At 69.6% G+C, this 56,914-nt stretch carries 52 protein-coding genes (2 of these 52 cut by a window edge); 23 read left to right on the top strand and 29 right to left on the bottom strand.

Features of this window, described 5'->3' with window-relative positions:
* Positions 1–136 carry the 5' portion of a hypothetical protein gene (locus tag HWX08_RS22630; RefSeq protein ID WP_174922890.1) on the bottom strand. 317 nt of this gene lie to the left of the window's left edge, so only the first 136 of its 453 coding nucleotides appear in the window; it begins with the start codon at positions 134–136; its stop codon lies off the left edge, out of view.
* Positions 137–455: 319 nt separating this feature from the next.
* On the opposite strand from HWX08_RS22630, the gene HWX08_RS22625 reads away from it, so the two are divergent.
* Positions 456–1,100, top strand: a complete 645-nt coding sequence (locus HWX08_RS22625; protein WP_174922891.1) for a response regulator — start codon at positions 456–458, stop codon at positions 1,098–1,100.
* Positions 1,097–2,887: a sensor histidine kinase gene (locus HWX08_RS22620; RefSeq protein WP_174922892.1), complete on the top strand. Its 1,791-nt coding sequence runs from the start codon at positions 1,097–1,099 to the stop codon at positions 2,885–2,887. The genes HWX08_RS22625 and HWX08_RS22620 overlap by 4 nt, the downstream gene beginning before the upstream one ends.
* A gap of 164 nt (positions 2,888–3,051) precedes the next feature.
* Here HWX08_RS22620 and HWX08_RS22615 read toward each other — a convergent pair whose 3' ends face one another.
* Together HWX08_RS22615 and HWX08_RS22610 are read right to left on the bottom strand one after the other, a co-directional pair.
* Positions 3,052–4,362, bottom strand: coding sequence for an MFS transporter (locus tag HWX08_RS22615; protein ID WP_174922893.1), 1,311 nt, complete (start codon positions 4,360–4,362; stop codon positions 3,052–3,054).
* 100 nt (positions 4,363–4,462) lie between these two features.
* Positions 4,463–5,479, bottom strand: coding sequence for an ABC transporter substrate-binding protein (locus HWX08_RS22610; RefSeq protein WP_174922894.1), 1,017 nt, complete (start codon positions 5,477–5,479; stop codon positions 4,463–4,465).
* 237 nt (positions 5,480–5,716) lie between these two features.
* Between HWX08_RS22610 and HWX08_RS22605 the strand changes: the two genes are divergently transcribed.
* Positions 5,717–6,382 carry a response regulator transcription factor gene (locus HWX08_RS22605; protein ID WP_069259228.1) on the top strand — a complete coding sequence of 222 codons (666 nt, stop codon included), beginning with the start codon at positions 5,717–5,719 and terminating at the stop codon, positions 6,380–6,382.
* Positions 6,369–7,790 (top strand): sensor histidine kinase, encoded by a 1,422-nt coding sequence (locus tag HWX08_RS22600; RefSeq protein ID WP_069259227.1) that lies wholly within the window; start codon positions 6,369–6,371, stop codon positions 7,788–7,790. Before HWX08_RS22605 ends, HWX08_RS22600 begins: the two co-directional genes overlap by 14 nt.
* Positions 7,791–7,829: 39 nt before the next feature.
* Here HWX08_RS22600 and HWX08_RS22595 read toward each other — a convergent pair whose 3' ends face one another.
* The 5 genes from HWX08_RS22595 to HWX08_RS22575 form a co-directional block, all read right to left on the bottom strand.
* Positions 7,830–8,276, bottom strand: coding sequence for a hypothetical protein (locus HWX08_RS22595; RefSeq protein WP_174922895.1), 447 nt, complete (start codon positions 8,274–8,276; stop codon positions 7,830–7,832).
* An 87-nt stretch (positions 8,277–8,363) separates the two neighbouring features.
* Positions 8,364–9,146, bottom strand: coding sequence for an ABC transporter ATP-binding protein (locus HWX08_RS22590; protein ID WP_174922896.1), 783 nt, complete (start codon positions 9,144–9,146; stop codon positions 8,364–8,366).
* On the bottom strand, positions 9,143–10,000 hold the full coding sequence (locus HWX08_RS22585; protein ID WP_175807077.1) for an ABC transporter ATP-binding protein: 858 nt from the start codon (positions 9,998–10,000) through the stop codon (positions 9,143–9,145). Before HWX08_RS22585 ends, HWX08_RS22590 begins: the two co-directional genes overlap by 4 nt.
* 11 nt (positions 10,001–10,011) lie before the next feature.
* A complete protein-coding gene (locus HWX08_RS22580) occupies positions 10,012–11,823 on the bottom strand; it encodes an ABC transporter permease (RefSeq protein ID WP_174922483.1) in 1,812 nt (603 codons plus the stop codon).
* Positions 11,824–11,857: 34 nt separating this feature from the next.
* Positions 11,858–13,051 (bottom strand): ABC transporter substrate-binding protein, encoded by a 1,194-nt coding sequence (locus HWX08_RS22575; protein WP_069259222.1) that lies wholly within the window; start codon positions 13,049–13,051, stop codon positions 11,858–11,860.
* 354 nt (positions 13,052–13,405) lie between these two features.
* Between HWX08_RS22575 and HWX08_RS22570 the strand changes: the two genes are divergently transcribed.
* The 4 genes from HWX08_RS22570 to HWX08_RS22555 are packed head-to-tail and all read left to right on the top strand — an operon-like array spanning position 13,406 to position 17,014.
* The gene (locus tag HWX08_RS22570; protein ID WP_174922478.1) at positions 13,406–14,422 is read left to right on the top strand and encodes a LysR family transcriptional regulator; all 1,017 of its coding nucleotides are present in this window, start codon (positions 13,406–13,408) and stop codon (positions 14,420–14,422) included.
* Positions 14,419–15,849, top strand: coding sequence for an NAD(P)-binding domain-containing protein (locus HWX08_RS22565; RefSeq protein ID WP_174922477.1), 1,431 nt, complete (start codon positions 14,419–14,421; stop codon positions 15,847–15,849). The genes HWX08_RS22570 and HWX08_RS22565 overlap by 4 nt, the downstream gene beginning before the upstream one ends.
* Before the next feature lie 44 nt (positions 15,850–15,893).
* Complete coding sequence (locus HWX08_RS22560) at positions 15,894–16,424, top strand: CMD domain-containing protein (RefSeq protein WP_174922476.1); 531 nt, start codon at positions 15,894–15,896, stop codon at positions 16,422–16,424.
* Positions 16,421–17,014, top strand: coding sequence for a peroxidase-related enzyme (locus HWX08_RS22555; protein ID WP_174922475.1), 594 nt, complete (start codon positions 16,421–16,423; stop codon positions 17,012–17,014). The genes HWX08_RS22560 and HWX08_RS22555 overlap by 4 nt, the downstream gene beginning before the upstream one ends.
* Positions 17,015–17,122: 108 nt before the next feature.
* Here HWX08_RS22555 and HWX08_RS22550 read toward each other — a convergent pair whose 3' ends face one another.
* Positions 17,123–17,824, bottom strand: a complete 702-nt coding sequence (locus tag HWX08_RS22550; protein ID WP_084636147.1) for a methyltransferase family protein — start codon at positions 17,822–17,824, stop codon at positions 17,123–17,125.
* 367 nt (positions 17,825–18,191) lie between these two features.
* Complete coding sequence (locus HWX08_RS22545) at positions 18,192–18,623, bottom strand: Lrp/AsnC family transcriptional regulator (protein WP_006753967.1); 432 nt, start codon at positions 18,621–18,623, stop codon at positions 18,192–18,194.
* A 295-nt stretch (positions 18,624–18,918) separates the two neighbouring features.
* On the opposite strand from HWX08_RS22545, the gene HWX08_RS22540 reads away from it, so the two are divergent.
* A complete protein-coding gene (locus tag HWX08_RS22540) occupies positions 18,919–19,998 on the top strand; it encodes an ornithine cyclodeaminase (protein ID WP_174922474.1) in 1,080 nt (359 codons plus the stop codon).
* 59 nt (positions 19,999–20,057) lie between these two features.
* Positions 20,058–21,062: a citrulline utilization hydrolase CtlX gene (gene ctlX, locus HWX08_RS22535; RefSeq protein WP_174922473.1), complete on the top strand. Its 1,005-nt coding sequence runs from the start codon at positions 20,058–20,060 to the stop codon at positions 21,060–21,062.
* Between the two features lie 153 nt (positions 21,063–21,215).
* Here ctlX and HWX08_RS22530 read toward each other — a convergent pair whose 3' ends face one another.
* The 4 genes from HWX08_RS22530 to HWX08_RS22515 form a co-directional block, all read right to left on the bottom strand.
* On the bottom strand, positions 21,216–23,966 hold the full coding sequence (locus HWX08_RS22530) for an Hsp70 family protein (protein WP_174922472.1): 2,751 nt from the start codon (positions 23,964–23,966) through the stop codon (positions 21,216–21,218).
* A 5-nt stretch (positions 23,967–23,971) separates the two neighbouring features.
* Positions 23,972–25,813 carry an Hsp70 family protein gene (locus tag HWX08_RS22525; RefSeq protein ID WP_174922471.1) on the bottom strand — a complete coding sequence of 614 codons (1,842 nt, stop codon included), beginning with the start codon at positions 25,811–25,813 and terminating at the stop codon, positions 23,972–23,974.
* Positions 25,810–26,397, bottom strand: a complete 588-nt coding sequence (locus tag HWX08_RS22520) for a DUF2760 domain-containing protein (protein ID WP_069259212.1) — start codon at positions 26,395–26,397, stop codon at positions 25,810–25,812. The genes HWX08_RS22525 and HWX08_RS22520 overlap by 4 nt, the downstream gene beginning before the upstream one ends.
* A 261-nt stretch (positions 26,398–26,658) precedes the next feature.
* Complete coding sequence (locus HWX08_RS22515; RefSeq protein ID WP_069259211.1) at positions 26,659–27,099, bottom strand: RrF2 family transcriptional regulator; 441 nt, start codon at positions 27,097–27,099, stop codon at positions 26,659–26,661.
* A 142-nt stretch (positions 27,100–27,241) separates the two neighbouring features.
* Between HWX08_RS22515 and HWX08_RS22510 the strand changes: the two genes are divergently transcribed.
* From HWX08_RS22510 to HWX08_RS22490, 5 genes are all read left to right on the top strand, one after another.
* Positions 27,242–28,156 carry an NAD(P)/FAD-dependent oxidoreductase gene (locus HWX08_RS22510; protein WP_174922470.1) on the top strand — a complete coding sequence of 305 codons (915 nt, stop codon included), beginning with the start codon at positions 27,242–27,244 and terminating at the stop codon, positions 28,154–28,156.
* A 58-nt stretch (positions 28,157–28,214) separates the two neighbouring features.
* The gene (locus HWX08_RS22505) at positions 28,215–28,409 is read left to right on the top strand and encodes a hypothetical protein (RefSeq protein ID WP_425128473.1); all 195 of its coding nucleotides are present in this window, start codon (positions 28,215–28,217) and stop codon (positions 28,407–28,409) included.
* 78 nt (positions 28,410–28,487) lie between these two features.
* On the top strand, positions 28,488–29,618 hold the full coding sequence (locus tag HWX08_RS22500) for a DSD1 family PLP-dependent enzyme (protein WP_174922469.1): 1,131 nt from the start codon (positions 28,488–28,490) through the stop codon (positions 29,616–29,618).
* Between the two features lie 107 nt (positions 29,619–29,725).
* Complete coding sequence (locus HWX08_RS22495; protein ID WP_174922468.1) at positions 29,726–30,697, top strand: ornithine cyclodeaminase family protein; 972 nt, start codon at positions 29,726–29,728, stop codon at positions 30,695–30,697.
* A gap of 20 nt (positions 30,698–30,717) precedes the next feature.
* Complete coding sequence (locus HWX08_RS22490) at positions 30,718–31,440, top strand: HAD family hydrolase (RefSeq protein ID WP_174922482.1); 723 nt, start codon at positions 30,718–30,720, stop codon at positions 31,438–31,440.
* 126 nt (positions 31,441–31,566) lie between these two features.
* Here the strand turns inward: HWX08_RS22490 and HWX08_RS22485 are convergent, their stop codons facing one another.
* Both HWX08_RS22485 and HWX08_RS22480 read right to left on the bottom strand, forming a co-directional pair.
* Positions 31,567–32,184: a glutathione S-transferase family protein gene (locus HWX08_RS22485; RefSeq protein WP_069259202.1), complete on the bottom strand. Its 618-nt coding sequence runs from the start codon at positions 32,182–32,184 to the stop codon at positions 31,567–31,569.
* Positions 32,185–32,277: 93 nt separating this feature from the next.
* The gene (locus HWX08_RS22480) at positions 32,278–32,646 is read right to left on the bottom strand and encodes a YciI family protein (RefSeq protein ID WP_174922467.1); all 369 of its coding nucleotides are present in this window, start codon (positions 32,644–32,646) and stop codon (positions 32,278–32,280) included.
* An 81-nt stretch (positions 32,647–32,727) separates the two neighbouring features.
* On the opposite strand from HWX08_RS22480, the gene HWX08_RS22475 reads away from it, so the two are divergent.
* Positions 32,728–33,195: a MarR family winged helix-turn-helix transcriptional regulator gene (locus HWX08_RS22475; RefSeq protein ID WP_174922466.1), complete on the top strand. Its 468-nt coding sequence runs from the start codon at positions 32,728–32,730 to the stop codon at positions 33,193–33,195.
* A gap of 30 nt (positions 33,196–33,225) precedes the next feature.
* On the opposite strand, the gene HWX08_RS22470 is transcribed toward HWX08_RS22475, so the two are convergent.
* A complete protein-coding gene (locus HWX08_RS22470) occupies positions 33,226–33,819 on the bottom strand; it encodes a TetR/AcrR family transcriptional regulator (protein ID WP_069259199.1) in 594 nt (197 codons plus the stop codon).
* A gap of 118 nt (positions 33,820–33,937) precedes the next feature.
* Here HWX08_RS22470 and HWX08_RS22465 point away from each other — a divergent pair, with 118 nt between their 5' ends.
* The 4 genes from HWX08_RS22465 to HWX08_RS22450 all read left to right on the top strand — a co-directional run bounded on the left by HWX08_RS22465 (position 33,938) and on the right by HWX08_RS22450 (position 37,328).
* The gene (locus HWX08_RS22465) at positions 33,938–34,984 is read left to right on the top strand and encodes a saccharopine dehydrogenase family protein (protein WP_174922465.1); all 1,047 of its coding nucleotides are present in this window, start codon (positions 33,938–33,940) and stop codon (positions 34,982–34,984) included.
* Entirely contained in the window at positions 34,981–35,742 is a 762-nt protein-coding gene (locus HWX08_RS22460) for an isocitrate lyase/PEP mutase family protein (RefSeq protein WP_069259197.1), read from the top strand. The genes HWX08_RS22465 and HWX08_RS22460 overlap by 4 nt, the downstream gene beginning before the upstream one ends.
* 131 nt (positions 35,743–35,873) lie before the next feature.
* Entirely contained in the window at positions 35,874–36,431 is a 558-nt protein-coding gene (locus HWX08_RS22455) for a carboxymuconolactone decarboxylase family protein (protein ID WP_174922464.1), read from the top strand.
* 51 nt (positions 36,432–36,482) lie between these two features.
* Positions 36,483–37,328, top strand: coding sequence for a helix-turn-helix domain-containing protein (locus tag HWX08_RS22450; protein ID WP_069259195.1), 846 nt, complete (start codon positions 36,483–36,485; stop codon positions 37,326–37,328).
* Between the two features lie 30 nt (positions 37,329–37,358).
* On the opposite strand, the gene HWX08_RS22445 is transcribed toward HWX08_RS22450, so the two are convergent.
* Positions 37,359–38,570, bottom strand: a complete 1,212-nt coding sequence (locus HWX08_RS22445) for an MFS transporter (RefSeq protein ID WP_174922463.1) — start codon at positions 38,568–38,570, stop codon at positions 37,359–37,361.
* 70 nt (positions 38,571–38,640) lie between these two features.
* Between HWX08_RS22445 and HWX08_RS22440 the strand changes: the two genes are divergently transcribed.
* Positions 38,641–39,690 carry an AraC family transcriptional regulator gene (locus tag HWX08_RS22440; RefSeq protein ID WP_069259193.1) on the top strand — a complete coding sequence of 350 codons (1,050 nt, stop codon included), beginning with the start codon at positions 38,641–38,643 and terminating at the stop codon, positions 39,688–39,690.
* A gap of 119 nt (positions 39,691–39,809) precedes the next feature.
* On the opposite strand, the gene HWX08_RS22435 is transcribed toward HWX08_RS22440, so the two are convergent.
* A complete protein-coding gene (locus tag HWX08_RS22435; RefSeq protein ID WP_167375393.1) occupies positions 39,810–39,977 on the bottom strand; it encodes a hypothetical protein in 168 nt (55 codons plus the stop codon).
* 54 nt (positions 39,978–40,031) lie between these two features.
* Positions 40,032–41,954, bottom strand: coding sequence for a DUF3857 domain-containing protein (locus tag HWX08_RS22430; protein WP_174922462.1), 1,923 nt, complete (start codon positions 41,952–41,954; stop codon positions 40,032–40,034).
* Positions 41,955–42,547: 593 nt separating this feature from the next.
* On the opposite strand from HWX08_RS22430, the gene HWX08_RS22425 reads away from it, so the two are divergent.
* Positions 42,548–43,411, top strand: coding sequence for a crotonase/enoyl-CoA hydratase family protein (locus HWX08_RS22425; RefSeq protein ID WP_069259191.1), 864 nt, complete (start codon positions 42,548–42,550; stop codon positions 43,409–43,411).
* A 48-nt stretch (positions 43,412–43,459) separates the two neighbouring features.
* Here the strand turns inward: HWX08_RS22425 and pdeR are convergent, their stop codons facing one another.
* From pdeR to HWX08_RS22405, 4 genes are all read right to left on the bottom strand, one after another.
* The gene (gene pdeR, locus HWX08_RS22420; RefSeq protein WP_069259190.1) at positions 43,460–45,463 is read right to left on the bottom strand and encodes a cyclic di-GMP phosphodiesterase; all 2,004 of its coding nucleotides are present in this window, start codon (positions 45,461–45,463) and stop codon (positions 43,460–43,462) included.
* Positions 45,464–46,024: 561 nt separating this feature from the next.
* Positions 46,025–49,669 carry a hydantoinase B/oxoprolinase family protein gene (locus HWX08_RS22415; protein WP_174922461.1) on the bottom strand — a complete coding sequence of 1,215 codons (3,645 nt, stop codon included), beginning with the start codon at positions 49,667–49,669 and terminating at the stop codon, positions 46,025–46,027.
* Positions 49,670–49,798: 129 nt separating this feature from the next.
* Entirely contained in the window at positions 49,799–51,097 is a 1,299-nt protein-coding gene (locus tag HWX08_RS22410; protein ID WP_069259188.1) for an MFS transporter, read from the bottom strand.
* An 84-nt stretch (positions 51,098–51,181) separates the two neighbouring features.
* The gene (locus HWX08_RS22405) at positions 51,182–51,955 is read right to left on the bottom strand and encodes a putative hydro-lyase (RefSeq protein ID WP_069259187.1); all 774 of its coding nucleotides are present in this window, start codon (positions 51,953–51,955) and stop codon (positions 51,182–51,184) included.
* Between the two features lie 205 nt (positions 51,956–52,160).
* Between HWX08_RS22405 and HWX08_RS22400 the strand changes: the two genes are divergently transcribed.
* Positions 52,161–53,093, top strand: coding sequence for a LysR family transcriptional regulator (locus tag HWX08_RS22400; RefSeq protein ID WP_069259186.1), 933 nt, complete (start codon positions 52,161–52,163; stop codon positions 53,091–53,093).
* Between the two features lie 92 nt (positions 53,094–53,185).
* Here the strand turns inward: HWX08_RS22400 and HWX08_RS22395 are convergent, their stop codons facing one another.
* From HWX08_RS22395 to HWX08_RS22375, 5 genes are all read right to left on the bottom strand, one after another.
* Positions 53,186–53,512: an antibiotic biosynthesis monooxygenase family protein gene (locus HWX08_RS22395; protein WP_069259185.1), complete on the bottom strand. Its 327-nt coding sequence runs from the start codon at positions 53,510–53,512 to the stop codon at positions 53,186–53,188.
* Positions 53,513–53,577: 65 nt separating this feature from the next.
* Entirely contained in the window at positions 53,578–54,567 is a 990-nt protein-coding gene (locus tag HWX08_RS22390) for a flagellin N-methylase (protein WP_174922460.1), read from the bottom strand.
* The gene (locus tag HWX08_RS22385) at positions 54,561–55,370 is read right to left on the bottom strand and encodes a MetQ/NlpA family lipoprotein (RefSeq protein ID WP_174922459.1); all 810 of its coding nucleotides are present in this window, start codon (positions 55,368–55,370) and stop codon (positions 54,561–54,563) included. The genes HWX08_RS22390 and HWX08_RS22385 overlap by 7 nt, the downstream gene beginning before the upstream one ends.
* Positions 55,367–56,416, bottom strand: a complete 1,050-nt coding sequence (locus HWX08_RS22380; RefSeq protein WP_174922458.1) for a formylglycine-generating enzyme family protein — start codon at positions 56,414–56,416, stop codon at positions 55,367–55,369. The genes HWX08_RS22385 and HWX08_RS22380 overlap by 4 nt, the downstream gene beginning before the upstream one ends.
* Positions 56,417–56,431: 15 nt before the next feature.
* Positions 56,432–56,914 carry the 3' portion of an arylsulfatase gene (locus HWX08_RS22375; protein ID WP_174922457.1) on the bottom strand. The gene runs 1,476 nt beyond the window's last position, so 483 of the gene's 1,959 nt are visible here — the last part of the coding sequence; its start codon lies off the right edge, out of view; it ends in the stop codon at positions 56,432–56,434.

The following is a 56,914-nucleotide window of genomic DNA, read 5'->3' as shown; positions in this document are numbered from 1 at the left end:
CGCCGACCGTGCGCGCGTCGTCGGCTTGCGCGGGCGTCAGCGGCGCGCCCTGCGCGATCCCGCGTGCCGCCTCGGCTTCGGCCCATGCGACGGCGGCAGGCAGTGCGGACGGCAGGACATCGGCAAGATCGATCATCGCAGGGCTCCTCGGGGCGGAAGTGGCATCGGGCACCAGTTTAGTCCCGATTCGGGACGGTTCGCGGCGCGGCGCGCGACGCACGGCGCCCGCCCGCTCCCGCCACCGCGGTCATCGGGGAATACCCGGATTCGCGCCGGCTGCGCCGCGTATCTTTCCCGTCGATTATTTCGCTTCAGTACACATTCAGCGCTCGTTCGCGTCGAAAATTTCCCGGATGTGTACCGTTTTCGGATTCGGCGGAATATATTGGTCAGAAGAACGGCCGCGGCAATCGCCGCACGACCGTGCGCGGCGCCATCCCGAAGAGGATCGCTCGATGATCAGGGTAATTCTGGCTGACGATCACGCAGTCATGCGGGACGGACTGCGCCACATCCTGGAAACGGCCGGCGGTTTCGAGATCGTCGGCGAGGCGAGCGACGGCGCGGCCACGCTCGCGCTGGCCGAACGCGGCGCCGCCGACGTGCTGCTGCTCGATCTGTCGATGCCCGCGCCGACCGGCATCGAGCTGATCCGGCTGGTGAAGCACCACGCGCCGTCGCTGCGCACGCTCGTGCTGACGATGCATGCGGAAGCGCAGTACGCGGCGCGCGCATTCAAGGCCGGCGCCACCGGCTATCTGACGAAGGACAGCGCAGCAGCCGAACTCGTGGAGGCCGTCGGCAAGGTCGCGGCGGGCGGCGTGTACGTGAGCCCGTCGGCGGCCGAAAGCCTCGCGCTCACGTTGCGCGCGCCGGCCGCGGTGCTGCCGCACGAGCGGCTGTCCGCGCGCGAACTCGACGTGATGCGCCGCATCGTCGCCGGCCAGACCGTCACGCGGATCGCGGCCGAACTCGCGCTGAGCGCGAAGACGGTCAGCACGTACAAGACACGGATTCTCGAGAAGATGGCGCTGCCGCACGAGGCCGCGCTGGTTCGCTACGCGGTGCGCCACGACCTCGACCCCGGCGGCGACGCATGACGGCCGCCTTCCGCGTCCCGCCCTCGCCGCCGGACGACGTGCCCCCGGACGCGTCGCGCCTGTTCATGTCGTCGCTGCCGCCGGGCCGGCGCGAACGGCGGCTCGCGCTCGCGACCGTGCTCGTCTCCGCGGTGATCTTCGCCGCGCTGGCGCCGTTCGCGGGCCGGCCGCTCGCGCCGGGCGGGGCGTTCATCCCCGTGTACCAGTCGGCGATCGTCGTCAACGACATGGTGACGGCCGGCCTCCTGCTCGGCCAGTACGCGATCCTGCGCCAGAGACCGCTGCTCGTGCTCGCGGGCGGCTACCTGTTCACGGGCTTCATGGCCGGCACCCACATGCTGACCTTTCCCGGGCTGTTCGCGCCGACCGGCCTGCTCGGCGCCCGCGACCAGACCACCGCGTGGCTGTACCTGTTCTGGCACGGCGGCTTTCCGCTGGCGGTCGCCGCGTACGCGCTGCTGCGCGCGACCTCGCGAACGACTGGCCCGACCGTGGCCCCGCAGCGCCGCGCGGCGATTCCGGTGGGGCTGTGCATCGCGGCCGCAAGCGGCGCGACGGCCGCGCTCGCGCTGCTCGCGACGGCCGGCCACGACCTGCTGCCGCGCATCATGGACGGCAACCGGATGGCCGCGACGATGACGAACGCGATCACGATCGTCTGGGGGCTGAACCTGGTTGCGCTGATGCTGATGTGGCAGCGGCGGCGGCGCCAGTCGGTGCTCGACCTGTGGGTGATGACGGTGCTCGTCGCGTGGCTGTTCGACATCGCGCTGTCGTCGATGCTGAATCACGGGCGCTTCGATCTCGGCTTCTACGCGGGGCGCGCATACGGCCTCGTCGCGTCGGGCGTCGTGCTGTTCGCGATGCTGTTCGAGAACGGCCGGCTGCATGCGCAGACGGTGCGCGCGCTGGCCGGCGCACGCTTCCAGCATCGGCTCGTCGTGCAGCAGAGCGCGCAACTGAACGATGCGAACGAACGGCTCGAACAGCGCGTCGCCGCGCGCACCGCGCAACTGAGCGCGTCGAACCGCGACCTGCGGCGCGAAGTCGAGGACCGCGTACGCGCGGAACGGGCGCTGCAGGCGTCGCGCGAGGAATTGCGCGAGATCGCCGCGATCAGTGCGAGCGCACGCGAAGCCGAGCAGCGCCGCATCGCGCGCGAGCTGCACGACGAACTCGCGCAGACGCTCGCGACGCTGAAGAACGATCTCGAATGGCTGATCGATCGCGTACCGCAGGACGACGCGCAGCTCGCGCGCAAGATCGCGGCGATGCACGCGCTGGCGCGCGATGCGGTGGCCGCGACGCGCCGCATCGCATCGGACCTGCGTCCGCTGATGCTCGACGATCTCGGCTTCGCCGCGGCGATGCAATGGCTCGTCGAGGATTTCCGGCATCGTCACGGCATCGACTGCGCACTGCATGTCGCCCCGCCAGCGCTGCAACTCGACGAGCCTTACGCGACCGCGGTGTTCCGCATCGCGCAGGAAGCGCTCGCGAACGTCGCGCGGCATGCGGCCGCATCGCATGCGAGCGTCGCACTCGTGCATGCGAACGATACGATCGAGCTGACGATTCGCGACGACGGCGCGGGATTCGATCCGCGCGCGCCGCGCAAGTCGGGCTCGTTCGGGCTGGTCGGGTTGCGCGAGCGCGCGTATCTCGTCGGCGGCACGCTGCGGATCGCGACGACGCTCGGCGAGGGGACGACGGTCGAAGTGGAGATTCCGCTGTCGCCTGCGCAGGTGGCGACCGCGCAGGGCGGAGTTGGCGGGCCGCGCGGGTAGGCACCCGGCGAAGGCGACGATACGCCGTCGCCGGCCGATCGGCGACGGCGGTCAACGCGTGGATGGCGACCTCCACGCGCTCGCGTACCTGCTGTCGAACCCGCACGCAGCGGCCGGCTCCCCGTTCGTCGGCAACCGCTTGATGAAGCGGTCACCGCACGCCGTCACGCGCGCGCCGTCACCATCCCGCGCTCCGAGCGCATCCACGCGACCAGCGCGCCGATCCCGAGCAGCGCGAGACACACGATCGGCACGATCATCGGCCCGAATGCAGTGCCCGTCACCTTGCCGGCAAACGGCATCAGGTTCTGGCTGAAGAAGCCGCCGAGGTTGCCGATCGAGTTGATCGCCGCGACGCTCGCCGCCGCCCGTGCGCCGGTGAAGTAGCGCGGCGGCATCGACCAGAAGCACGGATACAGCAGCGGGATGCACGCGCCGCCGAGCACCAGTGCGATGAAGCGCAGCGGCGTCGACGGCAATACGAGGCTCAGCAGGAAGCCGAGCGCGCCAAGCGCCGCGACGATCGCGATCGTGCGCAGGATGCTCTTCGCGCGGCGCAGCTTCGCCGGCAGCCACAGCAGCAGCAGCACGGCGAGCGCCCACGGCAGCATGCTCAGGAAGCCGTTCGTGCTGCTCGACACGCCGAACGACTTCACGAGCGTCGGCAGCCAGTACGTCACGCCGTACAGCGACGTCGACATCAGCATATAGGTCGCCGCGAACAGCATCACGCGCGGATCGAGCAGCGCCTTCCACGGCTGGCCGTGCTCGGCCTTCGCGGGCTTCTCGCGTTCGAGCGCGGCCTCGACGATCTGCTTCTCGCGCTCGTCGAGGAAACGCGCGTCGCGCACCGATGCGGGCAGCACGCGGAACACGACGATCGCGACGATCACCGCCGGGATGCCCGTCGCCACGAACACCCACTGCCAGCCCGCGAGCCCCCACACGCCGTTCAGGCTCAGCAGCACGCCGCCGACCAGCGAGCCGAGCATGTTCGCGAGCGCGCTGCCGAGCGTAAAGATGCCGAGCACCTTCGCGCGATAGCTCTGCGGAAACCACAGCGTCAGGTAGTAGATCACGCCCGGATAGAAGCCGGCTTCGGCGATACCGAGCACGAAGCGCAGCGCGCAGAACGCGGGCATCGACGTCGTGAAGCCCATCAGCACCGTGATGAGCCCCCACGTCAGCATGATCCGCGCCAGCCACACGCGCGCGCCGTAGCGATGCAGCGCGAGCGTGCTCGGCACCTCGAACAGCAGGTAGCCGATGAAGAACAGCGACGACGCGAGCCCGAACGCGGCTTCCGTCATCCCAAGGCTGTGCACCATCTGCAGCTTCGCGAAACCGACGTTCTGCCGGTCGATGAACGCGATCAGGAACATCACGACGAGGATGGGCATCAGGCGCCGCGCCATCTTCGACATGATGCGCTGTTCTTCGGCGGACGCGGGGTCCAGGGTGTCGGTAGCGTTCACTTCAGGCTCCTTGCGTGAATCGGTTGTATATCGGTTGAATCGGCGCCGCCCGCGACGCTTGCACGGGCGCGACGGATTTCGATGAAAGGAAGCGGCGGCATCAGCCCGACCGGTAGTCGTCGAGCATCGGCGCGAACATCTCGTGCCACGCGCGCGGCTTGGCCTTGATCGTGCCGGCCAGGTACAGGAATTCGACGTAGTCCATCAGCTGGTTCGGCAGCACCGAGAAGCGCGTGTCCGGCGCGGCGAGCATCCGCATCACGTCGTCGTGCGACACGCCGACGCCCGACGACGCCGCATAGAGCGCGGCCGCCGCGCGCGGGTCCTGCGCGATCAGGCGGTTCGCTTCGTCGAGCGCGCCGAGAAACGCGACGGCCAGCGCGGGCGCCGTATCGACGAGCCGCTTCGGCGCGAACACGACGTCGAGCGTCATCGGGCCGAGCACGTCGACCGAATTCACGACGCGGTGGATGCCCGGCTCGCGCAGTTCCAGCGTCGAGAACGGCGGCGACGTGAAGTGCGCGGTCACGCCGTTCTCGCGGCGGATCAACGCCTGCATCGCCTGCGGATGCGGCAGGTTCACGGTGATCGAATCGAGCTGCGCGAAATGCGCGGGGCCGAGCTGCCGGCTCGCGACCATCTGCAGCACGACCGCCGACAGCGACGTGCGGATGCCGGGCACCGCGATCCGGTCGGCGCGCGTGAAGTCGCGCAGCGACGTCAGGCCCGGCCGGTTCGCGTTCAGCGACAGCGACGTGGTCGACAGCCCGCTGATGCCGATCACCTCGACGTTCGGAATGCCGCGCGCCCGCGCCCACAGCTCGATGAAGCCCGGCGCGCCGGCCCCGGCGAAGTCGAGCGTGCCGGCCATCATCGCGTCGTTGACGGAATTGCCGCCGTCGAGCAGCACCCAGTCGACCGCCACGTCGCGCACGCCGTGGCGCGCCGCGTGCCGCTCGAACAGCCGCTGCTTCTCCATCACGAGCAGCGGCAGGTACAGCACGCCATAGCCTTTCGAGATCCGCACCGTGAGCGGCTTCGCGCGCACGAACGCCGGCGCGGCCAGCATGCCGAGCCCGGCGGCGAGCAATGCGCGGCGGCGCGGCGACGTCGTCATGCGCGCGCCGCCGTACGACGGGCGGCACACGGCCACGCGCCGGCCCGCGTCGCGCGACGCCGCGCGTTCGTCGTGCCCCTGACTTGCTGCATGTTGCCGTCTCCTTGAATATTTCTGGTATTAATGCCGTCCTTGCGTACTGCATCCGGCTCGACACAGGTTATCGACCGAGTCTGAGAAAATGCTGACATCCCGCCCCCGGGAAAACCCCTAACCACCCATCTGCGAAACGGCACCATGCGCATTCTCGTCGTGGAGGACGATGCCGAAATCGGCGCGGCGATCCGCAGCCGCCTCGCGCGGCTCGGCCACGCCGTCGATCTCGAAACCGACGGCGCGACCGCGAACGGGCTGCTGCGCGTCGAGCGCTTCGACCTCGTCGTGCTCGACGCGAACCTGCCCGGCATGGACGGCTTCTCGGTATTGCGCCATCTGCGCGCATCGGGCAGCACGACGCCGGTGCTGCTCGTCACCGCGCGCTCGGCGATCGACGACCGCGTGAGCGGCCTCGGTCTCGGCGCCGACGACTACCTGGTGAAACCGTTCGATTACCGCGAACTCGATGCGCGCGTGCAGGCGCTCCTGCGCCGCAACAGCGGCCACGCGAACGACGTGCTGACGCTCGGCGGCCTCGTGATCGACCGCAGCAGCCGTCTCGCGGAACTCGACGGCCAGCCGCTGTCGCTGTCGCGTCAGGAATTCGCGCTGCTCGAAATCCTCGCGAGCCGACCGCAACGAATCTTCTCGAAAGACGAACTACTGAACCAGTTGTTCAGCTTCGGCAACGAGCCGACCGCGAACGCGGTCGAACAGTACGTGACGCGCGTGCGCAGGAAGCTGCAGGGCAGCTCCGTCGAGATCCGCACCGCGCGCGGGATGGGGTATCAGATTGCCGCGCACTGACTGGTTTCCGAAGACGCTGTTCGGGCGCACGCTGCTCTTCATCGCGCTCGTCGTCGCGACCGGCGCGCTCGCGCTCGCCGCGATCGCGCGCTACTACGCGGGGGTCGCCGCCGAACGCGCGTACGACCAGCTGCTCGCCGGCGCATCGATCCAGGTCGCGGAAAACCTCTACGTGCAAGGCGGCGTGCTCGCGCTGAATCCGCCGGTGGCCGCGCTGTCGACGCTGTCGCGCTACGACCTCGTCTACTACAAGGTCGTCGACTCGCGCGGCATCGTCGTGGCCGGCTACCACGATCTCGCGAGCCCCGTGACGCTCGCCGCCGCGAAACAGGGGCCCGCGTTCGCGACCGGCCTGTACCAGGGGCACCGGGTCCGCACCGCGACCATCGCGCGCTACATGCCCGAGGAGAGCACGCCGGGCTGGGCGCTCGTCACCGTTGCGCAGACCACGAATGCGCGCCAGCAGCTCACGAACGACATGAGTTTCAAGGTGTGGACGCTGATCCTGCTGATGAGCGTGCTCGCGATCGGCGCGAGCGGCCTCGCGATCCGGCGCGGCCTGCGCCCGCTCGCGCAGATCGGCGCGATCATCGCCGCGCGCGACCCGGCCGACCTGCGGCCGGTGGCCGTCGACACGCCGAGCGAGATCGACGCGATCATCGGGTCGATCAACGGGCTGATGCACCGCCTCGCCGAGCGGATCAACGCGATGCAGCGCTTCATCGCCGACGCCGCGCACCAGATGCGCACGCCGCTCGCGCGGCTCGACGCGCAGATCGAGCTGCTCGACGGCGAAGCCGATCCCGCCCGCCACGCGGCACGGCTCGACGCGCTGCGCGCGACCAGTTCGGACGTCGGGCGGCTCACCGGCCAGTTGCTCAATCATGCGATGGTGATTCATCGGACCGAGGCCGTCCCGCTGCAACCGGTCGAACTCGTCGCGCTCGCGAAGGAGGTGCTCGGCCGCACGATTCCGCTCGCCGGCGAGCGCGATGTCGCCGTGGCATTCGCGAGCGACGCGCCGCATGCGTGGATCGACGGCGATGCGATCAGCCTGCAGGAAGCGCTGTCGAACGTGCTGCACAACGCGCTGCTGCACGGGCATGCGGACGACATCGTCGTGTCGGTCGCCACCGCGCATCACGCCGACGGCGCGGTCACGCTGACCGTCACCGACAACGGCCGCGGGATTGCGCGCGAGCACTGGGATGCCGCGCTGCAGCCGTTCGTGCGGATCGCGCCGGACGGCAGCGAACGGCGCACCGGGTCGGGCCTCGGGCTCGCGATCGTGCAGGAAGTGATGAAGGCGCATGGCGGGCGCGTGGGGTTCGCGTTTCCCGACGCGGGCGGGTTTTCAGTGGTGCTGACGTTTCCGCGCGCGGCGCAGCGCGATGCCGGGAACGCGTGAGCCGACCGTGAGCGTCGGCGCGCGCGGCGCGGCAAACACTCAGTCGTCACGGTCGTCGTCGAAACGATTGCGCTGCGCATGCGTCGCCACCCGCCGGTCCAGCTCGTCGTACCGACGATCGCAGAACAGCCGGCACAGCGTATCGACGTCCGCGCGCGCGTCGACGTCGATCGTGTCGACATGCTGCTCCAGCTTCCCCTTGCCGATCCCGAACAGCCCCTTCTTCATCCGCATCGACACCGCGTTCAGCTGAAAGCCGCCCGCGTGCGCGTCGCTCAGCGCGGTCACCCACAGCTCGCGCTGATCGTCGGCCTGCTGCAGCACGAGCGCCGGCAACGGGCCGTCCTGCGTGTCGTTCCATTCGGCATGCTGCGCGGCCCACGGGAATGCGTCGAACGCACGGGTAAACGACGCGTAGTCCGTCTCTCCCTGCGGATCGAGCTGCTTGAAATCGTAGCCGACTTTCTGAATGGAATACGTCAACATGGTGCGGCGCTCCCGGTGGCGGTCATGGCGACCGAACGTCAATCTACCCGACAATCAGGCGTGCATGCCAATTTTTCGCCACGCCCGCTATACCGCCACCGCCTCTCCGCCCAGATACGCATCGCGCACGCGCTCGTCGTCGAGCAGCGCGGTCGCGGGCCCTTCGAGCACGACGCGCCCCGTCTGCAGCACGTACCCGTAATGCGCGATCTCCAGCGCGAGGCTCGCGTTCTGCTCGACCATGAACACGGTCACGCCCTGCCGGTTGATCGTATCGATCAACGCCAGCACCTTGTCGACGTAGAGCGGCGACAGCCCCATCGTCGGTTCGTCCATGCAGATCAGCTTCGGTCGCGCCATCAGCGCCCGCGCCATCGCAAGCATCTGCTGCTCGCCGCCCGACAGCGTGCCCGCCCGCTGCGTCAGCCGCTCGCGTACCCGAGGAAACAGGTCGAGCACGCGCTCATAGTCTTCCGCCACCGCCGCGCGGTCGCCGCGCGTGTACGCGCCCATCAGCAGATTTTCGCGCACGCTCATGTCGCCGAACAGCCGCCGCGCCTCGGGCACGGCCGCTATCCCGCGCCGCACGCGCTGCGGTGTCGCGAGCGTCGTCACGTCGTGGCCATCGAAGCGCACGACGCCGCGGCGCGGCCGCATCAAGCCGAGAATCAGCTTCATCGTCGTCGACTTGCCGCTCGCGTTGCCGCCGAGCAGGCTGACGATCTGTCCGCGGCCGACTTCGACGTTCACGTCGAAATGCACCTGCACCGGCCCGTAGAACGTGTCGAGGTGTTCGAGTTTCAGCAGCGCATCGGTCATGGTCGTGGTGATGGTCGTGGTCGTGTCGGGTCCGGAAGTCGGTGCGCTCATGCGGCCGCCTGCGCCGCGCGCTCGGCCGGCGCGCCGCCCGCATGGCGACGGCCGAGGTACGCCTCGATCACGCGCGGATCGTGCCTCACGTCGCGCGGCGCGCCTTCGGCGATCTTCACGCCGTTGTCGAGCACCATCACGCGGTCGGACACGCGCATCACGAGTTCGAGCTTGTGCTCGATCAGCAAAATCGTCAGGCCGCGCGCCTTCAGCGACTGGATCAGTTGCAGCATCTCGGCCGTCTCCGTCTCGTTCATCCCGGCCGTCGGTTCGTCGAGCAGCAGCAGGCGCGGGTGCAGCGCGAGCGCGCGGCCGATCTCCACACGCCGCCGGTTCGCATACGACAGGCTGTGCGCCGGGTGATCGATGCGCGGCGTGAGCCGTTCGCCGAACCCGGCGACGATCGCGCGCGCCTCGTCGCGCAGTGCAGCTTCCTCGCGCCGCACCGCCGCGGGCCGCACGAGCGCGCGCAGCACCTCGGCGGCCGCGCCGAGCACGGGCCAGCCCGGCCGCGCCGCGCGCAGCCGCGCATGCGCGCCGATCAGCACGTTGTCGAGCACGCTCAGGTTGCCGAACACGCGGCCATGCTGGAACGTGCGCGCGAGGCCGAGCGCCGCGAGCCGCTCAGGCGCGGTGCCCGTGATGTCGCGGCCGTCGAACGTCACGCGGCCGGCATCGGGCCGGTCGGCGCCCGCGATCAGGTTGAACAGCGTCGACTTGCCCGCGCCGTTCGGTCCGATCACGCTCAGCAGCTCGCCGTCGGCGAGCGTCAGGCTCGCGCCGTCGAGCGCGGTCACGCCGTCGAACCGGCGCGTCAGGCCCTGCACGTCGAGCAAGGGTCGAAGGGTCGTCATCGCGTGTCTCCTCACACCGTGCCGAGCAGGCCTTGCGGCCGGAACCGGACGAGCAGCAACAGCACGAGGCCATAGATCAGCATCCGGTAGTCGGCCGCCCAGCGGAACAGTTCGGGCAGCCCGATCAGCGCGATCGCGCCTGCGATGCCGCCGAGCACGTTGCCGAGCCCGCCGAGGATCACCATCGTCAGCGCGAGGATCGACACCTGCGAGTCGAAGGTCTGGTGATTGATGTAGCTGTACAGATGCGCGGCAATGCCGCCGCTCACGCCGGCCGCGACGCCACCCACCGCGAACGCGATCGCCTTGTAGCGGTTCGGCGCGATGCCGTGCGCGCGCGCGGCGACGTCGTCCTCGCGCACCGCGCGCAGCGTGCGGCCGAGATGCGAGCGCAGCAGCCGGACCTGCACGAGCGCGAATACGACGAGCACCGCGAACGTGAACCAATACGCGGCACGTGCGGTGGTCGCCCACGGCAGCGGCGCGATGCCGGTGATGCCGAGCGGGCCGCGCGTCAGGCCGTCCCAGTTCAGGATCACGAGGCTCACCACTTCGCCGATGCCGAGCGTCGCGATCGACACGTAGTGCCCGCGCAGCCGGAACGCCGGATAGACGAGCAGCGTGCCGAGCACGGCGGTGATCGCGCCCGCGCACGGAATCGTCACGGCCGGCGACCAGCCGAGATCCGACGACAGCAGCGCCGACGCATACGCGCCGATCACGAGCAGCGCGGCATGGCCGAGCGAGATCTGCCCGACCGTGCCCGCGACGAGCGTGAGGCTCAGCGCGAGCAGCCCGTACAGCCACGCGTTGGTCAGCGTCTGCAGCACGTACGGCGACGCACCGAGCCACGGCAGCACTGCCGCCAGCGCGATCAGCCCGACGAGCAGCGGGCGCGGCACGCGCACGGCCTTCGCGGCCGCGAGGAAGGTACCCGTCATCGGCTCGGGCGGCAACGCGCGGTTCGCGCTGAACAACCCGTTCGGCCGCCAGACGAGAAACACGATCAGCAGTCCGAACGCGAACAGGTCGCGATAGCTGGTGCCGAACAGCGCGACGCCGTAGCTTTCGACGAGACCGAGCAGCAGGCTGCCGGCGATCGCGCCCGGCACGTTGCCGAGCCCGCCGATCAGCAGCGCGACCACGCCCTTCAGCGTCGCCTGGAAGCCCATCGCCGGATCGATGCTGTTGTAGTACATGCCGACCAGCAGCCCGCTCACGCCGCCGAGCGCGCACGCGATCGCGAACACGGTCTGGTTCACGCGGTCGACGTCGACGCCCATCTGCAGCGCCGCGTCGCGATCCTGCGCGGTCGCGCGCACGGCCCAGCCGAGCCGCGTGAAGCGCAGGAAGCCGTACAGCAGCGCGGCCGCCGCGATGCCGATGCCCGCGATCAGCAGGTCGAGCGAGCCGAGCGTCGCGCCGGCGATCCGCAGATGCCAGTCGGGCAGCGGCGTCGGCACCGCGCGCGGGTCCGCGCCGAACGCGAGCTGCGCGAGCTGGTCGAGGATGAAGCTGATGCCGATCGTCGCGAGCAGCGGCGCGATGCGTGCCGCGTGGCGCAGCGGCCGCAACCCGATCCGCTCGATCGCGACGCCGAGCGCGCCGCAGCCGACGACGACCGCCGCGAGCGCGACCGGCAGCGGCAGCCCGAAGCGCGTCAGGCACAGCCAGCCGATGAACGCGCCGACCATGTAGACCGAGCCGTGCGCGAAGTTGATCAGGTGCGACACGCCGAAGATCAGCGCGAGCCCGACCGCGAGCAGCGCGTAGATGTTGCCGACGATGAGGCCGTTGAGCGTGTAGTCGAGCCAGGAAGCCATCACGATGCGTCCGTTGCGTGCATTCGGTTCAGGTTCAGCGCGCCGCGAGCTGCGGCTTCGCGCCGTCCCACAGCGCCCACTGCCCCTGCTTCACGACGAGATACACGGTGCGCGCGCCCGCGACGCGGCGCGTCTGCGGGTCGAAGCGCACCTTGCCGAAGATCACGCTCGGCACGTCGGCGATCTTCGCGAAGCCATCGTGCGCGGCCTGGCGCGTGGTGCCGTAGCGGCGCAGCACCTCGGCCGACAGGATCAGCGCGTCGTACGCGCGGGCGACGAACGAATCGGGATCGGCATGGAATTTCGCGCGATAGCGCTGCACGAACGCCTGCACCTCGGGGCGCGGCTCGGCCGGGAAGAAGTTCGATTCCGTATAGACGCCGTCGACGGCCGCGCCGCCCAGTTCGAGGAATTTCGGCGAATACACGGAGCCGACCGCCGCGATCGGCAGCGTGACGCCCGACGTGCGCGCCTGGCGCACGATCTGCGCGCCGTCCGCGTAGTACGAGATCAGCACGATCGAGTCGGGCTTCGCTGCACCGATCCGTACGAGCGTCGAACGGAAGTCCTTTTCGGTCGGCTGATAGCCTTCGGCCGCGACGACCTGTGCGCCGAGCCCCGTCACCGCCTTCGCGAAGATGTCCTTGCTGGTGCGGCCCCAGTCGGTGTTCAGGTACAGCACCGCGATCCGCTTGAAGCCGAGTTCCTTCACCGCGTAGCGCGCGAGCAGCGGCTGTTCCTCGGCCTGGCTGAGCGCGGTGCTCCACAGGTAGTCGCCGCCCTTCGTGAAGTCCGGATGCGAGTTCGTGAAGCCGAACTGGATCAGTTGCCCGCGCTGGTAGATCGGCGACGCGGCCATCGACGTCGCGCTGGAGAAGTCGCCCAGCTCGATCGCGATGCGCGGATCGGCGACGAACTTCTGCGCGATCGCCACCGCCTGACGCGGGTCGCTGCGGCTGTCCTGGAAGTCGATCGCGAGCGGCCGGCCGTGAATGCCGCCGCTGCCGTTGATCTCGTCGAGTGCGAGATCGAAGCCGCGTTTCCATTGTTCGCCGTACTGCGCGTCCTGGCCCGTGAGCGGCCCGCTCACGCCGATCACCACCGGCTCGCCCGACACGCCGGCCGCGAGCGCGCCGCCCGTCGACAAGCCCCATGCGGCCGCGAGCGCCGCCACCGTGCCCAGCACGCGCCGCCATGCGCCGCGTGCGTCGTTCCCCGAAACGTTCATGCGTCCCCCAGCTTCAGTCAGTCGAAAAGAGTGAGGGCATGTAACCATCCGGTTCAGGACGATCCAACGAAGTTTTGCGCATATCGATATCGCGCGCGGCGCGAAGCGGACGAGTCCCGCGAACGGCGCTGCGCCCACCCGCGTCGCGCGATGCAGCGGCGCGCGTCGCATCGCATTGATTCGATTGGCGTTTCGTTCATGTCATCGGTCGCAACCGACGCACGCTCGCGCGGGACCGGCGCTCGCGACGCGCGTGCCGTTCGCAGGATTCGCGCTGTCGATAGCAAAAATCATTATATGAATCGCGCATGCTCGCGCTCCTACAATGCGCAAATCGCATCATCGGAACGCGTCATGGAGCTGCATCAACTCGAAGCCTTTTCCGCGGTCATGTCGGCCGGCAGCGTGACCGGCGCGGGCGAACTGCTCGGCCGCTCGCAGCCGGCCGTCACGCGACAGATCCAGGAGCTCGAAGCCGATCTCGGCTACGCGCTGTTCGACCGGCACGGCCCGCGCGTCACGCCGACGCGGCGCGCGTTCCTGCTCTACGAGGAAGTCGAACGCTCGCTGGTCGGCCTGCGCGCGATCGAGGCACGCGCCCGGGCGCTCGGCGACGACACGGCCGAACCCGTGCGCATCGCGGCGACGCCTTCGCTCGCGGCCACGCTCGTGCCGGCCGCGCTCGCCGCACTGCCCGACGGCGCCCACGCGCCGCATTACCAGTTGCGCAGCGAATCGGCCGAGCACGTCGTGCACGAAGTGCTGGCCGGCACGGCCGATGTCGGCGTCGTCACGCTGCCGATGGCGCATGCGGGGCTCGACGTGCACTGGATCGCGCAAACGCCGTGCGTCGCCGTGCTGCCCGCCGGCGACCCGCTCGCGGCGCAGCCGCGCATCGCGCTGCGCGATCTCGCGCGCCGCCGCATCGTGACGGTCGCGAACCGGCACCGGCTGCGCCAGCGGATCGACGCGGCGTTCGCGGCCGCGCGCGTCGATGCCCGCGTGTTCATCGAAACCAATGCGTCGCTGAATGCGGTGATGGCCGCACGCGCGGGCATCGGCATCGGCATCGTCGATCCGGCGACGGGCGTCGCGCTGCCGGTGGACGGGGTGGTCGCGCGCCCGCTCGATGTCGACATTCCGTTCGCGTTCGGCGTCGCGACGCCGGCCGGCAAGGCGCGCACGGCGGCCGTCGATGCGCTGCTCGATGCGTTGCACCGGACGACGCGCACGTTGCTCGACGACGTGGTCTTTCACGACGCTGCCGCGCACGACGCACTGCTGCGCGGCGACCGGCTGCGCACCGAACGTACGCCGCGCGGTGCCGCCCGCGCGACGCGTGCACGCCGTACGCGCGCGGAGGCCGCATGACGACGCCCGCCGCATTGAATGCACTCGAAGCGCGCCTCGCGCAAGACCTGCGCTGGCTCGACCTGCCCGCGCCGTCATGGGTGCCGCCGCGCGAAGCCGACGGCACGCGCGTGCTCGACGTCGCGATCGTCGGCGGCGGCATGGCCGGGCTCGCGGCGTCCGCCGAACTGCGCCTGCTCGGCATCGACAACCAGTGCGTGATCGACCGCGCGCCGGCCGGCTACGAAGGGCCGTGGGTCACGTTCGCGCGGATGGACACGCTGCGCTCGCCGAAGCAGCTCGCCGGGCCCGCGCTCGGGCTGCCCGCGCTGACGTTCCGCGCATGGTTCGAAGCGCAACACGGCCGCGACGCGTGGGACGCGCTCTACAAGATTCCGCGCACGCAATGGATGGACTACCTGCGCTGGTACCGGCGCGTGCTCGACCTGCCGGTGCGCAACGACACCACGCTCGTCGCGCTGCGTCCGCGCGACGACGGCCTGCTCGCGCTCGACGTGCGCGGCAACGGTGAAGCGCGGACGCTGCTCGCGCGGCACGTGGTACTCGCGACCGGCCGCGACGGCCTCGGCGGCCCGTACGTGCCGCCCGTCGCGCAACGCGCGCCGCGCACGCGCTGGGCGCATTCGTCCGAGCCGATCGATTTCGCGGCGCTCGCGGGCAAGCGTGTCGGCGTGGTCGGCGCGGGCGCATCCGCGTTCGACAATGCGGGCACCGCGCTCGAAGCCGGCGCCGCACGCGTCGACCTGTTCTTCCGCCGCGCGGACATTCCGCGCATCAACAAGCTGACGGGCATCGGCAGCCCGGGCCTCGTGCACGGCTATGCCGATCTCGACGACGCGACGAAGTGGCGCTTCATGCACTACGCGCTGACGTCGCAGACGCCGCCGCCACGCGACAGCGTGCTGCGCGTGTCGCGTCACGACCATGCGCATTTTCATGCAGGCAGCCCGATCGAGACGCTCGCCGAACACGCGGGGGGCCTCGACGTGACGACGCCGCGCGGCCGCCATACGGTCGACTTCCTGATCTTCGCGACCGGTTTCCATTCGGACTGGACGACCCGCGCGGAATTCGCGTCGTTCGGCGCGCAGGTGCGGCGCTGGAAGGATCGCTATCGACCGGAACCGGGCACGTGGCTCGACGAACTCGCCGAGTCGCCCGATCTGGGCCCCGCGTTCGCGTTCCAGGAACGCGAGCCCGGCGCATGCGCGGCCGTCACGCGCATCCACTGCTTCAACCACGCGGCGAGCCTGAGCCACGGCAAGCTGTCCGGCGATATCCCGGCCATCAGCGCGGGCGCCGCGCGACTCGCGCGCGGGATTGCGAGCCGGCTGTTCGACGCGGACCGCGATCGTCACTACGACGCGCTCGTCGCGTATGCGAACGCCGAGCTGCAAGGCGACGAATGGCGCGACGCCGACGCGTGAACGCGCGTCCATCGATCACATTGACGACGAAAGGAATCCGAAAGATGACCGAATCCATCACGCCGGCCGATGCGCCGGACACGATCGACGCGATCGCCGGCCTGCGCGCCGACGATGCGGTCGCCGCGCTGCGCCGTGCGCGCGACAAGGTGCGGCTGCATACGCGGCTGAGCGAAGCCGCGCTGTTCGATCCCGCGTTGCCCGATCTTTCGCTTGCCGAACGACTGCACGCGGCACGCTATGTCGCACACGCGTCGAACGCGCACGCATTGGCCGATGCTTATCGGGCACGACTGATCGACGCAGGCGGCACGCCCGACGATATCGCACGGGCAGATGCCGATGCATTCGACGCATTGCCCCGCCGCATCGGCGCGATCCTTGCGCATGCGCGCCTGCTGACGCGCTCCCCCGTCGACGCGCGCCCGTCCGATCTCGACGCACTGAAGTCGGCCGGACTCACGACGCCCGCGATCGTCGCGCTGTCGCAGCTCGTCGCGTTCGTCGCATATCAGTTGCGGGTTGCCGTTGCCGCACGCGCACTGCAGGCCCATGCCACCCGGGAGGCCGCATGACGACGGCCACTCACGGCTTCACGTCCGACACGCTCGGCTGGTGTGCATGGCTCGACACGGTTTCGCTCGATGCGGCGACGCCCGATCAGCTTGCGGTGCTCGACGCGAGCCATCCGCAAGCGAAGACGTCCGACTATTACCTGCTGCTCGTCCACTTGCCCGAGATCCTGCGGCAACGTTCCGGCGTATTCAACGCGATCATGTACGGCCCGGGCGGGCTGTCGCGCGCGGAGCGCGAACTGGCGAGCACGGCCGTGTCGCGCGTGAACGGCTGCGTGTATTGCGCGTCGGTGCATGCGCAGCGCTTCGCGCAGCTCGCGAAACGCACCGACGCGATCGAGCAGGTGTTCGACGATCCGGCCACGGCCGGCACGACGGCGCGCGAACGCGCGATCGTCCGCTATGCGATCGCGCTGACGGAGCGGCCCGATACGGTCGACACGACCGACATCGCGGCGCTGGAAGCCGAAGGGCTGACGCATGAGGAGATTCTCGACCTGTCGCACGCGGTCGCGATCTTCGCGTGGGCGAACCGGTTGATGCTGACGCTGGGCGAGCCGGTGTTTCCGGAACCGGCGGCCCGCGCCTGACCTGTGGCGGTACCTGCACCTCGACACGGGATCGGCCCGATCGCGGCGCGACATCGCGTGCCCATGTGCGTCATCGCGGACGCGCATGGCGCGCGCCCGGCCTGCGCGTCAAAACACGCCCGGAATCAGCCGGTACCGCACCTTCTCCTTGTACGCACGATAATCCGCATCTTCCGACAACACCCTTTCCTCGAGACTGATCCGCCCGATCTGCAGCAGCATCCAGGTGGTGATCATGAACACGTTTCGCGCGCTGTAGTTGGCGAGCAGGAAACCGATTTCGGACAACAGGTAGGACGCATAGATCGGGTGACGCACGAACCGGTACGCACCGACCGAAACGACCCCGCGATTGGCGGGCAGCAGACCGAACGAGCGCCCCAGTGACAGTTTCGCGCACAGCTGGCACGCAATCCCGCAAAATTGCAAAGTTGCGCCGGCCCACTCGGGAATCAGTTGGGTACTGGCGTCCAGTTGATAGGCGAGGCAGTAGAACGAGCCGCCAACGGAAAAGCACACCGCGACCGGATGCCAGTCGCGCCGCTTCGGCAATTTCGCGAATGCCGACAATCCCACGGTCAGTGCCGCGGAGACCAGCAGCAGGATCAACGTGATCCGGCCCGGATTCTGGCGCCACGGTAGATAAGCCAGATAGGCAAACAGGCCTAGCACGGTCACCGAGCACACGCGAGCGCCCAGTTCGACCAGATTGATCGGCTCCGACGCCCCTTCCGCCTCCGCGGCATGCGGCATCCGGGCGTCTTGCGCACATTCCCCCCGCCTTCCGGCATCCTGTGTGACCTGTGTCATCTTGTCGACCCCGTCATTCATGCGTTTTTTTATTGCCGATTCAGATTAGCATGCCGAACCAGTTCAAGCGGGCCCAAGTTTTGACTTTGTGATGCGGATTAGTGTAATTCCCGAGAATATCGCCGAATGAAAAGCCGGAAGGGTTGAATATCCCGGTTGCCGCTCGGTACGCCGCATTCCACACTCCGGGCGGATGAAACGATTCCCGTTCTGCGGAAATCGACTGGCTCGTATTACGACGGAATCGGGCCCGGGTAAACGCCATGTATGCAACGGCTGCGATCGCAACGGAAACGACGCCCGGCCGCGCACTTCGCGCCGGCCCGCCCTTTCGTACGGCCGCCGCGGCGTCGCCGGGATACCCGCGTCACGCCTTGTGCGTCGACAGCAAAATACTCGTCTCGGTACTCGCGATCCCGTCGATCAGCCGGATCGCGCCGAGCACGCGATCGAAGTGCTCGAGCGAATCCGCATGCAGTTCGGCGACGAGATCCCAGCGCCCGTTGGTGCTGTGGATCGACGCGACGTTCGGATGCCCGCGCAGCACCTTCACCACTTCCGCGCCGCGATTGCCCTGCACGGCGATCGACATCAGCGCGCGAATGCGGTGCCGCTCCGCCGCCGGCTTGAGCCGCACCGTATAGCCGACGATCACGCCGTTCTTCTCCAGCCGCGTCAGCCGGTTCTGCACGGTCGCGCGCGCGACGCGCAGTTCCTTCGCCAGCGCGACGACGGGCAGTCGCGCGTTGTCGCGCAGCAGCGCGATGAGCTGTCGGTCGACGTCGTCGAGCGTGATCATGAACGGGCCTTCCTGTTGAGCGTGAGCCGGCCGCCAGCATGCCGGACGTCGTGCATTTCGATCCATGCGAACTGAACAAACTGCCGGATCTGGCTGGCATTTTGCCAAGTCTATCGATAAATCTGCCACTTTTGCCGTCTTTTTGTTGGCTCGACTCGCGGAAATAATGACTCCATCGACCGGCTGAACACGCCGCGCCGCCGCTTTCCACAAGGCCCGGACCCGCGCCGAAACACCGCCCGGTCGACCCGAGCGCCAGGACACCCGTACCGGCACTGAATATGGAGACAGACCGATGACCCGCTTCCTCGACGTTCCCGCCACCGCGCGACTGATCGCCCAAACCGGCGTCACGACGTTCCTGCGCGAACTCGTCGACACGCTGCGCGCCGATTACCTGCACTGGGCCGACTTCGACAAGTCGCCGCGCGTCGCGTGCCACTCGCGCGACGGCGTGATCGAACTGATGCCCGTCGCGAACGCGTCGCTGTTCGCGTTCAAGTACGTGAACGGCCACCCCGTCAACGCCGCGCGCGGCATGCACACGGTGATGGCGTTCGGCGCGCTGGCCGAAGTCGATACCGGCTACCCGCTGCTGCTGGCCGAACTGACGCTGACCACCGCGCTGCGCACGGCCGCGACGTCGGTGCTCGCCGCGCAAGTCCTCGCCCGCCCCGATTCGCACACGATGGCGCTGATCGGCAACGGCGCGCAGAGCGAATTCCAGGCGATCGCGTTTCACACGCTGCTCGGCATCGACGAAATCCGCGTGTTCGACGTCGATCCGCACGCGACCGAGAAGCTCGTGCGGAACCTCGCCGCGTACCCTGAACTGCGCGTCGTGCGTGCCGCGTCGACCGCCGACGCGGTGCGCGGCGCCGACATCGTGACGACCGTCACCGCCGACAAGGCGTACGCGACGATCGTCACGACCGACATGATCGAGCCCGGCATGCACGTGAACGCCGTCGGCGGCGATTGCCCCGGCAAGACCGAACTCGAAGCGGGCGTGCTGCATGCGGGCCGCGTGTTCGTCGAATTCGAGCCGCAGTCGCGCATCGAAGGCGAGATCCAGCAGATGCCGGCCGACTTCCCCGTCACCGAGCTGTGGCGCGTGCTGCAGCGCGAGACGACCGGCCGCGATCGCGCGGACGAAGTCACGGTGTTCGACTCGGTCGGCTTCGCGCTGGAAGACTACTCGGCGCTGCGCTACCTGTATGCGCTCGCGCAGCAGCACAACGCGGGCGTCGAGATCGCGCTGATTCCGCCGGCCGTCGACCCGAAGAACCTGTTCGCGCTGATCGACGACCCGGCCGCGATCGCGCAGGGTCACGCGGCGTACGTGACCGAAGCCGTCGCCGCGCTCGCGCGCTGACCGTCATCCACGGGCGGCCGGCGCGCCGCCCGCTTTCCTGCCCTTCGCTCCCGTCTTTCATGAACCTCGTATCGATCCAGGCGCCGGCCGCCGTCGTGATGATCCGGCCGCACCGCTTCCTGCCGAACCCGCAGACCGCGGCCGACAACGCGTTCCAGCGCACGGCCGGCGGCGGTGCGGGCGGCCCGGAGTCGCGCGTATCGGCCGCCGCGTGCGACGAAGTCACGGCCGCCGCGCAGACGGTCGCCGATGCGGGCGTGCGCGTGCATGTGTTCGACGATCACGGCGAGCGCGACACGCCCGATTCCGTGTTCCCGAACAACTGGTTTTCGACGCACCCGGGCGGCCACGTCGCGCTGTATCCGATGGCGAGCCCGAACCGCCGCCGCGAGCGGCGCGCGGACGTGATCGAGATGCTGAAGGCCGAGTACCGCGTGCAGGACGTGATCGACTATTCGGGCCTCGAATACGACGACGTGTTCCTCGAAGGCACCGGCGCGATGGTGCTAGATCACGTCGCACGGATCGCATACACCGCGCGTTCGCGCCGCGCCGATCCGGTCGCGCTCGAACGCTTCTGCACGCACTTCAATTTCGAGCCGATCTGCTTCGATACGGCCGATGCCGACGGGCGGCCGATCTATCACACGAACGTGATGATGAGCGTCGCGACCGAGTTCGCGATGGTGGGCCTCGACCTGATCGCCGACAGCCGGCGTCGTGCCGAGATCGCGCAACGCCTGACTGAAACGGGTCGCGCGGTGATCGCGCTCGATCAGTCGCAGATCGCGAACTTCGCGGGCAATACGCTGGAATTGTCGGGAAGAAACGGGCGTGTGCTTGCGCTGTCGCGGCGGGCGTTCGATTGCCTCACACTTGACCAGCGCGCGACGATCGAGCGCTCCGCGCGGTTACTGCCGCTCGACGTGCCGACGATCGAACTGGCCGGCGGATCGGTGCGCTGCATGCTCGCGGGGATTCATCTCGCGCGGCGGGCGGCCGCGCCGGATGCGATCGCCGTGGAATCGGCCGCATCGCCACGCGAGACGACGGCGCAAATCTGACCGGCAGGCTCACAAAGCGCAAACGGCTGCCGATGCGATGCAACGGCTGCCGTTTTTTCGTTCGAAGGGCATTGAATCGGCGAGTGTCGGCCCGCATCGGCAACGCTGCGGAATGCTCCGGCATCCGAACGATACCGGCGCCCGCGGCGCCGCTCACCCGGCCAGCAGCTTCAACCCCGCCGGCAGCGTTTCGCCGAACACGCGCACCGTGTCGGCTTCGTCGAATGCAATCGCCTCGCGCACCATGTCGATCCACGCCGTCGACGCATTCGCGGCCGACAGGCGCTTGATCACCGCGTCGCGCGTGTCGTCCGGCAGGTCGCGTGAACGGTCGCCGGTCATCCGCGCGATCTGCGCGGCCGCGAACGCGGCAGGTTCGACCTGCTTCCAGTCGAGCGCGAACAGCGCATCGAGCCAGCCCTTCGCGACTTCCGCAGGCACGACACTGTGCGCGCTGCCGTAGAACGGCCGCCGCGCACCGATGCGCCCGAGCGCCCACGCGCACAGCGCACGCTCGGCCGGCTTCTGCAATTGCGCGATCAGCCGTTCGGCCAGCTCGACCTTGCGCTCGACCGGCAATCGTTCGAGCGAAGCAGACAGCCGCGTCATGTCGGCCGGCCCGACCTTGCCCGGATCGAACGGCAGCTTGCGCCGCTTGTCGTCGGTCGGTTCGAGGAACGCGATCGCGTCGCGCACCTGCGTCTGCGCATCGTCGTCGAGGCCGCCGGCCACGCGCCGCCACAGCGTCCACCACTCCGACCACACCTGGCCGTCGTTCACATATTGAATGCCGTCGTCGAACAGCGGCCACAGCTGCTCGATGCGCCATGCATCGAGCGGATGGCCGAAGCCCGGGCGCAGGCAATAGCCGGCGAGGTTCAGCCACGCGCGTTCGTGATCGGCCGAGCGCCGGCGCCGCCGCGCGCGCGCCAGCAACGCGTCGAACAGTTCGCGCGCGAGTGCGACGTCCCACGCGTCGCGCGGGCCGAGCACGTGTTCCAGTTGCGCGCGCAACCGTCGCGTGTCTTTCGGCGTGACGCCGGCGGCCTTGCTGCCGAACGAACGCTCGATCAGCTCGATCGCCTGGTCGAGACGCGGATGCCGCGCGGGCGCATCGTCGCCTTGCGCGGGTGTATCGCCGCGCAACTGGAATTCGAGCCGCCAGCGGCGCGCCGTGTCGTCGGTCGCGATGCAGTGCATTTCGAGCGTGCCGACTTCGGTCAGCGACGCGCTGAGCTTCACCGGCGTTTCGCGCGCAGCGCCGGCCGCCTTCGCATCGACGACCGTCGCGATCGGCGGCAGCCGCACGAAATCGCCGCCGTCGAGATCGACGAGATCGCCGGGCCGGTACGCGGTGTCCGCCACCGTCGACACGAGGTGGAAGCGCACCGGCTGCCCGAGTTGCAGCGCGAACGTGCGATCGTCGAGCCGGATCTCGTGCCCCTCCTGCGCGCCGCGCGGCAGCAGGCAGACGCCGCGCGCAGCCGCATCGGCGGCGGCGGCGCCGTCGAGCACGAGGAAATAGCTGCGCGCGGAGCCGCCGCCGATGCGCGGTGCGTGCCCGGCGCGCGCGAGCCCGTAGGCCACCGCGCCGCGCGCGACCGCGACGTCCGGATGCGCGTTGTGCAGCACGTCGAGCGGCGCGCCGCGCCACGCGCCGAGCGTCTGCGCGAGACGGCCGGCGAGCGCGCCCGCGCGGAACACGCCGCCGTTGAGCAGCAGCGTGTCGGGCAGCGGGCCTTCCGCATGACGATTCAGGAACGCGGCGACGTGCCGCGTGACAGCCGCATCGCTCGCATACGGCAGCCCGAATTCGACGATCGCGGCGCGCGCACGGCGCGGCAACTCGCCGGCTTCGACCTGCGGAAAGAAACCTTCGACGACGATCTGCTCGACTTCCCGCCGCGTCAGCTCGGCCGAACGCGCGCCGCCGACCAGCTTGCTGCCCGCGCGGAGCAGCGTGACGTTGACGGATTCGGGCGCGTCGTCGCCGAGCAGCCGCTCCTTCGCCGCGCGGCAGCGCTCGACGAGCTGCGACAGGCTCGCGGCGGAGAGCCGCGTGCCGGGCTCGGTGAGGCGCGTTTCGACCAGCCGCGCAAGCGCGAGGTCCATGTTGTCGCCGCCGAGCATCAGGTGATTGCCGACGCCGACGCGTGTGAAGGTCGGCTCGCCGTCGTCGCCCGGCGCGACATCGACGAGCGTGAGGTCGGTCGTGCCGCCGCCGACGTCGCAGATCAGCACGCGCCGCGCGGCGGCGAACGTGTCGCGCAGCGTGTCGCGCTGACCGTACAGCCAGTCGTAGAACGCGGCTTGCGGCTCTTCCAGCAGCCGCAGCGCGGGCAGCTTCGCGCGTCTGGCGGCCTCGACCGTCAGTGCGCGCGCGCCGTCGTCGAACGACGCAGGCACCGTCAGGATCACGTCCTGCTTCGCGAGCGGCGCATCGGGAAAACGCGCGTCCCACGCATCGCGCACGTGCGCGAGATAGCTCGCGCTCGCGTCGACCGGCGACACCTTGTCGACGCCGTCGGCCGCGCCCCACGGCAGGATCGCCGCGAGCCGGTCGACCGACGCGTGCGACAGCCAGCTCTTCGCGCTGGTGACGAGCCGGCCCGGCACCTGCGCGCCGAGCGTGCGCGCATAGCGGCCGATCACGGGCGGCGGCGCGTCACCCGCGCCGCCGTCACGTGCGCCGGCCGCCTGCCACGGCAACCGCAACGCGTGCGCCGCGAGCTCGCCGGCCGCCGGGTGATAGCGCACCGACGGCAGCAGCGGCTGCGCGGCCACCGCGCCGGGGCCGACCAGCTGCTCGACGTCGAACACGCGGATCGCGTCGGAACCGGCCTCGACGTACGCGACGACCGTATTGCTCGTGCCGAGGTCGATCCCGACCGTATAACGCTTCATCGTGCTCAGGCGGCGCCGCGCACGTCGAACTCGACCTTCCAGCGCTCGTTCGTGCCGCTCGGGATCGCCTCGAGTTCGAGCGTGCCGGCTTCGGTCACGCGCGCATGCAGCTTCACCGGCACGACTTCGCCGACGGTGCGCCCTTCGGCCGGCAGCGTCGCCTGGATTTCTTCCAGTTCCTGCAGCTCTTCGGGCGACCAGTAGTCGAGCAGCGTGCCGACCTGGTCCTGGCGGCGCACCGACGAACCGAAGAAGCGGAACTGCACCGGTTCGCCGACGACGAGGCCGAACTCCTGCGGCGGCAGCGCCGCGTCCGAGCCTTCCTCCATCCCGAACGGCGCGACGCACAGCGCCTGCACCGGCGGTTCGAGCCCCGGCACCGCGGGCATCGCCGATTCGATCGCGACGTAGTACGCGCGCGCCGTGCCGCCGCGAATGCGCACGCCACGGCCGCGCTTCACGTAGCCGTAGTACGCGGCGCCACGCGCGACCGCGAGGTCGAGATCCGCGCCTTCGAGCAGGCGCGCGGGCGGCGCGCCTTCGGCGGCGAGCCAGCTGTTGAGCGTATCGAGCACGCGCTGCGTGAGCAGCGTCGACTTGAACACGCCGCCGTTGAACAGCACGGCGGTCGGATGCAGGAACGTCGCGCCCGGCGGCAGCGTGCGCTGCACGCCTTCGAGCGTGTCGAGCGCCGCGACCTGGCGGCCGAGGAACGCCGCGAGATGGCGCGTGACGCCCGCGTCCTGCGCATACGGCAGGCCGAGCTGCGTCAGGCCGACGCGCGCGCGGCTCACCGGGCGCGCGGCCGCATCGACCTGCGGGAAGAAGCCTTCCAGGATCGTCTGCGTGAGTTCCGCGCGCGTGAGCTCCGTGCGGATCGACCCGCCGATCAGCTTCGAGCCGCGGCTCGGCACGACGAGCGGCACCGCGTCGGTCGCCGGATCGGACAGCAGCGTTTCCTTCGCCGAGCGGCATGCGTACGTGAGCGCGCGCAGTTGCCATGGATCGGCCTGCGTGCCCTGCTGCGCGAGCTTGCGCGCGACCACATGCGCGAGCGCGAGGTCCATGTTGTCGCCGCCGAGCAGGATGTGCTCGCCGACCGCCACGCGATGCAGTTCGAGATTGCCGTCGCGCTCGACGACCGCGATCAGCGACAGGTCGGTCGTGCCGCCGCCGACGTCCACGCACAGGATCAGGTCGCCGACCTGCACCTGCTTGCGCCAGCCGCCCTGGCTCTTCTGGATCCAGCTGTACAGCGCGGCCTGCGGCTCCTCGAGCAGCGTCATCCGCGAGTAGCCGGCGGCGCGTGCGGCTTCCGCCGTCAGTTCGCGCGCGGCCGGGTCGAACGACGCGGGGATCGTGACCGTCACGTCCTGGTCGGCGAACGGTGCGTCGGGATGCGCGTGATCCCACGCTTCGCGCAGGTGCGTCAGGTAGCGGATCGAGCTTTCCAGCGGCGACACGCGCGACACTTCCGGCGGCGCATCGCTCGGCAGGATCGCCGCGCGGCGATCGACGCCCGGGTGGCACAGCCAGCTCTTCGCGCTCGACACGAGGCGGATCGGCGTGCCGGCGCCGCGCGTGCGCGCCATCTCGCCGACCGCGAAGCCGCGCGAGGCCGTCCACGGCAGCGTCAGGTCGCCCTGCGTGAGTTCGCTTTCATGCGGCAGATAGAGGAACGACGGCAGCAGGTCGCGCGACTCCAGCGCGCCGGGCGCGGTGAGCTGCGCGATCGGCAGCACCTGCTGCGTGATGGCTTCGCCGTCGCTCGCGGCGCTGTCGACATACGACAGCGCGCAGTGTGTCGTACCGAGGTCGATACCGATCGAATAGCGCGGATCGCTCACAGTTCCACCTCCGCCGGTGCGACGACGGAAGCGTCGTGGCTGCCCGTCAGCTTCGGCAGGCGCACGTCGGCCACGCGCCAGCCGCGATGGCTGAGCGTGCCGCTGAACGGCGCCGAGCCGACCACGTTGCCCGTCACGCGCACGGCCGTCGCGTCGAAGCCGGCCGGCAGCGTGACGCGGCTGCCTTCGGCTTCGTCGCGCACCGGCACGATCGTGAAGTGTTCGCGCAGCGCGGCGCGGCAGCCGTCGTGCACGAGGCGGGCGGCGGCGCCGATGTCGGCGTCCGCGTAGCCGGCGATGTCTTCCTCGACGAAGTCGATGAAGCGCGCATCGCGCTGCAGCAGACCGAGCAGTTGCAGCGCGGCCTGCGGGCTCGCTTCGCGCAGTTCGGGCGCCGGCGCTTTCACGGGGGCGGCGGCCGGGGCCGGGGCCGGGGCGGCAGCGGGTGCCGGCGCGACCGGTGCCGGGGCGCCGTCGCGCACGCGCAGCACGCCGGCCGCGAACTCGCGGTTGCCGAGCACGGAGAAGAACGTGCCGACGGCCAGCGACAGCCGGCCGAAGAAGGACAGGTTGGATTCGGGCATGGGGTCTGGACTCCTGTGGGCTCGCGACATGGCGAGCGATCTTGCCTGGGCGCCCGGCGGCGGCGTGCGGATTGCGCGCTGGCGCCGCCCGGCGCGTGATTCGGTCGCGCCCTCGCGGGTGCGGAAAACCCGTATTTTGCCCTGTGGCGGGCGAACCGGGCAGAAGTTGGGGGACAGAACATGTCGGCACGCCGGTTTCGCGCCGTGCCGGATTGCGTCGAACGCCACGTCATCGACGGCCGGCCGCGATGCTGCGGCGCATCAGCGCGGCTTGCGCCGCGGGGCCGCCTTCGCTTCGAATTCGCGCGACAGCATGCCGAGCGTGACTTCGCCGAAGCGCGCGAGCAGCGTCGTCTCGGCCTCCTTCAGCGTGGCCGACAGGTGCGCGTTCACCGCCTGCTCCACCAGGCATTCGGCGTCGTCGTCGGTGACGAGATCGGAGAACAGCGGCGGCTCGCCCACCGCGCGATAGACGTCGAGCAGCGTGATGTCGTCGAGCGCGACGCTCAGCACCCAGCCGCCGCCGTGCCCCTTCTCCGACTGCACGTAGCCGCAGTCGCGCAGGCCGCCGAGCAGGCGCCGCACGACGACCGGATTCGTGCACAGCATCGTCGCGATCGCGTCGGACGTCATCGGGCCGTCGGCCTGGTCCATGTGGATCAGCGCATGCAGCATGCGCGACAAACGGCTGTCGGTTCTCACGGGCGGAACTCCCTTCTCTCGAAACTTTTGAAGTTGCATGAATGATACCATCGCCCTATCATGCAACTTCTCGTGTTTCATGAGTTGGCCGCCAGCGGAACACGTTCGTCATTCACGCAGGTTCAGGACAAGGAGCGGGTGCATGCATGACCACCATGAAGTGATCGTGATCGGCGGCAGCTTTGCGGGGCTGTCGGCGGCGATGCAACTGGCGCGGGCGCGCCGCCGCGTGCTCGTGATCGACGCCGGCCGGCCGCGCAACCGCTTTGCCGCGCACGCGCACGGCTTTTTCGGGCAGGACGGCAAGCCGCCCGCGCAGATCGTCGCGAACGCCGCCGCGCAACTCGCCGCGTATCCGACCGTGCGGCGGATTGCAGGCGACGTGCGCACCGCCGCGCGCGATGCCGACGGCCGCTTCCACGTGACGCTGGCCGACGGCAGCCGTGCGAGCGCCGACCGGTTGATCCTCGCGACCGGCATCCGCGACGAACTGCCGGCGCTGCCGGGGCTCGCCGAGCGCTGGGGCGTCAGCGTGCTGCATTGCCCGTATTGCCACGGCTACGAGGTGAGCGGCCGGCGGCTCGGCGTGCTCGCCACGCATGCGCTGTCCGTGCATCAGGCGATCCTGATTCCCGACTGGGGCCCGACGACGTGGTTCACGCAGGGCGTGGTCGAAGCGAACGACGAAGAAGCCGCGTTGCTCGATGCGCGCGGCGTGCGCATCGAGCGCTCGCCGGTCGTGGCCATCCTCGGCGACGCGCCGCGTATCGAAGCATTGCGGCTCGCCGACGGGCAGGTCGTGCCCGTCGATGCGCTGTTCGTCGGCGCGCGCACGGCGATGGCGAGCGATCTCGCGCAGCAACTCGGCTGCGCATTCGACGACGGGCCGCTGGGGCCGGTCGTGCGCGTCGATGCGGGCAAGCAGACGAGCGTCGCCGGCGTCTTCGCGGCCGGCGACGCGTCGACGCCGATGACTAATGCGACGTTCGCATCGGCGTCGGGTGTGATGGCCGGGGTGGCCGCGCACCGGTCGCTGATAGTCGGGCTCGGCCGGTAACGGTGCATAGCCCGGGGGCCGCGATCCGGATCGACGCACCCGCAGCGACGTCCAGCGCATGCTGCGCGTCGTTGCCCCGCTGCCGGCGAACGGCACGCTCGTCCGGCTGCCGCCCGACCGGCATCTGCTGCCCGTGCCGGTGACGGCGCTGCTGCCGTCGCGCACCGGCCGTTGCGCGCGGCAGCGCATGACGCGCACCGCGGGCCGCACGATTCCGATTCCGACGATTAAACGCGGCTTAATGCCGAATTAGCGCTGCGTTAAACCCGAAATCCGTCGACGCCTCTACAGTGTCCGCATCGACAATCCGCTTCCTCCGAGGCAACGCATCGTGGACCTTCATACCCTCAACACCCCGGCCGCCCTGATCGACGTCGGTCGCATGCGCCGCAACATCGGCCGCATGCAAGCGCATCTGGATGCACTCGGCGTGACGTTCCGGCCGCACGTCAAGACCACCAAATGCGCGCACGTCGTCGAGGCGCAGCTTGCAGCGGGCGCGCAGGGCATCACCGTGTCGACGCTCAAGGAAGCCGAGCAGTTCTTCGCTCACGGCATCCGCGACATCGTCTACGCGGTCGGCATGGTGCCCGCGAAGCTGGGCCAGGCGCTCGCGCTGCGCCGGCGGGGTTGCGACCTGAAGCTGGTCGCCGACAGCCTGCCGGCCGCGCACGCGATCGCCGAATTCGGGCGCGCGCACGGCGAGCGCTTCGACGTATGGATCGAGGTCGACGTCGACGGCCACCGCTCGGGGATTCCGCCCGACGCCGATCTGCTGATCGACGTGGGCCGCGCACTGGCCGACGGCGGGATGGCGCTCGGCGGGGTGCTCGCCCACGCGGGCTCCAGCTACGAATACGACACGCCCGAAGCGCTGGCGGCCATCGCCGAGCAGGAACGCAGCCGCACCGTGCGGGCCGCGCAGCGTCTGCGCGCCGCCGGGCTGCCCTGCCCGGTCGTGAGCATCGGTTCGACGCCCACCGCGCTCGCGGCGAAACACCTCGACGGCGTGACCGAGGTACGTGCGGGCGTGTACGTGATGTTCGACCTCGTGATGCACAACATCGGCGTGTGCAGCCTGTCCGACCTCGCGCTGTCGGTGCTGACCACCGTCATCGGGCACCAGGAAGAGAAAGGCTGGGCGATCGTCGATGCGGGCTGGATGGCGATGAGCCGCGATCGCGGCACGCAGCGCCAGGCGCACGATTTCGGCTACGGACAGGTGTGCACCGAACACGGCGACGTGCTCGGCGACTACGTGATGAGCGCAGCCAACCAGGAGCATGGAATCGTGTCGCGCGCGGGTTCGCCCGATTCCGGCATCGCGCAACGGTTTCCGATCGGCACCCGCCTGCGCATCCTGCCGAATCATGCGTGCGCGACGGGCGCGCAACATCCCGAGTATCAGGCGATCGGCGAAGACGGCAGCGCGCAGACGTGGCCGCGCTTCTACGGGTGGTGACCTGAGCGCGCCGCCGCGTGGGCCTGGCGATGAATTGACTATTTGTCCAAATCTGGACAAAATTTAAAAACCTCGATTTGCGTGGCGCCATCAGCGCTTGCCCGAACATGCCGACAGACGCCCGACTCCTGCTGCTCGACCGCGATGCGGTCGAACCCGCTCTCCACGCCGAGCAAGTGACGGCGGCGGTGCGCGAAGCCTTCGTGCTGCACAGCCAACGGGCCGGACGCGTGTTCCCGGTGGTCCGCGAGAAGCTGCATACCGGCGGCGTATTCGGCATCAAGTCGGGCGACGTCGCCGGCCAGGATCTGCTCGGTTTCAAGGCAGCCGGATTCTGGCCCGGCAACCGTGCGCTCGGCGGCGAACCGCATCAGGCCACCGTCGCCTTGTTCGACCCGGCGACGGGCCGTCCGCTGTGCATCATGGACGGCAATGCGATCACCACCGCGCGAACCGGTGCCGCCGGCGGCCTCGGGCTGCAACTGCTCGCGCGTCGCGACAGCACGCGCATCTGCGTGTTCGGCACCGGCGTGCAGGCGCGCGTGCAGCTCGACTACGCGCTCGCGCTGTTGCGGCAACGGTGCACGGTGCAATACGTGAACGTCGGCGGCGAGCCGGACCCGCGGTTCGAATCCGCGTTCCGGGAACGGTGCGCGATCGGCGTGGCGCGTGACCGGAACGACGCGGTGGCCGACAGCGACGTGGTCATCACGGCAACGCCGGGCGGCGGCCCGCTGTTCGAAGCGGACGCGGTTCGGCCGGGCACCCACCTGACCTGCGTCGGCGCCGATACCGCCGGCAAGCGCGAGCTTCCGGCCGGCGTGCTGGAACGCGCGCGCATCGTCGTGGACGATCACGATCAGGCGCGCAGCATCGGCGAGTGCCAGTGGGCGCCGGATTTGCCATGCACTGAAATCGGTGACATCCTCGCCGGAACGACGCCGGTCGACCGCGCGCCGCACGAGATCACCGTCTTCGACATGACCGGGCTCGCGCTTCAGGACCTGACCGTCGCACGCTTCCTGTATCGGCAGGCCCTCGAACACGGCACCGGACGCTCCATTCCGTGGCCCTGGTAAACGACTTTTCTTCAACCGCCATGCGTGTCACCCAAGCTTCCGCCCTCTCGTTCGACCTGGACGACACCCTGTGGCCGTTCGGGCCGTCCGTCGTACGGGCCGAAGCGTCGCTTCGCGCGTGGCTGGTCGAGCACGCGCCGGGCACGGAGAGCGTGCTGTCCACACCGCAGGCACTGAGCGAGTTGCGTGAGGAATACGAACGATTGTGCCCGGAGCTTGCCGACGACTTCCGCGCGATGAGAATCGGCTCGATCCGGCTGGCGCTGGAGCGCGCGAACGAAGATGTCGCGCTCACCGAGCCTGCGTACGCAGCGTTCTATGCGGCGCGCAACCGGGTCGAATTCTATGAGGATGCATTGCCGGCGCTCGCGTGGTTGAGCGCACGGTTTCCGTTGGTCGCGGTGACCAACGGCAACGCGGATCTCCGGCTGACCGGCGGCGGCGAATTCTTTCGTGCGACGCTCAGCGCGCAGACGTTCGGGGTCGCGAAGCCGGAGCCCGGGATATTTCATGCGGCCGCGCAAGCGCTCGACGTGCGGCCGGCGGAACTGCTGCACGTCGGCGACGATTACCACCTCGATGTCATAGGCGCGTTGAATGCGGGGCTTCAGGCGGCGTGGGTGGTTCGCGATACGCATCCGGAAACGGAGCGGGTGCCGCAGCAGGCCGCGGCGCGGCATCTCACATTCAGTGATCTGTCGATGCTGTGTCGCGCGCTTGGTGGGCCTGATGAGGTGGTGTGAGCACCCGCGAGCGCCGCAGCCGCAACCGCAACGCACGCGTCACCGTCGTGACGTGCGGCCGACCGCCGTTCACCGGCCGCGCAAACGTAGCGGCCGGCCACGCCGCACCCGAGCGGGCGCCGCTCGTCACGCCGCCTTCCTCGCCTCCGCGATCCGCTGCGGCGCCTTCGGCCGCGCATACAGCCGTTCGAGATACGCGCGCAGGTGCGGGAACGGTTCGATCAGGTGGCATTCGCTCGCCCAGTCGATCAGGTAGGCCGTCACGCAATCGGCCACCGTCAGCGAATCGCCGACGATGAACGCGCGCCCGTCCAGATGCGCGTCGAGAATCGCAGCCATCGTGCTGAAATCCTCGCGCGCCAGCTCGATGTCGGCCGGCGAACGCTTCTCCGGCGGATAGATGAACGAATGCCGCGTGATCCGCCACAGCGGCTGCTCGAGCTCCGTCACCGCGAACATCACCCACCGATAGGCTTGCGCGCGCAGCGCCGGATCGACCGGCAGCAGCGCCTTCTCCGGGTATTTGTCCGCGAGGTACAACACGATCGCGGCCGACTCGGGAATCACGAGGTCGCCGTCCACCAGCACGGGCACCTTGCCGGCCGGATTGAGGCGCAGAAAGTCGGGCCGCTTGTGCTCGCCCTGGAGCAGGTTGACCGACACGAATTCGAAATCCGCATCCAGCTCCTTCAGCCCCCACAGCGCGCGTTGCGTGCGGGTGCCGGCAAATCCGTAAAGCTTCATCGCCAGTCTCCATCCGGAATGTCGGGAAAATGTCCGCATGCGGGCCATGCGCATCGAATGAAGCGACGCACGGTGGCCGGCATCGCGCGTCGTTCAGGCGCCGGGAATCGCCAGCACCGGCATCACGTCGATCGCCACGCCCGGGAACAGCGTGAAATGCGGATGGCCTTCGAACAGCGCGGCCGCCGCGTCGTGCGACGCCGCCCGCACGACGGTAAAGCCGCTCATCTCGTTCGCCGTGTCGTGGATGCCGCCCGCGTCGATGGTCTTGGTCTTGCCGAGCGGGCCGCCCAGCTCGACGATCGCATCGCGATGCCGCTCGACCCACGCATGCCAGGCGGCGATGCCGTCGCGCTCGCGCGTGCGCCGCTCGTCGTCCGACAGCACCATCCACGCTTTCATGGCGGGGCTATCCTTGCTTCCGAGAAATACCGCGAGATACAACTGCTGTTGCGCACTCATGCCGTCTCCTCCGATGACGGACGCGGCGGACTGCCGCGCCCCGACCTTGACAAGATAGGTTGATATCAACACAATTGCAACATGGCACGAAAAGAAATGCTCCCCTTCGAGACGACGCTGATGGTGCGCGATTGCTGCCTGTGCCTGCACATGCAGCGCGCGGCGCGCAACCTCGCGCGGATCTTCGACGATGCGCTGCGCCCGCTGGATCTGACCAACGGCCAGTTTTCGCTGCTGATGTCGTTGAACCGGCCGCAGCCGGCGCCGATGAAATCGGTCGCGTCGCTGCTCGCGATGGACCGCACCACGCTCACGGCCGCGCTGAAGCCGCTCGAGCGGCGCGGCCTCGTCACGATCGTGCAGGACCCGGACGACCGGCGCAGCCGGCTGCTCGAACTGACGCCCGCCGGCCACGCGCTGCTCGCCGAAGCATTCCCGGTGTGGCAGCGCACGCATGCCGAGATCGAGCAGCCTTTCGCGCCGGGCGAAGTCGACCAGTTGCGCGGCCAGTTGCGCACGCTGTCGGTCGATCCGGGTTCGCGCGACTGACGCGGCGCGCGGCACCGAGCCGCGTGCCGCTTACTTCCGGCCCTTCTTCGGCAGCAGCAGCTGCGCGAATTCCTGCAGGAAACGCACGGGCCCGTACTCGTGCAGCGCACGCCCGCTGCTGAGCGCCCCGTCGATGACCGTCGCGAGCCGCAATGCGAAGGTCTCCGGTTCGTCGAGCCCCAACGCGCCCCCCAGCTCCGTCAGCCGGCGCCGCAGTTCCTGCTTGTGCGCGACGGCGACCTTGCGGGCCGGATGGTTGCCGTCCGCGTATTCGGCGGCGATGTTGATCTGCGGGCAGCCGCGATAGCCGGGGCGCGCAATGCGTTCGCCGATCCATTGCAGTTGCGCATCCAGCTCCTCGCGCGGCGTGCGCCGGTACTGCGCGGCCACCGCATCCCAATGCGCCCAGAAATCGGCGTCCTCGCGCAGCAGGAACGCTTCGATCAGGTCGTCCTTCGTCGCGAAATGCCGATAGAGGCTCGTCTTCGCGACGCCCGCCTGCGCGACGATCAGGTCCACGCCGACCGCGCGCGTGCCCTCCCGGTAGAACAGCTCGCTGGCCGTTTGCAGAATGCGTTCGCGCGTATCGGGCGCGCTCGCTGGTGTACCCGTTTCCTTTCTCATCCCCATTCGGCCGTGACGGCCGCCCGCACTGCAACAGTGACCGGATCATAGCACCGCGTGCTTGACGCACGCTACAGGTCTGTACTATAAAACAGACCGTTCTGTATCCGAGTGGATCATGGACGATCGAATGACGGTTGCAGTCTATGGCGCGACGGGCCACACCGGCCGGTTCGTCGTCGCGGAACTGGCGCGGCGCGGCCTGGGCGCGATCCGCATCGGCCGCGACGCCGCACGGCTCGCGCAAGCGGGCGGCGATCCGGCAACCGCACGCGTCGCCGCGGTCGACGATCCGGCCGCACTCGACGCCGCGCTCCGCGGCGCCGATGCGGTGATCAACTGCGCGGGCCCGTTCCTCGACACCGCGCTGCCGCTGGCCGACGCCGCGCTGCGGGCCGGCATCCCGTATCTCGACCTGAGCGCCGAACAACCGTCGGTGCTGGCGCTGGCCGAACACTGCGATACCCGGGCGCGCGCCGTGGGCGTGACCGTCGTGCCGGCCGCGGCGTTCTACGGCGGCCTTGCCGACCTGCTCGTGACCGCCGTCGCGGACACGAACCGGCCGATCGAGCGCGTCGATGTCGCGACGGGGCTCGATCGCTGGCACCCGACCCGCGGCACGCGCGTGACGGGCGAGCGCAACCGCGCGGTGCGGCTCGTGCAAAAGGACGGCAAGCCGATGCCGGTGCCGTCGGCCGCACGCGAACGCGCGTGGCCGTTCCCGCCGCCGATCGGCCGCGTCGACGTGACGCTGCTGCCGTTTTCGGAAGTGATGACGCTGTCGCGCCATCTGCGCATCGATACGATCGAATCGTGGCTCGCCACGCGCGCGCTGCGCGACGTGCGCGATGCGGCCACGCCGCCGCCCGTGCCGACCGACGTGCTGGGCCGCTCGGCGCAGCAGTTCGCAATGGACGCGATCGTCGTGCAGCACGGTACGACGCACCGCGCGACGGCGTCCGGGCGCGACATCTACGCGGTCAGCGCACCGATCATCGTCGAAGCGGCCGTGCGCGTGGTCACGGGTGACACCGTGGTATCGGGCGGCGTGCGCAGTCTCGGCGAGCTGTTCGACGCACGCGATTTCCTCGCGGCGCTCGATTCGGTGGCAGTATCGTTCGGCACGACGACCGATCCGGTTTTCCACAACGAGGAGCAAGCATGAGCAGCAATGACAAAGGTGAGTATTTCCGGTCGCTTCACCGCGCGGGCCAGCCGCTGGCGTTGTTCAACGTGTGGGACGCCGGCAGCGCGCGCACGGCGGCCGACGCGGGCGCCGTCGCGCTGGCCACCGGCAGTTGGTCCGTCGCGGCAGCCAACGGCTTCGTCGACGGCGAGCAGATGCCGCGTGCGCTGATGATGGAAGTGCTCGCACGGATCACGCGCGCGACCGACCTGCCCGTCTCCGTCGATCTCGAAAGCGGATACGGCGAGCGGCCGGAGGACGTCGGCGAAACGATCGCACTGAGCATCGAGGCCGGCGCGGTCGGCTGCAATCTCGAAGACAGCTTCCCGGCGACGGGCGAATTGCGCGACGTCGACGCGGCAGCGGCCCGCCTCGCGGCCGCACGGCAAGCCGCGGATCGCGCGGGCGCGAATTACTTCATCAACGCGCGGTCCGACGTGTTCTTCAAGGCGCCGGCCGACACGCACGACGAGCGCCTGCTCGACGCCGCGCTGGCCCGCGCGCACGCGTACGCCGCGGCCGGCGCCGACGGCCTGTTCGTGCCCGGGCTGCGCTCGCCGGCGCTCATTCGCGCGCTGACGGCCGCGTCGCCGCTGCCGGTGAACGTGATGCGCGTCGCGGCCACGCCGACGCTCGCCGAATTCGCGCAATGCGGCGTGGCCCGCATCAGCCACGGGCCGTATCCGTACCTGCAGGCGATGAATACGCTCGCGGAGATGATCCGGCAAGGCGGTTGACCGCTACGCGCGACGGCCGGCCTCGCGCGCACCGCACGATGACATCGCATGTAATTGGCGCGCGACACGGCCGCGCCTACGCTTCGGGTGTCGCGCCGCCATGCCGGCGGCGCGCGTCACCCGGAGACACCATGTCCGCCTATCCGCTTCATACGATCGACTCGGCGCCGGCCGCATCCAGGCCCGTCCTCCAGCAACTCCAGCAGACCTTCGGCGTGATCCCGAACGTCGCGGCGGCCATGGCCGCGTCGCCGGTGCTGATCAACGGCTTCATCGGGCTGTTCGAGCGCGTGCACGCAAGCAGCCTCACCGAGCCGCAGATCCAGACGCTGCTGCTCACCAACGCGGTCGCGAACGCGAGCGAATGGCCGGTCGCGTTCCATACCGCGCTTGCGTTGAAACAGGGTGTGACCCACGCCGACGTCGACGCGATCCGGCGCGGCGGCCTGCCCGGCGACGCGACGCTGGCCGCGCTGTCGGCCACCGCGCGCAGGCTGATCGACACCCGCGGCCGGCTGGCCGATGCCGACCGGCAGGCGTTCTTCGACGCCGGCTTCACGGCCGAACAGTTGCTGGAAGTGATCGCGGTGGTGGCCGCTTCGACGATCACGAACTACGTCGGCAGCGTCGCGCGGCCCGCGCTCGAAGCGCCGTTCGACGCATTCGCGTGGCGGGCGAACGCCGCGTGAGTCCGGTAGAGTCGATCGCATCGCTCACGGAACACCCAGGGAGAAGGCACGATGAACGCCAGCCGCCGCGATCCGCACACGCCGCCGCACGAACTGGGCCGGTTGCTGCGCTACTGGCGCGACGTGCGCGGCGTGAGCCAGCTCGGCCTGTCGCTCGATGCGGGGATCTCGCAGCGCCAGATCAGCTTCATCGAAAGCGGACGCAGCGTGCCGGGCCGCGACACGCTGCTGACGCTCGCGCAGACGCTGGACGTGCCGCTGCGCGAGCGCAACGCGCTGCTGCTCGCGGCCGGCTATGCGCCGGTGTATTCGGAAGCGCCGTGGGATGCGCGGGAGATGCACGGCGTGATCCGCGCGCTCGAACGGGTCGTGCGCCAGCACGAGCCGTTTCCGGCGATCGTGATGGACCGCCACTGGAACGTGCTGATGACCAACGAGGCGGCGCCGCGCTTTTTCGGCTGCTTCATCGACATGGCCGCGCGCGACGGCCCGCGCAACCTGCTGCGCCTGATGTTCGATCCGCACGGCATGCGGCCGTTCCTCGCCGACTGGGAGTCGGTGTCGCGCAGCCTGCTGCAGCGCGTGCATCGGGAATCGGTCGGCCGCGTGCTCGACGATGAAACCCGGCAATTGCTCGACGACCTGCTCGCCAGCCCCGACGCGCCGCGCGACTGGAACACGCCGCCGGCGCCGGCCGCCGCGCCGTCGCTGCCGGTCATCCCGATCGGCTTCGTGCACGAAGGCGTCGTGCTGCGTTACTTCTCGCTGGTCACGACGGTGGGCACGCCGCAAAGCGCCGCCGCGCAGGAACTGCGCATGGAGTGCATGTTCCCCGCCGACGATGCGACCGAAGCACGCCACCGGCAACTGCTCGACGCGCACGCACCGCTGCGCTGACCGGCGGGCCGGGCGGCCCGCCGGTGCCGATCACTCCGCCAGCGCGGACGCCACGCCGACGCGCTTCGGCACGCCGGTCACGATCGTCGCGACCGCGACGGCCAGCACGACGGCGGCGGCCACGAACACGCCGGCCGCACCGTTCGCGTCGAACACGACGCCGCCGGCCGCCGCGCCCGTCGCGATCGCGAGCTGGATCGCCGCGACGATCAGGCCGCCCGCGCTCTCGGCTTCATCCGGCACGGTGCGCGTGACCCACGTCGACCACGCGACGGGCACGCCGCCGAACGCCATCCCCCACAACGCGACGAGCACCGCGTCGACCATCGGCGCGCGGCCGAGCGCGACGAGCGCGACGCCGAGCACGACCATCAGCGCGGGCATCCCGATCAGCATCGGCCGCAACCGGTGTTCGAGCACGCGGCCGGCGAGCGACGTGCCGACGAAGTTCGCGATGCCGTAGCCGAGCAGGATCGCCGACAGCCCGTTCACGCCGACGCCCGCGACCTGTTCGAGAAACGGCCGCAGATACGTGAAGAACGCGAAATGCCCGGTGAACACGAGGATCGTCGCGAACATCCCGAGGCCGACGGTCGGCCGGCGCAGCACGTCGATAAGCGTGCGCAGCCGCGTCGTGCCGCTCGGCGGCATCGACGGCAGCGTGACGACCTGCGACACGAACGCGAGGCCGCCGAGCACGGCCGCGATCAGGAACACGTTGCGCCAGCCGATCAGGTGTCCGAAGTAGCTGCCCATCGGCGCGGACGCGATGGTGGCGACCGCCACGCCGCTGAAGACGATCGACAGCGCGCGCGGCACCATCGCCGTGGGCACGAGCCGCATCGCGGTGGCCGTCGCCATCGTCCAGAAACCGCCGAGCGCGACGCCGAGCACGACGCGGCCGACCAGCAGCATCGCGAGGTTGGGCGCGAACGCGACGGCCAGGTTCGATGCGACGAGCAGCAGCGAGAACACGAGCAGCACGCGCCGCCGGTCGATCGTGCGCGTCAGCGCCGAGATCAGCAGGCTCGTGACGAGCGCGACCGTCGCGGTGGCCGTGACGGCCTGCCCGGCCACGCCTTCGGTCACGCCGAGACTCTCGGCCATCGGCGTCAGCAGGCTGGCGGGCAGGAATTCGGCGGTGACGAGCCCGAAGACGCCGAGCGTCATCGCGAATACCGCGCCCCAGGCCGGTTCGCGGGGGGCCGCCGTCGAGGCGGCCGTGGAGGTTCCGGGATTCATGCGGGGTTCCGTGTCGGTTAGGGAAAATACTGACGAGAGCGTATCGTAAGGAACCACATCAGGACGGTCTATGACATACAATCCGCTCTTGTTGATCGATCGTCCGAATCTCAAAATGTCCGAGCCCCTGCTCCCTCCCATCCCCGACGCGCACGACCTCGTCAGCGAGTTGCTGCTGGGGATGCGCCTGAGCGGCGTGCAGTACCGCCGCATCCAGGTCGCGCGGCCGTTCGGGCTGAACTTCGGCCATGTGACGGGCCGCGCGCAGTTCCATTTCGTCGGGCGCGGGCCCGTGCTGCTGCGCAATGCGTCGGGCGACACGATGCGGCTCGAGGCCGGCGACGCGATCCTGCTGCCGCACGGCGGGATGCACGCGCTGGTATCCGACCCCGATGCGCCGTGTCGCGAGATCAACGGCTTCGAGGTCGCGAAGATCTGCGACACGGTCGCGTCGGTGGCGTCGACCGGCACGTCGCCGGCACCCGGCGCGACGACCGAGCCGGGCGCCGGCGACGCGCTGATCTTCAGCGCGTGCATGGAGCTCGATCTCGGCGGCATGCAGCCGCTGGTCGGCACGATGCCGGAGTTGATGCACGTCGGCACGCTGCTCGCGCGCTACCCGGAGATCCGCCCGATGCTCGACGCGATGGAGCGCGAAGCGTGCTCGGCGCGCGCGGGCTTCGCGGGCATCCTCGCGCGGCTCGCGGACGTGGTCGCGGCGTTCATCGTGCGCGGCTGGGTCGAGTGCGGATGCGGCGACGCGGCGGGCTGGGTGCAGGCGCTGCGCGAGCCGAAGCTCGGTCGCGCGATCGTCGCGCTGCATCGCGACCCGGGGCGCAACTGGAGTGTGGCGGAACTCGCGACCGAAGCAGGCGTGTCGCGTTCGGTGTTCGCCGAACGCTTTCTCGCGGCCACCGGCATGACGCCCGTGCGCTATCTGACCGAACTGCGGATGCGGCTCGCCGCGCAATGGATCACGCGCGACCGCGAGACGATCGAGGCCGTCGCGTACCGGCTCGGCTACGGCTCGCTCGCCGCCTTCAGCCGCGCGTTCAAGCGCGTGGTCGGCAAGCCGCCGGGTGCGGTGCGCGCGGACGGCGAGGTGCGAGTCGACGCGTGAAGCGGGACGCGGGGCGCGTCACGCGTCACGCGTCATGCGTGATGCGTGATGCCGGCCGCGGTCGCGTCGCGTCCGTGGTCCGGCCTCTCCCGGCCCACCGCCGCGCGGCAATGCAGTACTCAGTCGGTGCGCGCGTCCAACCTGTCGATCAACGCCGTCGCGCACTGCACGGCGAGCGCCACGCACTGCTCCACATCGACGACCGCACCGCTCGCGACGGCGCCTTGCACGATCCGGCCCAGCAATTCCTTCGAGAGATCGGCGATCTCGTGATCCCGTTCCGTCATGATGTCCCTCCTGTCCGGCGGCCCACACGCGACACGCACGCTTGCGCTGCCCGTTCAACGCCCTTTCGCCCGCACGACGATCTGCGCCTGCGTGTCGCGTTCGATGCGTTCGAGCGACGCGCGCAGCGCCGTGAATTCGTCCGGCGTACACACCTGACGGCCGAAATCCGCCGTCATGCGCCGCGTGACCTGCACGACGCGCGCGGCCGCGTCGAATACGTAGTGCGACGTGAAGTCGACGAAGCGGTCGTGCACGGCGGTATCGGCCGGCAGGTCGGTCACCGCGACGCTGGCCGGCAGCGCGATCTGGCCGGTCTCGTCGAACGTGCCGCCGATGCAGCCCCACGGCTGCGTGCGCACGGGTTCGGCCAGCCAGCCTTCGACCTGCGTCGCGATCCCGCCCGTCAGGCTCGACAGCGCGGGCACCGCGGTCGTGCCGTCGGGCCACACGACATGATCGAGCGTGCCCGACATCGTCACGTCGAACGGCCCGTCGGTCACGCGCCGGTCGCTGGTCGACAATTGCGCGCGCCCGCGCAGCCCGCTTCGCCGCAGACGGTCGTTCGCGAGTTGCGCGACGGCGTCGGGCGTCGCACGGCGAAACAGGTTGCGTTCGAGTTCGGCCGTCCAGCCGTCGTCCTCGACGTACGCATGAAACCGCGCGGCGCCCGGGCCGGCCGCATCGATCTCGACCCGCGCGATGCGCGCGCGCGGCTGCGTGGCCGGCGTGCGCGACAGCACGCCCGTATCGACGAGCAGCGCGGGACGGTCCATCACGATCGGCGGCAGGTAGCCGAACGCGATGCCGGCCGTCGTCGTATCCGCATAGCGGCCGAGATCGGGTAGCCACGTGATCGCATGATTGATCGCGCCGCCGCCGTAACCGGGCACCGCCGGCAGCGTATAGACGGCCCCGAGATTGAGCAGCACCGGTTCGCTGCGGATGCCGACCGCCGCGAGCAGCGCGCCGAACAGCGCGACATGATCCTTGCAGTCGCCGTAGCGGTTGCGCAGGATGTCCGTGACGCGATGCGGCGCGGCGGCCGTTTCGCCGAGAAACAGTCCGACGTAGCGGATGTTCGCCTGCACCCAGTCGTACAGGATGCGCGCCTTGTCGCGCGGATCGGCGGCGCCCGCGGTGAGCGTACGCGCCAGTTGCGCGACGGCCGGATCGTCCGCGCCCGGATCGACGGCCGCGTCGCGGTAGCGCGCGGCGAACGCCGCATAGTCGGGCAGCGTCGACACGACGAGCCGGTCGCCGTAGGTCGCGTAGCCCACCGCACCGCTCTCGATGCGGTCGTACGGGCCGTGCCGGTAGTCGAATTCGTAGCGCGTGCGGCCGTTCGCGGTGACCGGCGCCAGCGCGACGTAGCCGCGTGCATCCGCGTACAGCGGCATGTCGGCCGGCACGTCGAAGATCAGCCGCTGGCTGTCGACGGGCTCGCGCGACGGCTCGACGGTGTAGCCGAAGTAGCCGCGGTTGACCGGCTTCGTGCGGGTCTTGCGGAACGCCACGCGCGTGCTCGACCCGGCTTCGACGCCGGGAAACACGACCGTGCGCAACAGCCCGTCCTGAAACGTCGGCGCGCCCGCCGAGCGCGGTTCCTGCACGTCGCGGATGCCGTCCGCGCCGACCGGATGCGCGACACCGTCGCGGTCGATCGTCTCGGCCGCGAGCAGGTCCACCTTCTCGAGATGCTTGTCGAACCACACGTAGCGCTGCGCGATCGCATCGATGCCGTTCGCGTCGTTCGCGCGCAGCGTCGAATCGTCGTGCTCGTCGAGCGAACCGTCGTGCTGGATCACGAATTCGTGGACGTCGCTGACGATCGTGACGGGTGCATTGCCGCCGGTGCCGCCGGCGCCGCCGACTTCGCCACTGCCGCGCGCATCGGCCGCGGCCACGGCCGCGTCGGCGCCGAGCGCGATCGCGCAGGCGAGCAGGCCGCCGGCCCATCGGAAAGGGAAAAGCACCACGTCGAAGCTCTCCGCGCGTTCGTTGCCGGGCGCGACGGGCGCGCGCCGGCACCGATGACTCGATTCGCATGACTCGATTCACATGACGCGCAGATGACGGCTCGCGCGCCGCGTGCCCGTCGTGCGACCCAGTGTGGGTGACGTGCCGGCGAGCGTCAAGCCGCGCGGCGGCACGCGTGCGCGCGAGTCGGCAGGCTCGCCCGGTGCGCCACGCCGATGCGCCACGCCCGCATCGCGCCCCTGTGTGTTCCGCTCCGTCCCGGCGTTCCAGCGGACGCCACCGCCGGCCACGCGCCGGATCGGCCGCTGACGCGCATTCGCGCAACACGGCGAACCGGCCCCACCCACCGTCCCGCTCCTGCAGCCCCGTCCACCGCCGTCCGACGCCGGCCCGCCCTGCCCGCGACCGCCTTCCCCACCCGCACCGACGCAATCGGCATCCGCGTTCCGGTCGTGCGTTGTTCCCCGCAATTCGACTTTTGTGCGCGCGCAACAATGGCGGTGCCTCGCGCCCGGCGCCCGGCGGGACACCCGTCTCCCGCCCGGCTCCGGGCGTGACGGTCTTCAAAAACCACATCTCACGAGGACATACCATGCAACTCCAATCCCATCCCGCGTGCCGCCCGTTTTACGAAGCCGGCGAACTCACGCAACTGACTGCCTTTTATGAGGAGGGACGTAATGTCATGTGGATGATGCTGCGATCGGAGCCGCGGCCCTGCTTCAACCAGCAACTCGTTACCGACATCATCCATCTCGCGCGCGTCGCACGCGATTCGGGCCTGCCGTTCGACTTCTGGGTGACGGGCTCGCTCGTGCCCGAGCTGTTCAACGTCGGCGGCGACCTGAGCTTTTTCGTCGACGCGATCCGCAGCGGCAAGCGCGACCTGCTGATGGCCTACGCGCGCTCGTGCATCGACGGCGTGTACGAGATCTACACGGGCTTCGGCACCGGCGCGATCTCGATCGCGATGGTCGAGGGCAGCGCGCTCGGCGGCGGCTTCGAGGCCGCGCTCGCACATCACTACGTGCTCGCGCAGAAGGGCGTGAAGCTCGGGTTCCCCGAGATCGCGTTCAACCTGTTCCCGGGCATGGGCGGCTATTCGCTCGTCGCGCGCAAGGCCGATCGGGGCCTCGCGGAGCAACTGATCGCGACCGGCGAGGCGCACGCCGCCGAGTGGTACGAGGATCGCGGCCTGGTCGACCAGACGTTCGACGCGGGCGACGCCTATCTCGCGACGCGCACCTTCATCGACGTGACGAAGCCGAAGCTGAACGGCGTGCGCGCGATGCTGCGCGCACGCGAGCGGGTGTTCCAGCTGACGCGCTCCGAGCTGATGGACATCACGGAAGCGTGGGTGCATGCGGCGTTCACGATCGAGCCGAAGGATCTCGCATACATGGAACGCCTCGTGATGCTGCAGAACCGCCGCGTGTCGAAACTGCGCACGGTGTAATACGACGGGCGCCGCCGTGGGCCGGCGGCGCCCGCTCATCAACGACGCTCAGGCGATCAGCCTGAGCTTTCGCGTCTCCGCGAGCCACGCCTCGAACGCCTGCGCCGGCATCGGCCGCGCGTAGTAGTAGCCCTGCGCGTGATCGACGTCGAGCTGCTTGAGGAATTCGGCTTCCGCATGCGTTTCGACGCCTTCGGCGACCACCGCGAAATTCAGCGCCTTCGCGAGCGACACGACCGAGCGCACCAGCGCCTGCGAGCGCGGATTGCGGTCGATGCCCGTGATGAAGGTGCGGTCGAGCTTGATCGCGTCGAGCGGCAGGCGCGACAGTTGCGACAGCGACGAATAGCCGGTGCCGAAATCGTCGAGATGAATCTCCGCGCCGAGCTGGCGGAACTGCCGCATCAGCCCGTTGGCCGCATCCTCGTCGTCGATGAAGCAGCTCTCGGTCAGCTCGATGTCGAGCAGGCCGGGCTTCAGCCCCGCGGCGTCGAGTATCGACGCCATCTGGTGCACGATGTTCATGTCCTGCAACTGCCGCGCGGACACGTTCACCGCGATCCGGATGCCGAGCCCCTGCGCCTTCCATGCGGCGGCCTGCGCGGCCGCGGTGCGCATCACCCAGCGCCCGAGCGGCGCGATCAGGCCCGACTCCTCCGCGAAGCGGATGAACTCGACCGGCGCGACAAGCCCGCGGTCGGGCGACTGCCAGCGGATCAGCGCCTCGACGCCGTGCACGTCGCCGGTCGCGATGTCGACGACCGGCTGGTAGTGCAGCACGAACTGCTCCTCTTCGAGCGCCTTGCGCAGATTCGTGTCGAGCCACATGTACTTCGCGACCTTCTGGTTCATCTCCAGCGAGAACACGCGGTACGTATGCTTGCCCTCTTCCTTCGCGACATACATCGCGGTATCCGCGCTGCGGATCAGCGTCTCGAGCGAATCGCCGTGCTGCGGATGCATCGCGATGCCGATCGAGCAGCTCGTGTAGACCTCCATCAGCCCGAGATGGATCGGCGTGCGCAGCCGTTCGAGAATGATCTGCGCGGTCGCTTCGAGCAACGGCCGCGTGCCGTGCTCGAACAGCACGAGGAATTCGTCGCCGCCGAGCCGCGCGAGCGTCGCGCCGGACGGCAGGCAGCCGCTGATGATCGCCGACACGTCCTGCAGCAGCCGGTCGCCGGTGATGTGCCCGTAGTGATCGTTGACGCGCTTGAAGTTGTCGAGGTCGAGGAACAGGATGCCGACCTGCCCGCGCGATACGGCGGTTTCGGCGGCGATCGCCGCGTGGATGCGCTCGCTGATCGCATGACGGTTCGGCAGCCCGGTGAGCACGTCGGTGTTGGCCAGCTCGCTGAGCCGCTGTTGCGCGCTGCGCTCCTCGGTGATGTCGATGCCCGAGCAGATCAGGAACTGCTCGTCGACGCCGCTGCCGCTCTGCACGAACTTGTTGCGGAACTGGAACAGGCGCGGCCCGTTGACCGTGTTGATGTAGCGCTCGACCGCGAACGAGTGGTTGCTCGCGAAAAAGCCCGTGATGTTGCTGCGCGACTGCGCGCCCTCCTCGGGGCTCATGAACAGCTCGAACGCGCTGCGGCCGATCACGTCGACTTCCCGCTTGCCCGTCACTTCCTCGCACAGGCGGTTGAAGCGCTGCACCATCCCGTTGCGGTCGAGGATCACGACGAGCGAATTCACCTCGGACACGACCTGCTCGGCGAACGCGAGCCCGTGCGCGAGATCGCTCGCGACGGATTCGGTGTCGGAATACGCGGAGGCCGTGCCGGCCCAGTCGGTCGGGTCGACTTTCCTGCCGACGAGATGAAGGCTCACCGGCTCGCCGAACAGCGTGATGTCGAGCACGAGGTGCGACGTGACGCCGGTCAGCGCGCGGATGCGCGCGGCCTGCTCGGCCGTCAGCGCGACGGCGACGTTGGTCAGGCCGCGAACGGCGGCCAGTTCGAGTGCATTGCTGTCGCTGCCGAGACGCCAGCAGGGGCTGCGCGTACCGACGTGCGCTTCGAGCACCGCGCTATCGTTTTCGTCATCCATGAAGACGCCCCGATCCAGAAAAAACGCACAGTGTAGACGGAGGCGAGCCGGCCGGCCCTCCTTCCGTGCCGCGCGCCGCGCGCATCCGGAAGGACAGCCGTGATTGCCGTGATGTGGGCCTCGTCCCGTACTTGTTTCCAGCCAATGCGACCCGGCGTTCGCGCGTGATGCGCGCAGGTGCTGCCTAACGAATGATGAAACCCATCTTATCAAATGACGATCAGAATTGGCACTCACATTTAGAGCAGAGTGTCAAGGAATCGGGACTCGATTGGCAAGTCGGATTTTTCATGATTTGCAGCCCGCGCGATCGGGATGCGGCGCGGCGCCACGGGGCGCGCGAAACGGGTCGAGCGCCCCGCCGGGCGGGCGTGTCGGGAGGATTCCGGGCGGCGGGGACGGTGCGGCGACGGGCCGCCTCGATAGGGTCGGATCGCTGTCCGGCAATCCGGATTTGCGCTATTTTTGATTCCGTTTGTGCGCGAATGCGCGGCTTTAATCCACAGTTCGTTGCAATACCGCTCACGCGCCGGCGCGGGAGGCCCGCGCCGGCTGCACGACTCAGCCCGCCGCGCCGTATCCGCCGCCGCCCGGCGTTTCGACGACGAACACGTCGCCCGGCGCCATCTGCGCGCGGCCGATGTGGTCGAGCGCCTCGACCGTGCCGTCCGCCCGCTCGATCGAGTTGCGGCCGAGCGCGCCCGCCTCGCCGCCCGCCGCGCCGAACGGCGCGTGGATCCGGTTGTTCGACAGGATCGATGCGGTCATCGGCTCGAGGAAGCGAATGCGCCGCACCGCCCCGTCGCCGCCGCGCCAGCGCCCGCCGCCGCCCGACCCGGCGCGGATCCGGTGCGAGTCGAGCCGCACCGGATAGCGCCATTCGAGCACCTCCGGATCGGTGAGCCGCGAATTCGTCATGTGCGTCTGCACCGCGCCGACGCCCGCGAAGCCGTCGCCGGCACCGCTGCCGCCCGCAATCGTCTCGTAGTACTGGTATCGATCGTTGCCGAATGTGAAGTTGTTCATCGTCCCCTGGCTCGACGCGACGCAGCCGAGCGCCCCGTACAGCGCGTTGGTGATCGCCGACGACGTCTCGACGTTGCCCGACACGACGGCCGCCGGATACTCGGGGTTCAGCATCGAGCGGGCCGGCACGATCACCGTCAGCGGTTTCAGGCAGCCGGCGTTCAGCGGAATGTCGTCGCCGACGAGCGTGCGGAACACGTACAGCACGGCGGCCATGCAGACGGCCTTCGGCGCGTTGAAGTTGTTGTCGAGCTGCGCGGACGTGCCGGTGAAGTCGATTTCCGCGCGCCGCGCCGCGCGGTCGACGCGGATCGCGACGCGAATCTCCGCGCCGTTGTCGAGCGGGTAGCGGTACGCGCCGTCCTGCAGCGCGCCGATCACGCGCCGCACCGCTTCTTCCGCGTTGTCCTGCACGTGCCCCATGAACGCGAGCACGACGTCGCGGCCGAACTGCGCGACCATCCGGCGCAGCTCGTCGACGCCCTTCTGGTTCGCGGCCACCTGCGCGCGCAGGTCGGCCATGTTCTGCTCGACGTTGCGCGCCGGGTAGCGGCCCGACGCGAGCAGCGCGCGGGTGTCGGCGTCGCGCAGCACGCCGGCCGACACGAGCTGCCAGTTGTCGATCAGCACGCCTTCTTCGTCGATATGGGTCGAATCGGGCGGCATCGAGCCCGGCGTCGTGCCGCCGATGTCCGCATGGTGGCCGCGCGAGCCGACGTAGAACAGCGGCGCGTCCGAGCCGTCCGCGAACACCGGCGTGATGACGGTCACGTCCGGCAGGTGCGTGCCGCCGTGATACGGGTCGTTCAGCATGAACACGTCGCCGTCGCGCATGCGGCCGCGATTGCGCTCGATCACCGTGCGGATGCTCTCGCCCATCGAGCCGAGGTGCACCGGCATGTGCGGCGCGTTCGCGATCAGGTTGCCGTCGCCGTCGAAGATCGCGCACGAGAAGTCGAGGCGCTCCTTGATGTTCACCGAGTACGCGGTGTTCTGCAGCCGCAGCCCCATCTGCTCGGCGATCGACATGAACAGGTTGTTGAAGATCTCGAGCCGCACCGGATCGGCGTCGGTGCCGAGCGAGCGGCGCGTCGGCAGCGGCGTCGTGCGCGTCAGCACGAGGTTGCCCTGCGCGGTCATCTCGGCGCGCCAGCCGGGCTCGACCACCGTCGTGCCGTTCTTCTCCGCGACGATCGCCGGGCCGTCGATCGCGTCGCCGGCCAGCAGCGTGTCGCGCACGTAGAGCGACGCGTCGTGCCATTGGCCGCCGGAATAGAAGCGCACCGCGGAATGGGCGCGCAGCGCGGCATCGCCGCCTTCGTTGCGCGGCGCGAGCGGCGCGATCTCCACCGGCGCGTCGGAGCGGCCGATCGCCTCGACCGACGCGAGTTCGGCGATGAGCGGCGTGCCGGGCATCAGGAACGCGTAGCGCTGCCGGTACGCGGCCTCGAACGCCTGCTGCATCGCGTCGACGCTGCCGGCCGGCACGTCGAGCGCCGAATCGGTGCCCTGGTAGCGCAGGTGCACGCGGCGCTCGGTCGAGATCCGCTCCGGCGGCACGCCTTGTTCGAGCAACGCGCCGACCGCCTCGTCGGCCAGCCGGTCGAGCGCCGCGTTCAGCGCCGGCAGCGACGCGTCGGACAGCACGGCCTCGACCGCGCGCTCGCGCATCGCCGTCTGGTCGGCGAGGCCCATTCCGTACGCGGACAGCACGCCCGCGAGCGGATGCGCGAACACCCGCGTCATCCCGAGCGCGTCGGCCACGCCGCACGCATGCTGGCCGCCCGCGCCGCCGAACGTCGTCAGTACGTAGCGCGACACGTCGTGGCCGCGCTGCACGGAAATCTTCTTGATCGCATTCGCCATGCTGCCGATCGCGATTTCGAGGAAACCTTCGGCCAGCGCCTCGGGCGTCTCGCGCCGCCCGGTCGCCGCGTGAATCTCGTCGGCGAGCGCGGCGAACTTCGCGACCACGCCGTCGCGGTCGAGCGGCTCGTTCGCATGCGGGCCGAACACGCGCGGGAAGTGATCGGGCTGGATCTTGCCGAGCATCACGTTGCAGTCGGTCACCGTCAGCGGGCCGCCGCGCCGGTAGGCGGCCGGCCCCGGGTTCGCGCCGGCCGATTCGGGCCCGACGCGCAGCCGCGCGCCGTCGAAGCCGAGCACCGAGCCGCCGCCCGCGGCAACCGTATGGATGCTCATCATCGGCGCGCGCATCCGCACGCCGGCCACCTGCGTCTCGAACACGCGCTCGAATTCGCCGTGATAGTGCGACACGTCGGTCGACGTGCCGCCCATGTCGAAGCCGATCACGCGCTCGAAGCCGGCCGCCTGCGCGGCGCGCACCATCCCGACGATGCCGCCGGCCGGCCCCGACAGGATCGCGTCCTTGCCCTGGAACGCGTCGGCGCGCGTCAGCCCGCCGCTGCTCTGCATGAACTGCAGGTTCACGCCCGGCATCTCGTGCGCGACCTGCTCGACGTAGCGGCGCAGGATCGGCGACAGGTACGCGTCGACCACGGTCGTATCGCCGCGCGACACCATCTTCAGCAGCGGCGACACCTCGTGCGACACCGACACCTGCGTGAAGCCGATCCGGCGCGCCAGGTCCGCCAGCGCGCGTTCGTGCGCGGTGTAGCGGTAGCCGTGGATCAGCACGATCGCGAGCGCACGCACGCCGCTGTCGAACACGCGGCGCAGCGATGCCTCGGCGCCCTGCGCATCGAGCGGCACGACGACGTCGCCGTGCGCGCCGATGCGCTCGTCGATCTCGACGACGGTCTCGTACAGCGCGTCGGGCAGCACGATGTTCAGATCGAACAGGCGCGGCCGGTTCTGGTACGCGATGCGCAGCACGTCGCGAAAGCCGCGCGTCGTCGCGAGCGCGGTGCGTTCGCCCTTGCGTTCGAGCAGCGCGTTGGTCGCGACCGTCGTGCCCATCTTCACCATGTCGACGCGCTCGGGCGTGATCGGCTCGCCGTCCGCGAGGCCGAGCAGGTGGCGGATGCCGGCCACGGCCGCGTCGCGGTATTGCTCGGGGTTCTCGGACAGCAGCTTGTGCGTGACGAGCGTGCCGTCGGGCCGGCGCGCGACGATGTCGGTGAACGTGCCGCCGCGGTCGATCCAGAATTGCCAGCGTGCTGTGTCGGAGGGAACGGGGTCAAGGTGTCGGTCGGTCATGATGTCGGGTCGATGCGTCGTTGAGTCGAAGGGCGAGCGCCGCCGCACGGCGCGCGTCGCGCGCCGTGTCACGGGGTCGATCGAGGGGGAAGAAAGACGACGGGCCGGCGGCCCTGTCGCCGGGGTTCGTCAGGCGGCGTCGAGTTCGCGGCCGCGGGTCTCGGGCAGCGTCAGCGCGGCGACGATCACCACGCCGTATGCGGCGACCGCGAAGATCCCGATGCTCGTGCCGAGCCCGTATTGCTTGGACAGCGCGCCGATCAGGAACGGGAACAGCGCACCGATCGCGCGGCCCACGTTGTAGCAGAAACCCTGGCCGGAACCGCGCACGCGGGTCGGGAACAGCTCGGTGAGGAATGCGCCCATCCCCGAGAAGATGCCCGATGCGAAAAAGCCGAGCGGGAAGCCGAGCCACAGCATCGACGCATTGGTCAGGTTCAGCGACGTGTACGCGAACGCGATCGCCATCGAGCCGACCGCGAACAGGATGAAGTTCGGCTTGCGGCCGAGCCGGTCGGTCAGGTACGCGCTCGTCAGGTAGCCGACCCACGAGCCGAAGATGATCATCGCGAGATAGCCGCCGGTGCCCATCACCGTGAGGTGACGCTCCGTTTTAAGGAAGGTCGGCAGCCACGTCGTGATCGCGTAGTAGCCGCCCTGCGCGCCCGTCGTCAGCAGCGCCGCGCGCAGCGTGGTCGTGATCAGCTTCGGCGCGAAGATCTCGGTGAGGCGCGGCGCATCGGCCACCTTCGCCTGCGCGGCCTTCTCCTTCTCGTAGACGTCCGGCTCCTTCACGTAACGGCGGATCGCGACGACCAGCAGCGCGGGCGCGAGGCCGACGAGGAACAGCGCGCGCCATGCCTGCTCGGCCGGCAGCACCGAGAACAGCAGCGCATACAGCAGCGCGCACAGCCCCCAGCCGATCGCCCAGCCCGACTGCACGAGGCCCACCGCCTTGCCGCGGTCGCGCGCGCGGATCACTTCGCCGATCAGCACCGCGCCGGCCGTCCATTCGCCGCCGAAACCGAAGCCCATCAGCGCGCGCGCCGCGAGCAGCTGGTGATAGTTCTGCGCGAGTCCGCACAGCGCGGTGAACACCGCGAACCACAACACGGTGAGCTGCAGCGTGCGCACGCGGCCGATCCGGTCGGACAGGATGCCGGCGATCCAGCCGCCGAGCGCCGACGCGAGCAGCGTGATCGTGCCGATGAAGCCCGCATCCGCGAGCGAGATGCCCCAGGTCGCGACGAGCGTCGGGATCACGAACGACAGCATCTGCGTGTCCATCCCGTCGAGCATGTAGCCGACCTTGCAGCTCCAGAACGCGCGGCGCTCGCGCGGCTGCGCGTGCCCGTACCACGAGAACAGGCCGTTGCGCTCGGGGCTCGCGGGCTCCGCGGCGTTCGCCGCGAGGGTCTTGCTTTCCATGGTGGTGCTCCTGTCGTTGTGCGCCGTCGAATGGCGATCGTGCGTGCGGGTGGTCGTGCGGCTCGTTGTGCGGTTCGTCGCCGCTCAGAATACGGCGAGCGACGCGTTCGTGATGTCGGTCATCAGCATGTGGCCGGGCGTGTGCGCGATCGCGATCGGCAGCTTCGCGTCCATCAGCGCGGTTTGCGGCGTCACGCCGCACGCCCAGAACACCGGCAGCTCGCCGTCGCGGATCGTCACCGCATCGCCGAATTCGGGCGCGTTCAGATCGGCGATACCGAGTTCGCGCGGATCGCCGAGATGGATCGGCGCGCCGTGCACGCCCGGAAACCGGCTGGTGATCTGCACAGCGCGAATCGCGTCGGCGCCGCGCATCGGCCGCATCGACACGACGAGCTGACCGCCGAAGATGCCCGCGCGGCGGTTCGGAATCGACGTGCGGTACATCGGCACGTTGCGCCCTTCCTCGACGTGGCGCAGGCCGATCCCCTCGCGGGCCAGCATGTCCTCGAACGAGAACGAGCAGCCGATCGCGAACACGACGAAATCGTCGCGCCACAGCGCTTCCAGCGACTCGACGCGTTCGGTCAGGCGGCCGTCGCGGTACACGTTGTAGCTCGGCACGTCGGTGCGGATGTCGAGATCCTCGCCGAGCGCGTCGATCCGGAACGCCCCCGGTTCGCCGACGCCCAGGAGCGGGCAGGCTTTCGGATTCGCCTGACAGAAGCGCAGGAAATCGTGCGCGAACGCTTCGGGCAGGATCGCGAGGTTCGCTTGCGCGTACGGGCCGCACTGGCCGGCGGTCGGGCCGCGGAACGCGCGTTGGCGCACGGACTGGCGGAATTCGGAAGGGGTCATGAGGTTGTGTCGCAGATCAGGGTGTCGTGGAGATGACGGTGGCGTGTCATCGGATACGGCGAAGAATAGAAAAGAAAAAAATTTGCCGCCAACGAGTTTTTTTGCGCTTCGTGTATAGAATTTCTTAACGAAGATTCGGGTTTTCCCCGGTCCCGTTCACTTTTCCTCACCGGCAAAGTGCGCATCCACCGTCCGTCCGATCGCCATGAACACGCGTTTTCTCGAAACCTTCGTCACGCTCGCGAAGCTGCGCAACTTCCGCACGACTGCCGCCGCGCTGCACGCGACGCCGGCCGCGATCTCGCAGCGCCTGAAGGCGCTCGAGGACGAGCTGCAGACGGTACTCGTCGACCGCGACAGCCGCGAATTCCGGCTCACGCCGAACGGCGAGTACCTGCTCGGCTATGCGAAAGCCGTGGTCGAGGCGACCCAGGAACTGCAGGCTGCCGCGGCCGGCGAGAGCGCGCTGCGCGGCAAGCTGCGGCTCGGCGTGATCGAGACCGTCGTGCACAGCTGGCTGCCGCACTATATGCGGCGCCTCGCGGCCGACTATCCGCAGCTCGAGATCGACCTGACCGTCGACGTCAGCGTCGTGCTGCAGCGCCGGCTGATGGCGGGTGAACTCGACCTGATCATCCGCGTGGAAGGCAGCGACGAGGCGTCGGTCGTGTGCGATGCGCTCGCGAACTATCCGGTGCGCTGGATCGCGCGCGCGGGGCTGCTGCCGAACCTGCGCACGGGCCTCGCGCGGCAGGTGCTGCGCCAGCCGATCCTCACCTACGGACGCGGCACCGCGCCCCATCGCGCACTGGAAGACATCGTCCGCACGCTGGCGCACGCGCACGGCGTGCCGCTGTCGGACACGCGCATCACCGGCTCGCCGTCGATCTCGGTGATCGTGCAGCTCGTGCGCGACGGATTCGGCGTGGCGGCGATCCCGGTGCTGTTCGTCGACGCGTTGATCGAAAGCGGCGAAGTGGTCGAGCTGCCGCTGCAGCCGTCGCCGCCGTCGATCGTCGTGTCGATGTCGCGGCGGGCCGACGCGCCCCGCTTCGTGCACGGCGCAGCGATCGCGGCGCGGGCCGCGTGTCACGAGTATTGCGAGAAGAGCAAACGGTTGCTGGTCGAAGCGCTTTGACGCGGGGCGGGGAGGGGCGATGCGCCGGGGAATCGAACGGCCGGCGCACCGCTATTTTTATGCAATACGAAAGAAATGAACCAGACAGCCCTTCACGCAGTTTGGCCCGTATGCGGCGGCGCGAGCTTGCCGTCGCCATACTCGCGCAGCACCTTGGAAATCACGATGCGATAACCGTCCAGCCAGCGCGCCTGCTTCGACTTCGCCTCGAGATGCGCGGGATGCTCGATCAACTGCCGCAGCGCCGCTTCCGACTCCCAGTAGTAGACGTTCTGGATCAGCCCCGATTCGGCGTTCTCCCACGTTTCCTCGCCGAGATAGCCGGGCGCCGCGCGCGCCATCTCGGCGATCTGCCGGTCGAGCCGGTGAAATTCGTCGTCGTATTGCCCGGCACGGAAAATGAAGGTCGACGCGTACATGCCCGCTCCATCGAATGCGCTTGAAAGAGCGCCGATTGTAAGGCAAGCCGCGCGTGCCGCGATCGTCACGCGGCGAGCGTATCGACGTCGCGCCGGCCGTCGAGCCACGCTTCGATGCGCTGTGCGTCGTCACGCATCTGTTCGGCTGCGGGAGCCGGCATCGCGGCCAGTGCGTGCCGCGCGCGTTCAAGCGCCTGCGCGAAGCCGCGTAACTCGCGCGTCGCGGGCCGATCGTCGGCATGCCGGCGCGCAAGCGCCGCTTCGACGCTCCTCTCGATCAACGCGCGCTGCGCGTCGATGAACGCCATGCACAGCGCGCGGCAATGCACGGATACCGACGCGACGGCGAACAGCACCGGCACGATCGACACGGTCAGGTAGCCACCGGGAGCAAGCCGCGCCAACGCGTGGCGCACGTCCTGCCCGCCGCCGACCAGCGACGCGAACACCGCATCGCGCCACACCGCACGCTCGAATGCGAGCGCATCGCGGCACGCGTCGAGCGCCGCACGGTCCGCGACCTGTCCGGCCGTCACCAGCGGAATCGGGAATGAAGCGTCGACGGACGATCGCGCGCCCGCCGTTTCGACGATGCAGTCCGCACCGAGCCACGCCGCGTCGTCGCGCCGCGCGGCCAGCACACGCGACTGCAGCCGGTCCGGCAACATCGGATCGAGCGGCACCGCACCGCAGATCGACGGTTTGTCCGCATGCACGCTGCAGCGGCCGTCGTCGGCCAGCGCCGCGCAACGGCCGAGCGACGGATAGTCGTAGCCCTGCAGCGTCAGCGCGATCCATTCGCCCTCCGCGCCGCCGGTGCGATGAAACAGCCGCTGCGCCAGTGCGTCGCACGCCGCGACGTCGTCCGCATCGAGCGCATGTGCGGGGTGGCCCGCACGCCAGCGCTCGCCGATCCGCTGCTTCGGCACGCGACCGATCGTCAGCGCGCCGACGAAGCGATCCCGATGCCGGAACAGTTCGCGCAACGACAGCGTCGGCGCGCTGTTGCAGCAGCGTCCGCATGCGTTGCACGCGAGCCCGTAGCCGTCTACCACGGCCGCCGCACCGAATCCTGGTAGCGCGTGAGGATGAAGCGCGCGACGTCGTCCGAGTGATACGCGGCGACGAGCTGCGTCACCCACGGCTTCGCGCGATCGGCATCGCGCACCGTCAGCACGTTCGCGTACGACGAGCGCGCGTCCTCGATGCCGATGCTGTCGCGCGCGGGTTGCAGCCCGGCGCGCGCGGCATCGTCGCTGTCGATCGCGACGAACGCGGCCGTGTCGAGCGCCGCGTAAAGGCGATCGCGGCGCACTGCGACGAGCTTCAACCCCAGCCGGTTGCCGGTCACGTCGCGCAGCGTCGCGCGCAGCCCGGCGCGCTCGCGCAGCGTCACCAGCGTGTCGTTCTGCAGCAGCACGAGCGCGCGAGCCATCCCGCGCGGATCGGCGGGAATCGCGACCGTCGCCCCCGGCTGCAATTCATTCAAGCGCTTCAGCTTGCGCGAATAGAACGCCATCGGCAGCGTGACGGTCGGCGCGACTTCGGTCAGCGCGTAGCGTTTGCGCTCGCGCGTCGCGGCCAGCTGTTGCGCATCCTCGAAGCTCGCCGCGTCGATCCGGCCGTCTGCCAGCGCCGCATCGATGCGCGACGGATCGTCGAATTCGACGACGTCGATGCCCAGCCCTCGCGATGCGGCGACCCGCTTCACTTCGTCCAGGATCTGCGCATGCACGCCGCGGGTCACGCCGACGCGTACGGCCGGCAACGCGGCTTCCGCGGCAACGGTCGAACCGGAATGAACCCACGCGCACGCCGCCAGCAACCAGGCGCCCGCTTCATGCACGATGCGCTTCATGACGCGTCCCTCAGAATCGTGCGGAACCCGATATGCGACGCGCCGAGATCGGCTTCCTGCTGTTCGCGCGACGACGCGCGATAACGCACGCAGTAATCGCGCGAGCACAGGAACGAGCCGCCCTTGATGACCATCGGCGTATCGTGCCGGCGCGTCGGCGGCGCGACGGCCGCCGTGTCGCCGTTCGTGTGCGACTGGTGCGGGCCGGTGTAAGCGTCCTTCGTCCATTCCCACGCGTTGCCGATCATGTCGTAGAGCCGGAACCCGTTCGCCGCGTAACAGCCGACGGGCGCGAGCCCCGCATGGCCGTCCTCGACCGTGTCGAGCACCGGGAACACGCCCTGCCAGTAGTTCGCGGCCGGCTTGCCCTGCGCGTCGCGCGGCGCCGCGTCGAGCGACGCGTCGTCGCGGCCGCCCTTGCCCGCGTACTCCCATTCGGCCTCGGTCGGCAGGTCGCGGCCGAGCCAGCGCGCATACGCGAACGCATCGCGCTGCGTGACGAGCGTGACGGGCAGGTTGCCGAGCCCGTCGATGCCGCTGCCCGGCCCGCGCGGATGACGCCACGATGCGCCTTTCACCCACGACCACCACGCGAGATCGCGTGCATTCATCTCGTCGCGCGTCGGCACGTGGAACACCGCCGCGCCGCCCTGCTGCTCGGCTTCGGTCACGTAGCCCGTCGCCTGCACGAACGCGGCGAACTGCGCGATCGTCACGTCGGTCTGGTCGATCCAGAACCCGCCGACCCGCGTGCGGCCGTCGCCCACCGGGCGCTCGTCCGCGTAGCCGCGCGTGCTGCCGAACACGAACGCGCCGCCGCGCAGGTGCACCATCCCGGCCCGCGGGTCGTCGCGCCAGCCGGCCGGCAGCCCCGAGTAGCGTTCGCACTGCCGCTCCGAGCCGAGCGGCGCGAGCGCGCGGCCGCGATTCGCGCCGTCGAAGGCGTCGCCCGCCGGGGCGACGGGATTCGCATAGCCGGCCGCGAACGCGGCGGCGAACAGCATGGCGGCCAGCGCCGCGCTGATCGTCCGGAACCGGAACCGCATCGTGTCGCTCCCGGGTCAGTAGTAGCCGCGCGGACGCAGCGGTTCGACACCGCCGACGTTGCTCATGTAAGTCTTCCACTGGTCGACGAGCGTACCGATCACCGACGGGTTCTGCGCCGACACGTCGGTCGTCTCGCCGCGATCCGACGCGAGGTCGTAAAGCTGCCAGTGACCGTCGAGCGGCCCGAGCGGCGGCTCGGTCCACAGCGCCTTCCAGCGGCCGTCGGCGCTGCGCAGGTACGCGCGGCCGTATGCTTCGTCGCCGAACGGCGTCGTATGCACTTCGCCCGTCGCCGATCCCGTGAGCACCGGCAGCAGCGACTGGCCCGTGACCGGATACACGTAGCGATTGTTGTAGATCACCTTGCCCTTGTTCTGGTCGACGCCCGTCAGCGTATTGACGAGCGGCGGCGCGGGCTGCGACGGCGGCGTGACGCCCGCGACCGCGAGGAACGTCGCCGTGTTGTCGGTCACGTGCGTGAACGCGCGCAGCGTCGG

The organism is Burkholderia metallica (assembly GCF_902832845.1).
Taxonomy (GTDB): Bacteria; Pseudomonadota; Gammaproteobacteria; order Burkholderiales; family Burkholderiaceae; genus Burkholderia; species Burkholderia metallica.
This window is presented reverse-complemented; position numbering and strand designations above follow the sequence as displayed.

Coding starts and splice junctions, on each gene's coding strand:
- HWX08_RS22625 (WP_174922891.1), top strand. CDS start 456: ATGATCAGGGTAATTCTGGCTGACGATCACGCAGTCATGCGGGACGGA.
- HWX08_RS22620 (WP_174922892.1), top strand. CDS start 1,097: ATGACGGCCGCCTTCCGCGTCCCGCCCTCGCCGCCGGACGACGTGCCC.
- HWX08_RS22610 (WP_174922894.1), bottom strand. CDS start 5,479: ATGACGACGTCGCCGCGCCGCCGCGCATTGCTCGCCGCCGGGCTCGGC.
- HWX08_RS22605 (WP_069259228.1), top strand. CDS start 5,717: ATGCGCATTCTCGTCGTGGAGGACGATGCCGAAATCGGCGCGGCGATC.
- HWX08_RS22595 (WP_174922895.1), bottom strand. CDS start 8,276: ATGTTGACGTATTCCATTCAGAAAGTCGGCTACGATTTCAAGCAGCTC.
- HWX08_RS22590 (WP_174922896.1), bottom strand. CDS start 9,146: ATGAGCGCACCGACTTCCGGACCCGACACGACCACGACCATCACCACG.
- HWX08_RS22585 (WP_175807077.1), bottom strand. CDS start 10,000: ATGACGACCCTTCGACCCTTGCTCGACGTGCAGGGCCTGACGCGCCGG.
- HWX08_RS22580 (WP_174922483.1), bottom strand. CDS start 11,823: ATGGCTTCCTGGCTCGACTACACGCTCAACGGCCTCATCGTCGGCAAC.
- HWX08_RS22575 (WP_069259222.1), bottom strand. CDS start 13,051: ATGAACGTTTCGGGGAACGACGCACGCGGCGCATGGCGGCGCGTGCTG.
- HWX08_RS22570 (WP_174922478.1), top strand. CDS start 13,406: ATGGAGCTGCATCAACTCGAAGCCTTTTCCGCGGTCATGTCGGCCGGC.
- HWX08_RS22565 (WP_174922477.1), top strand. CDS start 14,419: ATGACGACGCCCGCCGCATTGAATGCACTCGAAGCGCGCCTCGCGCAA.
- HWX08_RS22560 (WP_174922476.1), top strand. CDS start 15,894: ATGACCGAATCCATCACGCCGGCCGATGCGCCGGACACGATCGACGCG.
- HWX08_RS22555 (WP_174922475.1), top strand. CDS start 16,421: ATGACGACGGCCACTCACGGCTTCACGTCCGACACGCTCGGCTGGTGT.
- HWX08_RS22550 (WP_084636147.1), bottom strand. CDS start 17,824: ATGACACAGGTCACACAGGATGCCGGAAGGCGGGGGGAATGTGCGCAA.
- HWX08_RS22545 (WP_006753967.1), bottom strand. CDS start 18,623: ATGATCACGCTCGACGACGTCGACCGACAGCTCATCGCGCTGCTGCGC.
- HWX08_RS22540 (WP_174922474.1), top strand. CDS start 18,919: ATGACCCGCTTCCTCGACGTTCCCGCCACCGCGCGACTGATCGCCCAA.
- ctlX (WP_174922473.1), top strand. CDS start 20,058: ATGAACCTCGTATCGATCCAGGCGCCGGCCGCCGTCGTGATGATCCGG.
- HWX08_RS22530 (WP_174922472.1), bottom strand. CDS start 23,966: ATGAAGCGTTATACGGTCGGGATCGACCTCGGCACGAGCAATACGGTC.
- HWX08_RS22520 (WP_069259212.1), bottom strand. CDS start 26,397: ATGCCCGAATCCAACCTGTCCTTCTTCGGCCGGCTGTCGCTGGCCGTC.
- HWX08_RS22510 (WP_174922470.1), top strand. CDS start 27,242: ATGCATGACCACCATGAAGTGATCGTGATCGGCGGCAGCTTTGCGGGG.
- HWX08_RS22505 (WP_425128473.1), top strand. CDS start 28,215: ATGCTGCGCGTCGTTGCCCCGCTGCCGGCGAACGGCACGCTCGTCCGG.
- HWX08_RS22495 (WP_174922468.1), top strand. CDS start 29,726: ATGCCGACAGACGCCCGACTCCTGCTGCTCGACCGCGATGCGGTCGAA.
- HWX08_RS22490 (WP_174922482.1), top strand. CDS start 30,718: ATGCGTGTCACCCAAGCTTCCGCCCTCTCGTTCGACCTGGACGACACC.
- HWX08_RS22485 (WP_069259202.1), bottom strand. CDS start 32,184: ATGAAGCTTTACGGATTTGCCGGCACCCGCACGCAACGCGCGCTGTGG.
- HWX08_RS22480 (WP_174922467.1), bottom strand. CDS start 32,646: ATGAGTGCGCAACAGCAGTTGTATCTCGCGGTATTTCTCGGAAGCAAG.
- HWX08_RS22475 (WP_174922466.1), top strand. CDS start 32,728: ATGGCACGAAAAGAAATGCTCCCCTTCGAGACGACGCTGATGGTGCGC.
- HWX08_RS22470 (WP_069259199.1), bottom strand. CDS start 33,819: ATGAGAAAGGAAACGGGTACACCAGCGAGCGCGCCCGATACGCGCGAA.
- HWX08_RS22465 (WP_174922465.1), top strand. CDS start 33,938: ATGGACGATCGAATGACGGTTGCAGTCTATGGCGCGACGGGCCACACC.
- HWX08_RS22460 (WP_069259197.1), top strand. CDS start 34,981: ATGAGCAGCAATGACAAAGGTGAGTATTTCCGGTCGCTTCACCGCGCG.
- HWX08_RS22455 (WP_174922464.1), top strand. CDS start 35,874: ATGTCCGCCTATCCGCTTCATACGATCGACTCGGCGCCGGCCGCATCC.
- HWX08_RS22450 (WP_069259195.1), top strand. CDS start 36,483: ATGAACGCCAGCCGCCGCGATCCGCACACGCCGCCGCACGAACTGGGC.
- HWX08_RS22445 (WP_174922463.1), bottom strand. CDS start 38,570: ATGAATCCCGGAACCTCCACGGCCGCCTCGACGGCGGCCCCCCGCGAA.
- HWX08_RS22440 (WP_069259193.1), top strand. CDS start 38,641: ATGACATACAATCCGCTCTTGTTGATCGATCGTCCGAATCTCAAAATG.
- HWX08_RS22435 (WP_167375393.1), bottom strand. CDS start 39,977: ATGACGGAACGGGATCACGAGATCGCCGATCTCTCGAAGGAATTGCTG.
- HWX08_RS22425 (WP_069259191.1), top strand. CDS start 42,548: ATGCAACTCCAATCCCATCCCGCGTGCCGCCCGTTTTACGAAGCCGGC.
- pdeR (WP_069259190.1), bottom strand. CDS start 45,463: ATGGATGACGAAAACGATAGCGCGGTGCTCGAAGCGCACGTCGGTACG.
- HWX08_RS22415 (WP_174922461.1), bottom strand. CDS start 49,669: ATGACCGACCGACACCTTGACCCCGTTCCCTCCGACACAGCACGCTGG.
- HWX08_RS22410 (WP_069259188.1), bottom strand. CDS start 51,097: ATGGAAAGCAAGACCCTCGCGGCGAACGCCGCGGAGCCCGCGAGCCCC.
- HWX08_RS22405 (WP_069259187.1), bottom strand. CDS start 51,955: ATGACCCCTTCCGAATTCCGCCAGTCCGTGCGCCAACGCGCGTTCCGC.
- HWX08_RS22400 (WP_069259186.1), top strand. CDS start 52,161: ATGAACACGCGTTTTCTCGAAACCTTCGTCACGCTCGCGAAGCTGCGC.
- HWX08_RS22395 (WP_069259185.1), bottom strand. CDS start 53,512: ATGTACGCGTCGACCTTCATTTTCCGTGCCGGGCAATACGACGACGAA.
- HWX08_RS22385 (WP_174922459.1), bottom strand. CDS start 55,370: ATGAAGCGCATCGTGCATGAAGCGGGCGCCTGGTTGCTGGCGGCGTGC.
- HWX08_RS22380 (WP_174922458.1), bottom strand. CDS start 56,416: ATGCGGTTCCGGTTCCGGACGATCAGCGCGGCGCTGGCCGCCATGCTG.